Source organism: Corynebacterium sp. HMSC055D05, from assembly GCF_001810365.1.
Lineage (GTDB): Bacteria > Actinomycetota > Actinomycetes > Mycobacteriales > Mycobacteriaceae > Corynebacterium > Corynebacterium coyleae.
Genome location: NZ_KV801082.1, coordinates 93,974 through 135,390 on the forward strand (window position 1 = coordinate 93,974; position 41,417 = coordinate 135,390).

At 63.4% G+C, this 41,417-nt stretch carries 35 protein-coding genes and 1 tRNA gene (1 of these 36 cut by a window edge); 20 read left to right on the forward strand and 16 right to left on the reverse strand.

The genetic code is table 11. The features are described from left to right. Nucleotides 1–502: the 5' portion of a DNA-formamidopyrimidine glycosylase family protein gene (locus tag HMPREF2734_RS10950; protein ID WP_070570956.1), read on the reverse strand. 308 nt of this gene lie to the left of the window's left edge; only the first 502 of its 810 coding nucleotides appear in the window; its start codon is at nucleotides 500–502; its stop codon lies beyond the left edge, outside the window. Between the two features lie 208 nt (nucleotides 503–710). Between HMPREF2734_RS10950 and HMPREF2734_RS10955 the strand changes: the two genes are divergently transcribed. Beyond that, nucleotides 711–2,225 carry an HNH endonuclease signature motif containing protein gene (locus HMPREF2734_RS10955; RefSeq protein WP_070570957.1) on the forward strand — a complete coding sequence of 505 codons (1,515 nt, stop codon included), beginning with the start codon at nucleotides 711–713 and terminating at the stop codon, nucleotides 2,223–2,225. A 10-nt stretch (nucleotides 2,226–2,235) separates the two neighbouring features. On the opposite strand, the gene HMPREF2734_RS10960 is transcribed toward HMPREF2734_RS10955, so the two are convergent. Next, on the reverse strand, nucleotides 2,236–6,900 hold the full coding sequence (locus HMPREF2734_RS10960; RefSeq protein WP_070570958.1) for an ATP-dependent helicase: 4,665 nt from the start codon (nucleotides 6,898–6,900) through the stop codon (nucleotides 2,236–2,238). A 30-nt stretch (nucleotides 6,901–6,930) separates the two neighbouring features. On the opposite strand from HMPREF2734_RS10960, the gene HMPREF2734_RS10965 reads away from it, so the two are divergent. From HMPREF2734_RS10965 to HMPREF2734_RS10980, 4 genes are read left to right on the forward strand one after another with little or no spacing between them, the layout of a single operon-like run. Further along, nucleotides 6,931–7,704: a 3'(2'),5'-bisphosphate nucleotidase CysQ gene (locus HMPREF2734_RS10965; RefSeq protein WP_070570959.1), complete on the forward strand. Its 774-nt coding sequence runs from the start codon at nucleotides 6,931–6,933 to the stop codon at nucleotides 7,702–7,704. Nucleotides 7,705–7,707: 3 nt separating this feature from the next. Next, nucleotides 7,708–8,505, forward strand: a complete 798-nt coding sequence (locus HMPREF2734_RS10970; RefSeq protein ID WP_070570960.1) for a thymidylate synthase — start codon at nucleotides 7,708–7,710, stop codon at nucleotides 8,503–8,505. 11 nt (nucleotides 8,506–8,516) lie between these two features. After that, on the forward strand, nucleotides 8,517–8,993 hold the full coding sequence (locus HMPREF2734_RS10975; RefSeq protein WP_070570985.1) for a dihydrofolate reductase: 477 nt from the start codon (nucleotides 8,517–8,519) through the stop codon (nucleotides 8,991–8,993). 1 nt (nucleotide 8,994) lies between these two features. Continuing rightward, a complete protein-coding gene (locus HMPREF2734_RS10980) occupies nucleotides 8,995–9,279 on the forward strand; it encodes a mycoredoxin (RefSeq protein ID WP_070421450.1) in 285 nt (94 codons plus the stop codon). Nucleotides 9,280–9,304: 25 nt separating this feature from the next. On the opposite strand, the gene HMPREF2734_RS10985 is transcribed toward HMPREF2734_RS10980, so the two are convergent. Next, nucleotides 9,305–9,781, reverse strand: coding sequence for a GNAT family N-acetyltransferase (locus HMPREF2734_RS10985; protein WP_070570986.1), 477 nt, complete (start codon nucleotides 9,779–9,781; stop codon nucleotides 9,305–9,307). Nucleotides 9,782–9,829: 48 nt separating this feature from the next. After that, a tRNA-Arg gene (locus HMPREF2734_RS10990) sits at nucleotides 9,830–9,902 on the reverse strand. 114 nt (nucleotides 9,903–10,016) lie between these two features. On the opposite strand from HMPREF2734_RS10990, the gene HMPREF2734_RS10995 reads away from it, so the two are divergent. The 4 genes from HMPREF2734_RS10995 (at nucleotide 10,017) to HMPREF2734_RS11010 (ending at nucleotide 17,211) form a co-directional block, all read left to right on the forward strand. Then, a complete protein-coding gene (locus HMPREF2734_RS10995; RefSeq protein ID WP_070421452.1) occupies nucleotides 10,017–10,718 on the forward strand; it encodes a PAQR family membrane homeostasis protein TrhA in 702 nt (233 codons plus the stop codon). A 37-nt stretch (nucleotides 10,719–10,755) separates the two neighbouring features. After that, nucleotides 10,756–11,559 (forward strand): DUF1906 domain-containing protein, encoded by an 804-nt coding sequence (locus HMPREF2734_RS11000; protein ID WP_070570961.1) that lies wholly within the window; start codon nucleotides 10,756–10,758, stop codon nucleotides 11,557–11,559. Between the two features lie 61 nt (nucleotides 11,560–11,620). Then, nucleotides 11,621–13,144 carry a hypothetical protein gene (locus HMPREF2734_RS11005; protein WP_070570962.1) on the forward strand — a complete coding sequence of 508 codons (1,524 nt, stop codon included), beginning with the start codon at nucleotides 11,621–11,623 and terminating at the stop codon, nucleotides 13,142–13,144. 344 nt (nucleotides 13,145–13,488) lie between these two features. Further along, complete coding sequence (locus HMPREF2734_RS11010) at nucleotides 13,489–17,211, forward strand: DUF4062 domain-containing protein (RefSeq protein ID WP_083308169.1); 3,723 nt, start codon at nucleotides 13,489–13,491, stop codon at nucleotides 17,209–17,211. A 126-nt stretch (nucleotides 17,212–17,337) separates the two neighbouring features. Here HMPREF2734_RS11010 and HMPREF2734_RS11015 read toward each other — a convergent pair whose 3' ends face one another. From HMPREF2734_RS11015 to HMPREF2734_RS11035, 5 genes are all read right to left on the reverse strand, one after another. Beyond that, the gene (locus HMPREF2734_RS11015; RefSeq protein WP_070570964.1) at nucleotides 17,338–18,990 is read right to left on the reverse strand and encodes a solute symporter family protein; all 1,653 of its coding nucleotides are present in this window, start codon (nucleotides 18,988–18,990) and stop codon (nucleotides 17,338–17,340) included. Between the two features lie 3 nt (nucleotides 18,991–18,993). Continuing rightward, nucleotides 18,994–19,332: a DUF485 domain-containing protein gene (locus HMPREF2734_RS11020; protein WP_070421457.1), complete on the reverse strand. Its 339-nt coding sequence runs from the start codon at nucleotides 19,330–19,332 to the stop codon at nucleotides 18,994–18,996. Nucleotides 19,333–19,559: 227 nt separating this feature from the next. Continuing rightward, on the reverse strand, nucleotides 19,560–20,387 hold the full coding sequence (locus HMPREF2734_RS11025) for an aldo/keto reductase (RefSeq protein ID WP_070570965.1): 828 nt from the start codon (nucleotides 20,385–20,387) through the stop codon (nucleotides 19,560–19,562). 10 nt (nucleotides 20,388–20,397) lie between these two features. Then, on the reverse strand, nucleotides 20,398–20,757 hold the full coding sequence (locus HMPREF2734_RS11030) for an FKBP-type peptidyl-prolyl cis-trans isomerase (RefSeq protein ID WP_070451706.1): 360 nt from the start codon (nucleotides 20,755–20,757) through the stop codon (nucleotides 20,398–20,400). Between the two features lie 110 nt (nucleotides 20,758–20,867). Continuing rightward, nucleotides 20,868–22,163, reverse strand: coding sequence for a citrate synthase (locus HMPREF2734_RS11035; RefSeq protein WP_083279316.1), 1,296 nt, complete (start codon nucleotides 22,161–22,163; stop codon nucleotides 20,868–20,870). Between the two features lie 253 nt (nucleotides 22,164–22,416). On the opposite strand from HMPREF2734_RS11035, the gene sepH reads away from it, so the two are divergent. Together sepH and HMPREF2734_RS11045 are read left to right on the forward strand one after the other, a co-directional pair. Next, nucleotides 22,417–23,331: a septation protein SepH gene (gene sepH, locus HMPREF2734_RS11040; protein WP_070570966.1), complete on the forward strand. Its 915-nt coding sequence runs from the start codon at nucleotides 22,417–22,419 to the stop codon at nucleotides 23,329–23,331. 3 nt (nucleotides 23,332–23,334) lie between these two features. Next, a complete protein-coding gene (locus HMPREF2734_RS11045) occupies nucleotides 23,335–24,174 on the forward strand; it encodes a DUF6928 family protein (protein WP_070570967.1) in 840 nt (279 codons plus the stop codon). A 14-nt stretch (nucleotides 24,175–24,188) separates the two neighbouring features. Here HMPREF2734_RS11045 and HMPREF2734_RS11050 read toward each other — a convergent pair whose 3' ends face one another. From HMPREF2734_RS11050 to HMPREF2734_RS11060, 3 genes are all read right to left on the reverse strand, one after another. After that, nucleotides 24,189–24,989 carry a TrmH family RNA methyltransferase gene (locus HMPREF2734_RS11050; RefSeq protein WP_070570968.1) on the reverse strand — a complete coding sequence of 267 codons (801 nt, stop codon included), beginning with the start codon at nucleotides 24,987–24,989 and terminating at the stop codon, nucleotides 24,189–24,191. Next, the gene (locus tag HMPREF2734_RS11055) at nucleotides 24,990–26,435 is read right to left on the reverse strand and encodes an NCS2 family permease (protein WP_070570969.1); all 1,446 of its coding nucleotides are present in this window, start codon (nucleotides 26,433–26,435) and stop codon (nucleotides 24,990–24,992) included. Between the two features lie 91 nt (nucleotides 26,436–26,526). After that, nucleotides 26,527–27,201, reverse strand: coding sequence for a DUF3027 domain-containing protein (locus HMPREF2734_RS11060; protein WP_083308170.1), 675 nt, complete (start codon nucleotides 27,199–27,201; stop codon nucleotides 26,527–26,529). A gap of 39 nt (nucleotides 27,202–27,240) precedes the next feature. Here HMPREF2734_RS11060 and HMPREF2734_RS11065 point away from each other — a divergent pair, with 39 nt between their 5' ends. Beyond that, nucleotides 27,241–28,038, forward strand: a complete 798-nt coding sequence (locus HMPREF2734_RS11065) for a glutaminyl-peptide cyclotransferase (RefSeq protein WP_070570971.1) — start codon at nucleotides 27,241–27,243, stop codon at nucleotides 28,036–28,038. Nucleotides 28,039–28,053: 15 nt separating this feature from the next. Further along, a complete protein-coding gene (locus HMPREF2734_RS11070) occupies nucleotides 28,054–28,551 on the forward strand; it encodes a DUF2771 family protein (protein WP_070421465.1) in 498 nt (165 codons plus the stop codon). On the opposite strand, the gene HMPREF2734_RS11075 is transcribed toward HMPREF2734_RS11070, so the two are convergent. Next, a complete protein-coding gene (locus HMPREF2734_RS11075; protein ID WP_070421466.1) occupies nucleotides 28,552–28,935 on the reverse strand; it encodes a cold-shock protein in 384 nt (127 codons plus the stop codon). Between the two features lie 284 nt (nucleotides 28,936–29,219). Here HMPREF2734_RS11075 and HMPREF2734_RS11080 point away from each other — a divergent pair, with 284 nt between their 5' ends. Continuing rightward, nucleotides 29,220–29,951, forward strand: a complete 732-nt coding sequence (locus tag HMPREF2734_RS11080; protein WP_070570972.1) for a resuscitation-promoting factor Rpf1 domain-containing protein — start codon at nucleotides 29,220–29,222, stop codon at nucleotides 29,949–29,951. Between the two features lie 120 nt (nucleotides 29,952–30,071). Here the strand turns inward: HMPREF2734_RS11080 and HMPREF2734_RS11085 are convergent, their stop codons facing one another. Further along, nucleotides 30,072–30,266 (reverse strand): hypothetical protein, encoded by a 195-nt coding sequence (locus HMPREF2734_RS11085; RefSeq protein ID WP_092101852.1) that lies wholly within the window; start codon nucleotides 30,264–30,266, stop codon nucleotides 30,072–30,074. Nucleotides 30,267–30,319: 53 nt separating this feature from the next. Here HMPREF2734_RS11085 and HMPREF2734_RS11090 point away from each other — a divergent pair, with 53 nt between their 5' ends. Further along, a complete protein-coding gene (locus tag HMPREF2734_RS11090) occupies nucleotides 30,320–32,353 on the forward strand; it encodes a helicase-associated domain-containing protein (RefSeq protein ID WP_070570973.1) in 2,034 nt (677 codons plus the stop codon). On the opposite strand, the gene HMPREF2734_RS11095 is transcribed toward HMPREF2734_RS11090, so the two are convergent. Continuing rightward, nucleotides 32,350–35,166 (reverse strand): FAD-binding and (Fe-S)-binding domain-containing protein, encoded by a 2,817-nt coding sequence (locus HMPREF2734_RS11095; RefSeq protein ID WP_070570974.1) that lies wholly within the window; start codon nucleotides 35,164–35,166, stop codon nucleotides 32,350–32,352. The two genes, HMPREF2734_RS11090 and HMPREF2734_RS11095, sit on opposite strands and share 4 nt — an antisense overlap. A 56-nt stretch (nucleotides 35,167–35,222) precedes the next feature. Here HMPREF2734_RS11095 and HMPREF2734_RS11100 point away from each other — a divergent pair, with 56 nt between their 5' ends. From HMPREF2734_RS11100 to HMPREF2734_RS11905, 3 genes are all read left to right on the forward strand, one after another. Then, on the forward strand, nucleotides 35,223–36,101 hold the full coding sequence (locus HMPREF2734_RS11100; RefSeq protein WP_070570975.1) for an ABC transporter ATP-binding protein: 879 nt from the start codon (nucleotides 35,223–35,225) through the stop codon (nucleotides 36,099–36,101). After that, a complete protein-coding gene (locus HMPREF2734_RS11105) occupies nucleotides 36,101–37,294 on the forward strand; it encodes an ABC transporter permease (protein ID WP_070570976.1) in 1,194 nt (397 codons plus the stop codon). The genes HMPREF2734_RS11100 and HMPREF2734_RS11105 overlap by 1 nt, the downstream gene beginning before the upstream one ends. Before the next feature lie 419 nt (nucleotides 37,295–37,713). Continuing rightward, nucleotides 37,714–37,887, forward strand: coding sequence for a hypothetical protein (locus HMPREF2734_RS11905; protein WP_210384762.1), 174 nt, complete (start codon nucleotides 37,714–37,716; stop codon nucleotides 37,885–37,887). Here HMPREF2734_RS11905 and HMPREF2734_RS11110 read toward each other — a convergent pair. Continuing rightward, nucleotides 37,884–38,126, reverse strand: coding sequence for a type II toxin-antitoxin system ParD family antitoxin (locus tag HMPREF2734_RS11110; protein WP_070451679.1), 243 nt, complete (start codon nucleotides 38,124–38,126; stop codon nucleotides 37,884–37,886). The genes HMPREF2734_RS11905 and HMPREF2734_RS11110 overlap by 4 nt on opposite strands. Before the next feature lie 43 nt (nucleotides 38,127–38,169). On the opposite strand from HMPREF2734_RS11110, the gene HMPREF2734_RS11115 reads away from it, so the two are divergent. Further along, entirely contained in the window at nucleotides 38,170–39,810 is a 1,641-nt protein-coding gene (locus tag HMPREF2734_RS11115; protein WP_070570977.1) for a DNA repair helicase XPB, read from the forward strand. A gap of 10 nt (nucleotides 39,811–39,820) precedes the next feature. Next, nucleotides 39,821–40,465, forward strand: a complete 645-nt coding sequence (locus HMPREF2734_RS11120; RefSeq protein WP_070570978.1) for a DUF3239 domain-containing protein — start codon at nucleotides 39,821–39,823, stop codon at nucleotides 40,463–40,465. Nucleotides 40,466–41,417: the final 952 nt, after the last annotated feature.

The window sequence follows — 41,417 nt, forward strand, 5'->3', positions numbered from 1 at the left end:
CAAGATTGCGCTGATCCAGCAGGGCACGTCCGATTTCGAGGTTCGGCTGTGCCTCGATGCGCCTGACTGCCTCCGCCAGGTCGAAATCCGGATCGAGCAAATCCGGACCGAGATACCCCATCTCCTGCTCGTACTGGCGGGCTGGGAACACCCGAACGAGGCCGAGCCAAAAGCCGACGAGTTCGATGTCGGGGTGGGGGTCGTCGCTAAGCGAAAGCACCACGCGAGCCGCATGAGCGGGCTTCTTCCAGCGTGTGCCGGCGCGATGCATCGACCACGTGCCCTCCATTTTGAGGTGCGTGTGCAGGATTTGCGCCTGGTGGCCGTCTTTTTTGAATTCCATGAACAGGTGCTTGCCGCGGGGCCAAACGCGCTCGCAGGTCATGCCCGTGAAATCGACGGTGGCGTAACGCGGGACGCGAATGCTTGTGGCTGTGACTTCGCGATTTTGCATCCACTGCAGGCGCTTTGACAGCTGATAGACGGAATCACCTTCAGGCATAGTGGAGCCCATGTTCCGCTTTCTGGGAAACTTTTTCAATTCTGGGCCGAGCCCGGAGGAGTCGCTTGTGGGCCAGGCGAATCCGCGGCTCGGCCTTGCGGCGGCAGCGCACCTGGTCAGACAGTTACAGTAGAACGCGTGTTCGAACGTTCGGTTTTGACGTCGGGCGCGTTGATACATTGACCCTCAACTACGTAAAGGAGGGGACATGAACGACGTATCACGCCTCGTTGACCAGGTCGTCGACAGTCTGACGCAGCTGCGTCTGCTTTTCGACGACCCCACGTCCCTCCCCTTCCCCACCATCGCCCGCGACATCGCACGCCTCGAACAAGCTATGGATAAGAAGGCCTACGTCGACGCCTCCTTTGCACACGCCTGTGTGCTCGCCGATGCAGGCAAACTCGTCGGCGCGAACTACCCGGATGCCTACCTCATGGAGATGTTGGGCATCTCCAAGGGCGAGGCCTACAACCGGCTCGCCCGCGCCAAAGCCATGTTCGCCCCGCCCCCGCCGCCCGAGCCCGACCTGGACGATTTCCTCGGGGACCTGTTTGGCACCGGCGATGAGCCGACCGATGAGGAGCGCGCCGCCGCCGAAGAAGCCGCCCGCAAGGCCGCCGACGAGGAAGCCGAGCGTCGCCGCAAAGACCAGGAGGACGCCCGCCGTCGCGCCGGCGAGGTCCCCGCCGCCAAGCAGGACATCATCCGGCGAGAACTCGACAAACTGCTCAAGGCCGCCGAGGGCGAACGCATGAGCATCTACGCCCGCGCCATGGAGGAAGCGAAGACACGCAGCGAAAAGGACCTGCGGCTGTTTGTGAAGCGCCTCGTGGACAAGGCGAACAAGCCACACGCAAAGAAGAACCCCAACGCTGGCTTTGAAAAGCGCGAGGCCACCCTGGGCAAGGAAAACTCCGACGGCACCTACGACGTGCGCCTTCACATGACCGCAGGCGACTACGCCCTCTACAAAGCACTCACCGACAAGGGGCTCGCACCAAACTCCAACATCCCGGCTGAACACCAGCAGGACCGCGACCCCCGCACCCGAGGCCAGCGCCGCTACGACCAGTTCATGGCCATCATGCGCCAATACGAGCACGGCGAGCAGGCCGCCAACGGCGGCGCGGCCTCCGTGGTGGTGTCGGTGACGCTGGACGATCTTGCCGACGCCGACGCCACCACCCTGTTCCAAACCAACGTCGGCGTGGAGCTCAACGCCTTCGACCTCGTGCGCCTCGGCATGGACGGCACCTCCGACTTCCTGCTCACCGTCGACGGCCTCACCGGAGTGCCGCTGCACCTGGGCAGGTCGAAGCGGCTCGCGTCTGTTGCGCAACGCATCGCGATGTTCGCCATCCAAGGCGTGTGCTCATGGGCCGGCTGCACCACCGCGATGAGCGAGTGCGAAGCCCACCACATCATTTCGTGGCTGCGGCACGGCGGCACCGACATCACCAACCTCACCGGCCTGTGCCCCACCCATCACCGGTGCAACAATGACCACCGGGACGGCTCCTTTAACAAGGGCTACATGGATTACGACCCCACAACCGGCACCGCCGTGCTGGTCAAGGCAGACGGCACCCGCCACGTAAACACCACGGACCCCGCCATGCACTCGGCGGTCAACCGAATCCGGGCGAAACGGACCCGGGCGGCGGGGCAACCGCCGGGGACCACCCACCGGCCGGTACCCCGCGTGCCGCTACGGCCCTAAAGCGTGGACCCTAGTCGTGAAAGGTGAGCCCATCCGCTGGGCCACCCAAATCAGACCCGCCTTCCGGTCCCTCCGCACCGTCTAGCTCTCCCAGCGCCTCCGTTATGCTGCGCCCGCGCCGCTTCGGGGGTGCCGAGGCACGCTCTCCGATCTTCGCCCCCTTGTGGGTCACCGTCGCCCCGAAGTCTTTCAGAGAAAAGGCAGGACCGCCGTTAAGCTTTTCCACGCTCAACGGCTGCATGCGGCCGGCCCGGACCGCTTGAGTCAGGGCATCGACGACCAACGGCATCGGGTCCCCTACCCCGTCGGGGAAGAAATCGAAGAAGGTGGTCATGGTTCTCCCGCCGCGGGTGATGTGGGCGGCTAAGAGGCCGTCGACAAGCACCACCATGGCACCGGCCGAGCGGGTCGGCCCCTGCGCCGGCCACGGCAGAGCCGCCCCGTACGAGTTCGCCGGGTCGGTGGCGGCCAGCACGTGCACCTGCGGATCGCGCGCACCGGAGGGCCAGCCCACCACGTCGTCGGTGTCCTGGTGCCCGCGCAGCCGATCGATGGTGGCCGGGGTGGAAAACTGCGAGGCCCCAAGCCCCTCCACGAGGTAGCCGCGCATCGCCTTGCCTGATTCCTCAAAACCAGACAAGGTTTTGTAGGCCAGCGCGAACCCGCCCAGGATGTCCTCGGCTACCACCGAACCGCGGGTGACCACCCCGTAGCGGTCCAGCAGCGACTCCCCTAAAGCCACCGAGCGACGCGTGGGGTCGCTATCAGGCGTGGGCGTGAGCGACCAACGGCCCACCATGTCGGGCGGGACCGTCGACGCGAACGAGGTCCGCCCCGAGCGCACCCTGCTTCGCTGCGGTCGCCGGCGCGCCCGGTGCGCCGTCTTCCCACCCGCCAACCGGGCCCGGATCGGAGCAAACGAATCCGGCGCGAGGAAGCCGGCCTCCACCAGGTCCCACATGGCTTCGCGCAGCTCCTCGGTGGTGGTCGAGGGTTCAAGCAGATCGCCGAACAGGAACCCGCCGCCGCGGCGCACCTTTTCCATCACCTGGGTTTGGGTCAGCGACAGCAGTGGCTCCTCGACCTGCGGCATGAGTTGGGCCGCGTAGTCGGCGGGCAGCAGCATGATCCACGGGTCACGCGCCCCTGCCTTGCCGGCGCCGACGATGGCAACCTCGCCGTTGGCGGTGAGCTCGTCGAGCATCACCGGCGAGTAGTCGCCCACGCGCGACGGGAAAATATGTGATTCCCAGGCACTTGCGGGCAGGCGCACCCCGGCGAGCTGCTCGATCACCGAGTAGACCCCGTCGGCGCCCCGCAGCGCGGGCGTGACCCCCACCGGAGCGACGTTTGACCACGAAGGCAGAAAACGCCCATACGCAGACTGCGACACGGGCCGGGTCTGGGCGCGCGCCGCCGCCAGCGAGCGCGACCGGATGATGCGCAGCACCTCGGCGGCGACGTACTCCTGCTCCTCTACCCCCTGCCGGTAGCGGCCCTCGATGACCTTGTCCTTGTCCACCAGCGGCATCAGCGCTGCATGCGCCGCACCGACGGCCAGCCCGAACGCGTCCGCAAGGTCGCGCAACACAAAAGGCCCGCGGGTGCGCACCCAACGCCCCACCAGTTGCGCCAACGCATCCGGGATGGTCTGCACCTGGGCGGGGACGCCGGGCGGGACGGGCACGCCGAGGCCGTCGCGAAGCAAGGGCGCGTCCAGCACCTGGGCGACGTGCTCGCGCCCGCCGATGCGCACCAGCATCATGCGTGCCCCCAGGGACTGCTCCAGGGAGGTCAGGGGAACTGTGGTGTAGGTGGGCAGGTCGTCGATAGGCACGGGCCCCACGATGCGCAGGGTGTCGGCGAACTGCTCGGAAGTCTCCGCGCGGCCCACCCGGCGCAGCGAGGCGTCGACCTCCGCGATGATGTCGGCATCCAGCAGCTCGCGCAACTCCACGGTGCCCAGCAGTTTGGCCAGCAGGGACGGGTCCAAGGACAGCGCCGCGGCCCGCTTCTCGGCCAGCGGGGTGTCGCCCTCGTACATGAACGCGCCGGTGTAGTTGAACAGCAGCGACGAGGCGAACGGGCTCGGCTGGTCCGTGGTCACCTCGGCGATGCGCACCCGGCGCGTATTGATGTCGCGCATCACCTCCTGCAGCGCCGGCAGGTCGTAGACGTCCTGGAGGCACTCGCGCACCGTTTCCAGGATGATTGGAAACGACGGGTAATTCCGGGCCACATCCAACAGCTGCTCGGCGCGCTGGCGCTGCTGCCACAGGGGTGCACGCTTGCCGGGGTTGCGGCGCGGCAACAGCAGGGCACGGGCGGCGCACTCGCGGAACCGGGAGGCGAACAGGGCGGAGTTACCCACTTGTTCGGTGACAATGTCGGCGATCTCGTCGGCGTCGAATTGGAAGATCGCCCCGTCGGGCTCCCTCTCGCCTTGCGGCAGGCGCAGCACGATGCCGTCGTCGCCCGCCACCGCCTGGGCATCCATCCCGGTCTCCTGGGCGACCCGCCAGCCTGTGGCCAGGGCCCACGCCGCGTTGACACCCTTGCCAAACGGGGTGTGCAGCACGACGCGCCAGTCGCCTAACTCGTCGGTGAAGCGCTCCAGCACGAGGGTTTTCTCGTCGGGGAGGATGCCGGTGGCCTCCTCCTGCTCGTCGAGGTATTGCAGCAGGTTGGCCCGGGCGCGCTCGTCCAAGCTTTCGTCCAAAGCACTTTTTGCTTCTCGACGAAACGCCCCCACCGCCTTACCCAACTCATACGGCCTACCCAGCCCGTCGCCTGTCCAGAACGGCAGGCGGCCGGTGTGGCCGGGCGCGGGTGAGACCTGCACCTGGTCGCGGGTGATGTTCTCGATGCGCCACGAGGAGGCGCCGAGGGTGAACACGTCGCCGACGCGGGACTCGTAGACCATCTCCTCGTCCAACTCGCCGACGCGCCGGGGTGCTTTGTCCTCGGCGCCCGCGAGCAGGAAGACGCCGAACATGCCGCGGTCCGGGATGGTGCCCGCGTTGGTCACCGCGACCCGCTGGGCGCCGGGCCGGGCCTTCAAGACAGTGCCCTCGAGGATGGCGCGGGGCCGCAGCTCGGCGAAGTCGGTGGACGGATAGACGCCGATGACCAGGTCGATCACCGAGTCGAACACCTCGCGGGCCAGGTCACGGTAGGGCCAGGCGCGACGCACGGTGTCGTACCACTCGTCCACATCGAGGTCCTCCACCGCGACGGCCGCCACGGTCTGCTGCGCGAGCACGTCCAAGGGGCTTCGCGGGGTGTGCAGCTCCTCGATCAGCCCTTGGCGCATCCGGGGCACCGTCACCGCAGTTTGCACCAGGTCGGAGCGGTGCTTCGGGTAGAACGTGCCCTCGGAGACCGCCCCCACGGTGTGCCCGGCGCGGCCCACGCGCTGCAGGCCGGAGGCAACCGACGGCGGCGACTCCACCTGGATGACCAGGTCCACCGCCCCCATGTCGATGCCCAGCTCCAGCGAGGAGGTGGACACCACCGCGCGCAGGGTGCCCTCTTTCAGCATGGTTTCGGTCTGGGCGCGCTCGTCCTTGGACACGCTGCCGTGGTGGGCGCGCGCGATCACGGTCGCGGCGTGGCCTGCGGTGTCCACCGACTTCATCAGCTGCGCCGGCGGGCGGCGGGTCTGCGGGGAGAGCGCCTCCGGGTCGTGCTCCTTCGCCCAGAGCTCGTTTAGCTGGCTGGTCAGGCGTTCCGCGGTGCGACGCGAGTTGACGAAGACGATGGTGGACCGGTGGGCCATGACTTCGTCGTAAATCGCGCGCTCGATGTGGGGCCAGATGGAGTTGGTGGCACCGGGCGGCGGCGCGTCCAGGTCGTTGTCCAGGGCGTCGTCGAACACCGCGTCGCCGATGGTGGAGGCGTCCTCGGGAACGGGCAGGTCGCTCATGTCGTCGACGGGCACCCGCACGTCGAGCTCCCAGCGCTTCTCCCCCGGCGGGTTGATGATCGTCGTCTTGGGGCCCAAAAAGTTGGCCACCGCCTCGATCGGGCGCACCGTGGCCGAGAGCCCAATGCGCTGGAAGTCCCCGGCGAGGCGGCGCAGGCGCTCCAGCGAAAGCGCGAGGTGCACGCCGCGCTTGGTGCCGGCCAGGGCGTGGATTTCGTCGACAATGACCGTGTCCACCGTCTTCAGAATGCCCGCCGCCTTGGACGTGAGCATGAGATACAGCGACTCCGGCGTGGTGATCAGAATGTCCGGCGGCTTTCGCACCTGCCGGTTGCGCTCCGCCTGCGGAGTATCGCCCGAGCGCACCCCCACCGAAATGTCCGGCATGTCGCGGCCCAAACGCTGCGCCACCCGCGCAATGCCAGCCAGGGGTGCGCGGAGGTTGTTCTCCACATCCACGCCGAGGGCCTTCAGCGGCGAAATATAAAGGACGCGCACGCCGCCGTGGGTGGAGGTGTTCGCCCCATCGATGGGCAGCGCCTGCTGGCCGGCCCGCTCCACCAGGGAGTTCAGCGCCCACAAGAACGCCGCCAGCGTCTTGCCGGAGCCGGTGGGTGCGACGACGAGGGCGTTTTCGTCGTCAGAAATCGCGCGCCACGCCTGCTCCTGCACCGCCGTGGGCGCTGCGAAGACATCCTGGAACCACCCCGCCACCTGCGGGTGAAAGCGGTCCAAGATCGAGCCAGTCATTTCGCCAACCTTAGCGGTAGAGTCGGGCACATGACTGCTGAGTACTCCGACTCCCGGCTGACCAACCTGATTGCGGAAGGCACGGGTGAAATCCTCAAAGGCATCCGTGGGGTGGGCCTGCTGCGTGGCCGCGAACTCGGCGAGACTGGCGACGATCTCGCCCAGGCCTGGATCGAGCGAGTCTTAAGCCAACACCGCCCCAACGACGGGTTCCTCTCCGAGGAAGCGTCCGACAACCCGGCGCGCCTGAGCAAGGACCGGGTGTGGATCGTCGACCCGCTCGACGGCACCAAGGAGTTCGCGACCGGCCGGCAGGACTGGGCGGTGCATGTGGCGCTCGTCGAAAATGGCGTGCCCACCCACGCCGCCGTCGGGCTGCCCGACCTTGGTGTGGTGTTCAAGTCCTCCGACGTGCGCCACGTCTCCGGGCCGTTCGCCGGCAAGGTGGCCATGTCGCGCAACCGCCCGCCCGCCGTCGCCCGCTACGTCGCGGACGCGATCGGCTTCGAAACAGAACAGATCGGCTCCGCCGGCGCGAAAGCCATGCACGTGCTGTTAGGCGATTACGACGCCTACATCCACGCCGGTGGCCAATACGAATGGGACCAGGCCGCACCCGTAGGGGTCTCGCTTGCGGCGGGCCTGCACGCATCGCGACTCGACGGCTCCCCGCTTCGCTATAACAACGAAGACACCTATATTCCAGACATGCTTATTTGTCGCCCGGAGATTGCCGACGACATTTTGGAAGCCGCCGCCCGCTACCACGACGAACACGGCTCGTTCGAAGGAGTACTGAAGTAACCAATGGTCAAGACCCCATACGAGGACCTGCTGCGCGACGTGCTGGAAAACGGCACCGAGAAAGGTGACCGCACCGGCACCGGCACCCGCAGCGTGTTTGGCCGCCAGATCCGCTACGACCTCTCCGAGTCGTTCCCGCTGCTGACCACCAAGAAGGTCTTCTTCAAGGGTGTCGTCGGCGAACTGCTGTGGTTCCTCCGCGGCGATTCCAACGTGCGCTGGCTGCAGGACAATGGCATCCGCATCTGGAACGAGTGGGCCGACGCCGACGGCGAGTTGGGTCCGGTCTACGGCGTGCAGTGGCGCTCCTGGCCCACCCCGGACGGCGGCCACGTCGACCAGATCGCCGAAGCCCTGGCAACCCTGAAGAAGAACCCGGATTCGCGCCGCAACCTGGTGTCTGCCTGGAACGTGTCCGAACTGGACCAGATGGCGCTCATGCCGTGCCACCTGATGTTCCAGCTCTACGTCGCCGACGGCCGCCTGTCCATGCAGGTCTACCAGCGCTCCGCCGACATGTTCCTGGGCGTGCCGTTCAACATCGCCTCCTACGCACTGCTGACCCACATGTTCGCGCAGCAGGCGGGCCTTGAGGTCGGCGAGCTGATCTGGACCGGCGGCGACTGCCACATCTACAACAACCACATCGAGCAGGTGCGCGAGCAGCTCTCCCGCGAGGCCCGCGAGTATCCGCAGCTCAAACTGCGCAAGGCAAAGTCCTTGTTCGACTACGACTTCGACGACATCGAGGTCGTCGGCTACGACCCGCACCCCACCATCAAGGCGGAGGTGTCGGTCTAATGCAGGGCGCGATGTTGGGCGCGATCTGGGCGCAAAGCGTCGACGGCATCATCGGCGACGGCGAGGACATGCCCTGGCACCTGCCCGAAGACCTCAAGCATTTCAAGGACACCACCAGCGGGCACCCGATCATCATGGGGCGGCGCACCTGGGAGTCGCTGCCGTTCAAGCCGCTGCCGAACCGCAAGAACATCGTGTTGTCCTCGCGCGAGGCGGGCGCCTGGTCCCGCGGGGCGTCGGTCGTCGCCGACATCCCGGACCTCGAGGGCGACGCCTGGATCATCGGCGGCGCCCAAATCTACGCCGCCACCCTCGACGAGGTCGACGTCATCGAACGCACGCTTATCGACGTCCACCCCGACGTCCCCAACTCCAAAGCCGTCTACGCCCCGCGTATCGACGACACCTTTGCCCTCGTTTCCGAAACGGAGTGGCTCACCTCGTCGACAGGCTTGCGCTACCAATGGCAACGCTTCGAAAGGATCTAACATGACCGTCACCGCACCCGAAACCAACGCCCACGTGACCATCTTCGCCGCCGACTGGTGCCCGTTCTGCCAGAAGCTGCGCCAGCGCCTCGACCGCACCGAAACCCCCTACGACATCGTCGACGTCGAGGCCGACGGCATGGACGAGGTCAACGAGTGGATCAAGTCCGTCAACGACGGCAACCGCATCGTGCCCACCGTGCTCTTCTCCGACGGCACCCACGCCACCAACCCGGAGGCCTCGGCGGTGCGCGCCAAGCTGCGCGAACTCACCGGCGAGGAGTAGGCCCGGAGAATCCTTCGGGGCCCTTCTACTCTCTCCGGTCCCAGCGGACTTCGCCGTCGACGACCTGCCCCGTGGGGACCAACCCTACGGTGGCGGCGACACGCTGCGAGGCGATGTGGTCGGGGTGGATATGAGCGATGAGGTGCGTAATGCCTCGCTCCGCAAGATAGGTGGAAAGCAGTTTCACGGCTTCTTTGGCGTAGCCGTGCCCCTGCCACTGCGTCCCGATCACCCACGCGATCTCCGTCGCACCGCCGTTGCGGGGCACGGTCGCTTGGACGTATCCGATCGGCTGCTTGCCCGCACCGAGCGTGACGACGAAATTGATCCACTCCTCGGCACCATCGCTGGATTCGCCTCGAGTCTGGATCGCGTACCGCCGCGCAAGCGCATCCACAGAGGGCGGCCCACCGCCTGTGAATGTGTAAAGGGTTCGATCCGAAAGCACATCAGCCATCTCGGTAGCGTCCTCGACGCGAAGTGGCCGTAATTCGATAGTCATCTTCACCACCCGCCATCTGACCTCGACGCCACACCAAACCCCTATTCGCGCCCCAGAGAGGAATCGAACCTCCGACACCGGCTTTAGGAGAGCCGTGCTCTATCCACTGAGCTACTAGGGCAATGGGGCTTAGGTTACCGCAGCGGTTTTCGTTCGCGGAATCGGCTGGGCTACCCACATAAGTTACCAAGTAGTAACATAGCGTCACTGTTCCTCCACCCCCAGTGAGGTCACTATGACGATCCTTCAAGAAGGCCAGGTCCAGCGCTCCTACATCATGGCGGACCGCGGCCCGCGCCCCCTGATTCGCGGCTGGGCCCACTTCGTGGCGGCCGCAGCCTTCGCGCTGGCCTCCACCGTGCTGATCACCTACGGGTGGATGACCCTGCCGGCGCTCCACGCCGCCGGGGTTACCGTCTACGGCGTCGGGGTCGTACTGCTGTTTGGGGTCTCCGCGATGTACCACCTCTACCCGTGGCGCTCCCCGTCCACGGTGCAGTGGTGGCGCCGCGCCGACCACGCGACCATCTCCATCTTCATCGCCGCGACCTACACCCCGCTGTGCCTGATCGCGTTCGAGCCGCGCACCGCCGCGACCATCCTCGTCGTGTCCTGGATCGGCGGGCTGGGCGGCGCCGCACTCAATCTGGTGTGGATCAATCACCCGCGATGGCTGGACGTTGTGGTGTACGTGGGGCTCGGCTGGGTGATCGTGCCGCTGATCCCCACCCTGTGGGCCAGCGCAGGGCCGGCGGTGGTGTGGCTCCTATTCGCGGGAGGCGTGCTCTACACGGTCGGCGCCATCGTGTACGGGGCCCGCTGGCCGGGGCGCGAGGCGCGCTACTACGGCTACCACGAGCACTTCCACACCGCGACAATCGTGGCAGCCGTGTGTCACCTCGTCGCCATCTGGATCGTGGTCACGCAGGCAAACTAAGGTGCACAAGAGGCAAAACGAGACTAATGTTACGCAAGTGACTACTTTTGATCGCCGCTCGTTCCTGAAGTCTGCGGGCGCACTCGCGGCAACCACCGCCGCCGCCGGCGCCGCAGCCACCGCCCTCTCCCCCGCCGCACAGGCTCAGCAGCGCCGCGTGCTCGGCACCGTGATCGACTACTCCGCCGCCGTCCCATCCGCCCGCGCCGTGAAAGCCGCCGGCCACATCGGCGCCGTGCGCTACGTATCCCAGCCCCGCCCCGACGCACTCTGGATGCGCGGCAAGCCCGTCACCCTCGACGAAACCCAGGACTACAAGGCCAACGGCCTGTCGGTGGCGTCGGTCTACCAGTTCGGCCGCGCCGACACCGCCGACTGGCTCCAGGGTCCGCTCGGCGCTGCCAAGCACGCACCCCAGGCCATCGCCCTGCACCGCGCCGCAGGCGGCCCGACCGGGCGCCCGATCTATGTGGCTATCGACGACAACCCGACGCTCGCCCAGTTCAACAAATTCATCAACCCATACCTTTCCGCTATGGGCGCCGCATTAAGTGCGGCCGGCTACCAGTTGGGCGTGTACGGCAACTACTACACCATCGCCTGGTGCCTGGAGGATGGCATCGGTAGCTACTTCTGGCAGCACGACTGGGGCTCGCGCGGCAACATCCACCCCCGTGCGAACATTCACCAGGTCGCCGGACGCCAGGCATACATCCAGGGCATCCAGGTGGACATCAACGACGTCTACACCGCCGATTGGGGCCAGTGGACCCCCGGCCAAAGCGATTCCCTGTTCCAGATGAGCAGCCTGCTGTCGTCGAATGGACTGTTGGTCCGGTAGGTCGTCGATAAGCACTTAGGCTCAATGCTTCTTCCGGAAGCGAAACTTTTATCCTAACACTATGCGGCTCGATTCAAATCGTCTGGTCATCGCATTGTCTGCCACTGCGATTGGCCTCTACAACTGCGGCGTCACGCTTTCGGAGTCTCATAACGCGTCCGTCGTCTCGCTCATCTACGCGAGCATCGCGCCTTTTGCCGCCTCGTATGCGCCAGCGCCTGGCCAGCCGGCATCACCAACGACCTGGATGACGATAGGTTTAATCCTCTCACTCCTTGTCACCTTCGGAGCAGTCATTTCTGCCCTACTAGGAATATCGCGTATCGGGTGGGCGAGAGCAACGAGCAAGCGCCGCCGAGGAGGTCCAGTGGTGATCGGCTCCTCCGAGGAAGCAAACAGCATCGTCCGCTCAGTCCTTGACCAAGAAAGGGAGCTCCCCGTTCATATCTTGGAGAAGGGAAACCCAACAGCCAAAGGCACGCTTGGCTTAGGGTACAAACAGCATCTGAGCGATGATCGGCTCGTTGCTCAAACTGTCAAACATGCTTCCCACGTGATCATCGCTGCCGAAAATGACATCGAAACAGCTCGCCTGAGTTCTGAGGCGCAGGACCTCCGTCACGCACAATGCGGTGAGACGGTATCAATATTCCAGCTTCTTCGGTCCCCCGAGTTAGCAACCTCAGCACGCTTTACCCACATCGCTCAACGACGACCTGTTGAAGCATTTCATCCAGCCGACCTCACAGTTCGCGCAATCACAGACAAAATACTCCACCTGCTGACCACACTCGATGCTCACACTGTTGAGGTCAAGCAATGCGGCCCGGGAGATGAAAAGCGTGAGTTGGACGCGTGGATTCACAATTACAACCGGTTCGCTAAAGAGCTGGAAGTTCAACAGATTGTGAGCCCTCAGGTAGAGGGCCTGGCAGATATGGTTGTCCTCGTCGGCGATCCAGTCCACGTCGCTGCTCAGATCCCCTCCCTCAGGAAACGTCGAGCGATTATTGCGGTGACTGACCACATACTGCAGGGTCTTGTCTGGAACGATGCCGAAGCCGGAACAGTTCTGGAAGTTATTGACCCACAAAAGGTTGGGTTGAGCATCGACGCCATCCGCGATTCCGCCTTCTCCGTCTGGGGCTGGGCATTCGACATCGCCTACACGTCGCTTTATGGCCCGCCATCCCCATCGCAGAAGCTTTCTCACGACGACATCCTGAAGGCACGACAAACTTCTGAAGCAGCCGCTCGGGCCATGGTTGAAAACCTACGTCTACACGGTTTTCAGCTTGTGAAGGACGGCTACGGGTGGGAAGAGCATCCCTCGGAACAGGAGATCACCTCGATGGCGGAAGCCGAGCACGATGATTGGATGCTCAAGCGCACATGGATTGATAGCAACGGAACCGAGCGTCGCGCATCCTATGACTACAGCAAGGAACCTCCTGCTCGGAAACCCTCATACAAACCGTTTGCAGAGCTCGACTCGCACACCCAGGATTACAACCACAAGATCGTGAAAGTTGTGTACCCCGCCTTGGCGGGGATGTTCGGTTACGGCATTTCTAGGATCTCGTAGGCGTCGGAAAACTCCGCATCTGGCACTGGCCAACACTCTCCTGTTACGCCACGGACCACCCAATCACCTGCGTGTGCGTGAGCCTCTCCCTCCAGCGTTGGGATCGTAGCGTCCTCGCTGAGTCGGCGGGCTTGGACTCTCCCCGTTTTCTTGTACTCCCCCGGCGCGACCTGACTGTATGACCTGTCGAAAACCCCAGACGCAACTGTCCATGTTCGTGTCCCGTCAGTGACTTCCCAGTCCCCCGCCTTTGCGTGAAGGACGCTGCCAGTGGAAGCCCGCCACTGCGCGTCTTTGTCCAAGCGTCGGGCCCTAACCTTGCGGATCGGTTTATACCATGCAGCATGCGCGAGATGCTGGTCAAGGCGCTCTTGGGACCATTTTTTCATGCAGGCGATATTAGCGGGTTGAGCGAAAACCAAGCGGTCGTCGGCCTCCTAATATGCTCCGGTTGGCGCATAATGAGTGTTCAAACACTGACTGCGCTAAGGGGCCTCATGCTCAACATTCCTGTTTTTGTGTCATCGACCTTTCGCGATTTCCATACGGAACGTGACATTCTCAACGGTCCCGTAAGTGACCGGCTCAACGAATCTTTGCGCCGATTCGGCGCAAAGATGCACTTTATTGACCTGCGCTGGGGAGTCGACACCAACGACATGGATGAAGAGGCGGCTGGGCGCAAGGTATTAGACGTATGCCTTGACGAAGTCGATCGCGCGGCCCCGCTCTTCCTCGGGCTCATCGGAGACCGCTACGGTTGGATTTCAGACGACAAGTCTCTCCTCGAATGGACGGCACAGCGCGTTGGACTCGACCCCGAGAGGTCTCGCGAGTGTTCTATCACCGAGTTGGAATTCGCCAAAGCTGGTCTTTGGGACGCAGATGATACAACCACACCGTTCATCCTTTTCCGGCAGGTCGAAGGCCCCCCACCGCACGGCTGGGCCGACTCAGACCCAACCCGAATTTCTGACTTCAAAGACGAGGTATCTCAACGATGGGGCAATGCGGAGACGGTGAAACGCTACTCCGTTGCCTTCGACCAGAATGGTCAGTGGCCCACTGCTTCAATGCAGCACTTCGAGGATCTTGCGGTCAGTCTGCTTGAACCGCAGCTTCTGGAGCGAGCCCGCAGCATCCCGCGCGACGGTACCGCGGAGGAGGTCCTGTTTCGAGGTTCCCGCACTCGTAATTTTGGGTCAGAGGAACTGCTCAAATCGATCGATTTTTTCCTCCGCATCGATTCGCCTGTCGTGGTTTATGGCGAGTCCGGCGCGGGTAAGTCCTCACTTCTGTTGGCACTCGAGAAGTATTTGGCGGCCTCCGGAGAATCTATATCCGGCAAGTTGCCCATCACCGTCATTATGGGGCTGGACGACCGCATTTGGACGGGGGACGAGCTCGCATTCGAGATTACGCGATGCATAAACGCAACCTTGGGCCTGTCGCTTTTCGACGATTGGCGGGGCTCTCCCGAAACTTGGCGCCCGCGCTGGAGGCAAGAAATGGAAAAGGTTGTAGCTGAGTATCCTGATCTGCTTTTCATCGTCGACGGTTTAGAGCAGCTTGTGGATGGAGCCGGCGGATTCTGGCCAGTGGAATGGCTCTCGTCTCGCACCGCGTTGGCTGTATCTTCTTCCTCGCGCTCGGACGTCACTCTGTTGAAGAACTCCGATTTCAAAGAAGTCTTGGTTGGGCCAGTACCAGCCAGCATTGCGCGAGAATTCGTAGAGGACTGGGAGCGCAGAATTAGGCGCGAGATCGGAGGCGGCGCTCGCCAGATCATCGCTTCCAAGCAACGCTTCCCTCTTTGGATAGAACTTGCGTTGGATCTACTTCTCGATATCGATGGTGATGATTTCAAGTCCATCGAGGATGAACCTGATCAAGCCAGCGCAATCCAAAACATGCTTGCAGACCGCGCGTGGCTCATCCCCGATGACCTGCCAAGCGCTGCCCACCACTTTTTGGAAACCTCCATCGCATCTACCGATCGTGCCCTCGCCCGCGCTGCAGTAGGTCTCTTGGGTGCTTCTAGGATCGGGCTTTCGCAAGAACAAACCGTCAACGCGCTGCGCGACGCTGGCTTCACAACAAATACTGAGATCTCGGTTGCCCGACTTTTCCGTTCTTTGGCGAATCAACTAACTCCAAATGGGCCGGAGAAACGGATGCGCTTTACGCACCGAGTATTTAGCGAGGCCGCGGAGAGTTTTGGTTCACCGCTCACACATTCTCTACTCATGCGCATTTACGAAACCGATCTGCGCAACAGTGTCGAGACCACCCCAAAGTATGCGGCGCTCGAAAGCGAGGATTATTACGACATTGAGCATCAGTGGAAGAACCAGCGCAAACTCGCGGAGGCGTTCCTGTTCCACCTCTTTTCATCGCCTGCTCCCAAGGGTCCTCAAAATCTAGAGAGCATTCCGTTGGCGCTCGACTGCCTTCCGCAAACCACAGTGTACGACGCAGCAATTGTGACCAACTTGCTTCACTTGCCCTATGCAATCGAACACCTTCAGCATCTGCGTACGGCCGGTGCATCATTCGAAGCGCTGCGAACGCTCTTAGCGGCTGCTGATCTTTCCCCTGACCCACAAGTACAAACAAGTGTGGCCTCAATTTGTTTTGAGGTATTGAACGACTTCCCTGTCACGGCGAAAACGGTTTTATTGCGCTGCCAAGCTCTCACGATTGCTGCTTCACACACCGAAGATGTGGAGGAAGCTCGCCTACTGCTGTACCTGGCGTTTAAGAATATCGACCCCCTGTACGACGCCGAGCCAAATCGTGTTTTACCTGCTGTCTTCTATTCTCGAGCCCAACGTGAGATGGCACTTCTGGATGCAAATGCAGGAGACACAAAATCAGCCCTCGAGCTGCTATTTAGCTGCCAAGACATGCTTGTTCCTGCGCTCCAAGCCAGGGATCCTAGAGCCATCGAAGAAGCGATACGCGTGCTCCTTCAGATCGCAGATATCCATGGATCTACAAACAATGGGCTTGTGATCCCCACCTTGGATGAAGCCATGGAGATCGCTGCCATCCTGGTTGACGGCGGCGACGGGCCAGCTGTTTCCTTCGCATTGGCAGCGGAAGCCACGGCGATAAGAGCACAGTTTGTCCGGAAGCTTTTTCCGAATATGGCCCCGCCGGTGGAGCTGCTCGAGGATGCTGTCAACCAATTCGTCGTAGCAACGCAGAAGGTTCCCTTCGGCGGCAAATACGCAACCGACATACTTCGGACCAGCATCGAACTAGCGAATATTTACATCGAGATGCAGAAAGAAATGGACGCTTTCCTACGGCTTCGCGCTTCGGTGGTGGCGCTTGTCCCCTTCCTCAACTCCGCCCCGCCGGCTGGGTGGAACGAGTTGGCTAAGGTATTTGCTCTTCTTCTTGAGCTCTGTGAAAGCACCCATTCAAGGGAGGTTCGCGTCGGGGCAGCAAGGTTTGTTCGCGTCCATACTTCTCGAGTACTTGCGGAAGCATCAAGCGTTAACCTGCCTGAGGCGTTCGCCATTGCAAATGCTGCGCATCACGCACTGCTGATCGGTCTCTCCCAAGCCGAAAACCTAGAAGCAAGGCTCCGCTTCATGGAGGCACTTACCGATATTGCAAAGTGGATCGCACAAACACACCCCGACGCTCAATGCCAGCTCAACTACAGCTACTCGTTGAGGAAGCTCTACGAGCACTACGCACGTGTTGGCCGTCATGAAAAAGCCAGGGCAACCCTTGATACCGTGCGCAAACGGGACATAGGTTTGGCCGAGCTTCCGGAGGATGGGCAGGCGCTTTCTCAAACGTCGCAGGTGTTGACCCAGTACTGCACCGCGCTCGTGTCAGAGTATGACAGTCCCGATGCGACGGTACCGCGCTTTGCCCATACGGTTGTGCTTGCAGCACCACTGATCCTTCGTGGGGTTCCTGATTCTCTCCGCCAGGAGTTTGCTTCCGCCGTACACGATTCTTGTGTCACCCTGCTGCAAACTGACAGCGGTACACCCGAGCAGCGCAGCATGTGGGAAGCGATGAAGGAAATCGCAGAGCAGATGTAGACATGGCGGTGCTTCCCGGCATTCCTCAGTGCACGCAAGCTTGAGTTGCGCGGCTGGCTAAAACAAAGCAAACGCAAAAACGGGCTCAGCATCACACTGAGCCCGTTTCTTGTTATTCAGCCAGGATTAGTGGTCGACCGGAGCCTCCACACCAACACCGGTGAGGGAACGAACCTCCATCTCGGCCTGGAGTTCATCGAAGTTGTCCGGCTTGCCCAGGAAGGTGCCGATAAGGCCACCCAGGAAGCCGAGCGGGATGGACACGAGGCCCGGGCTGGTCAGCGGGAAGATGGACCAGTCGGCGTCCGGGAACATCGCGGTCGGGCTGCCAGAGACCGCCGGCGACAGGGCGATCAGCACCAGCGCGGAGATCAGGCCGGTGTAGATCGACGCAACCGCGCCGGTGGTGTTGAAGCGCTTCCAGTACAGGGAGTACAGGATGGTCGGCAGGTTTGCGGATGCCGCGATCGCGAACGCGAGGGACACTAGGAAGGCCACGTTCTGCTGCATCGCCAGGATACCCAGGACGATGGAGACGATGCCGAGCACCACCACGGTGATGCGGGAGACGCGCACCTGCTCGTCCTCGCTGGCTTGGCCGTCTCGAAGCACCGCGTTGTACACGTCGTGCGCGATGGATGCGGAGGCGGTAATCGCCAGGCCTGCCACCACGGCAAGCACCGTTGCGAAGGCAACCGCGGAGATCAGCGCCATGAAGATGGAGCCACCGAGCTCGAATGCGAGCAGCGGTGCCGCGGCGTTCGCGCCACCAGGTGCGGCAAGGATGCGGTCCGGGCCGACGAATGCTGCAGCAGCGTAGCCGAGCACCAGGGTCAGCAGGTAGAACGAACCGATGAGAACGATTGCCCAGGTCACGGACTTGCGCGCTTCCTTGGCCGTCGGCACCGTGTAGAAGCGCATGAGCACGTGCGGCAGACCCGCGGTACCAAGCACCAGGGAAAGACCCAGCGACAGGAAGTCGAGCTTCGAGGTGGTGGTCGCACCGTACTTCAGGCCCGGCTTGAGGAGATCCTCGGCCTGGTAGCCCTTCTCCGCGATGTACTGGGACGCGGCGTGGGTGTCGATCGCCTGGTTGAGCACCGCATTCATGCCACCCTTGGCCATGATGAAGGCGAGGATCGACATGATCAGCACGCCGGCGATGAGCAGCACGGCCTTGATCATCTGCACGTAGGTGGTGCCCTTCATGCCGCCGATGAGGACGTAGGCGATCATGATCACGCCGACGATGGCAACACAGATTGCCTGTGCGGCGAAGGAGTGCAGGTCCAGCAGCACGGACACCAGCGAGCCGGCGCCGGCCATCTGTGCGATGAGGTAGAACAGCGACACGAACAGGGTGCCGAAAGCTGCGGCCACACGCACCGGCTTCTGGCGGAGGCGGAACGACAGCACGTCCGCCATGGTGAAGCGGCCGACGTTTCGCAGCGGCTCGGCGACCAGCAGCAGGGCGACCAGCCATGCGACGAAGAAGCCGATGGAGTAAAGGAAGCCGTCGTAACCGCTCAGCGCGATGGAGCCGACGATGCCCAGGAAAGACGCGGCGGACAGGTAGTCGCCGGCGATGGCGAGGCCGTTCTGGGTGCCGCTGAAGGATGCGCCGCCGGTGTAGAAGTCGGCGGATTCGCTGGTGGTTTTGCCAGCGCGGGTCACAATGAAGAGGGTGACCACGATGAACGCGCCGAAGATGGCGATGTTCAGCAGAGGGTTGCCGGTGGCGGTGCTTTCAGCCGCTGTGGCGTTGATGTACGTCTGCATGGCTTAGCCCTCCATTTCCTGGCGAATGTGCGCTGCACGGGGTTCGATGTTCTTGTTTGCCCACTTCACGTAGACCCAGGTGATCAGGAATGTGGTCAAGAACTGTGCAAGTCCGAGCCACAGTCCAAGGTTGAGGCCTAGGAAGGGCCGCGCCATGACATCGGGCGCGAAGGTAGCAAAGACGACATAGAAGACGTACCAGAGGAACGCCGCAATCATCACCGGGAAGGTGAAGCCACGGAATGTTCCACGCAGATCTTGGAATTCGGGGCTCTGTTGCATTGCCACAAACTCGTCTGGCGTGGGCTCGCGGCGCTGCGGGACAGCGGGGGAACCTGTCATTGCCTCGATCCTTTCTTGTTCACGGGATTGGGTCTTGCCTTGCCGACAATTCGCGATTCTCGACTCAACAATGTGGAGTGTAACGTATCACACACTCACGGAGAGTTGTTTAAATCCTCTCACCCCTACCCCTACCCCCGAAAAGTCACGCTTTTCGTTGCGACGAGAAAAGCCCGCCCGGCCGCTTCCACGGCCGAACGGGCTCAAATCCACTCCCAGGAAAACCTTTATCCCGGGAACGTCAGGGGATCCCCTGACATACGCTCCCCTTGCACCGCATCGAGGGTGGCAACATCTTCGTCGGTGAGCTTCACATTTACCGCGCCGAGATTTTCGACGAGGCGCTGCGGGTTCTTCGTCTTCGGCACCACAGAGCAGCCAAGCTTCATCAGGTATGCCAAGCACACCTGCGCAGGTGTGGCCTCATGGGCATCCGCGACGGCCCGGATGGCCGGGTCGTCAAAATTCTTGCCGCGGGCGATCGGCGCCCACGCCTCGGTGAGGATGTCGTGCTCCTCGTGGTAAGCACGCAGCTCCGGCTGGGTGAAACCAGCGTGCAGCTCCACCTGGTTCAGCACCGGCGTGATGCCGGTGGCGTTGATGATGTCGTCGAGAACCTCCGGGTAGAAGTTCGCGACACCCACCGACTGGAGCCGGCCCATCCCCTGCAGTTCAGCGAGCTGCTCAAACGCCTTGACGTACGTGCCGTTCTGCGGCCACGGCCAATGCACAAGGTAAAGGTCGAGGAACTCCAGGTCGAGGCGCTCGAGGGACTCGTTGTACGCCTGGAGGGCGCGCTCCTGATCGTCATTCCACAGCTTGGTGGTAATGAACAGTTCCTCGCGCGTGACGTCGCCCGCCTTAATCGCGTCGTTGATGGCCTTGCCCACCTGCACCTCGTTGTCGTAAAACGACGCGGTGTCGATGTGGCGGTAGCCCAGCTCGATCGCGGTGCGCACGGTCCGCTCCACGTCCTCGCCCTGGAGCTTGTAGGTGCCCAGGCCAAGCAGCGGGAGATCGTAGCCGTCGTTGAGCGTAGTTACCGGGATTCGCATGCGCTTTCCCCTAACGGGCGTCGAGCAGGTCGATAATGAAGATCAGGGTGCGGCCAGACAGCGGATGGCCGCCACCTGCCGGACCGTATGCCTTCTCCGGCGGGATGGTGAGCTGACGGCGGCCGCCAACCTTCATGCCCGGGATGCCTTCCTGCCAGCCTGCGATGAGGCCCGCGAGCGGGAACTCGGCTGCTTCTCCGCGGTCCCAGGAAGAGTCGAACTCTTCGCCGGTTTCGTAATCGACACCCAAGTAGTGGACTTTGACGAAGCCGCCAGCCACCGCTTCTTCGCCCTCGCCGACGGTGATGTCCTGGATAACCAGATCAGCTGGTGCCGGCCCCTCGGGGGCTTCAATGAATGGCTTTTCCATTTCCATGAGTGAGAATCTCCTTGAGGTTTGTGCGGTCGGCATTAAAAAACCGCCGGGAACTTCCCCTGGGAATTATAGGGGACGTGTTCCTCGGCGGTTGAAAGGTTTGGTTAGCGCTGGTCGCGCGGGACGAAGTCGCGCTTCTGGTAACCGGTGTAGATCTGACGCGGGCGGTTGATCTTGGTGTTCATTTCAAGCTGCTCGCGGTACTGTGCGATCCAGCCCGGCAGGCGGCCGATGGCGAACAGGACGGTGAAGAAGTCCGTCGGGAAGCCCATGGCGCGGTAGATCAGGCCGGTGTAGAAGTCGACGTTCGGGTAGAGCTTGCGCTGGATGAAGTACTCGTCGTTCAGCGCGATCTCCTCAAGCTTCATCGCCAGGTCGAGCAGTTCGTCGCCACCCAGGTGCTCGAGCACCTCGTGTGCGGTGTCCTTGACGATAGCCGCGCGCGGGTCGTAGTTCTTGTACACGCGGTGGCCGAAGCCCATGAGGCGGACGCCCTTTTCCTTGTTCTTCACGCGGTTCATGAAGTCGGTTGCGTCGCCACCGTGGTTGTTCTTGATGTCCTCGAGCATCTCGAGCACGGCCTGGTTTGCGCCGCCGTGCAGCGGGCCGGCCAGGGCGTTAATGCCGCCTGCGATGGAGACGAACATGTTCGCCTGTGCCGAGGCGATCATGCGCACCGTGGAGGTGGAGCAGTTCTGCTCGTGGTCGGCGTGCAGGATGAGGAGCTTGTCCAGGGCCTTCGTCAGGACCGGATCGACGTGGTAGTCCTCGGTCGGGTAGCCGAACATCATGCGCATGAAGTTCTCGCGCGGGTTGAGGGAGTTGTCCGGGTACATGTACGGCTTACCGCGGGATGCACGGTAGGCGTATGCAGCCAGCATCGGCACCTTGGCCATGAGGCGCACGGTTGCCTTGTCCAGCTGCTCTTCGTCGAGCGGGTTGAGCTGGTCCTGGTAGTAGGCGGAGAGAATGTTGACCGAGGAGGCAAGGACGGCCATCGGGTGCGCGTTGCGCGGGAAGATGTTGAACGCGGCCTTGAAGTCTTCGTCGAGCAGCGTGTGGTGGCGCAGGTCGGAGTTGAAGTTGTCCAGCTCGTCGGTGGTCGGCAGCTCGCCGTTGATCAGCAGGTAGGACACCTCGTTGAAGGTGGCGTTTTCTGCCAGGTCTGCGATGTCGTAGCCGCGGTAGCGCAGGATGCCCTCTGCACCGTCGATGTAGGTGATCTTGGACTCGGTGGAGCCGGTGGAGACGTAGCCCGGGTCGAAGGTGACCAGGCCAGTTTCACCGAGGAGGTTCCCCAGCACGACACCGTCATTGCCTTCGGTGGCGCGCATGATGTCCATTTCATACTCGCCGCCCGGGTAGTGGAGTACGGCCTTGTCCTTGTTCTCAGTAGCCACTGGTTTCCCTTTCCTACGTTGGGTGTTGCTCTCGTTTTTCGGGCAACCTTTTTACGTAACGCACTCTAGCAAATATTGTGATGCGTCCGACAATGCTGCGATTGTCCTGGATGTACCACATATTTTTATGGCGTCATTGGTCGTATTGGGATGGTATCGCTTTGCGCCGTCGGGTGTCTTGGGGCTGGTTGCCTGATGTGGGCACGTGCGTCCGATAGGCTTAGTTTTCGTATTGCCAGGCGGAAGGAGTCCTATGCGCGAGCTTGTTTTCTTGGAAGACGAGTCGACGGAGACGTTTTTTGTGCTCCGCGACGAGGAGGGTGTGCGCTATCAGCTTGCCCGTGAGGAGCTTGCGCCGTTGCTTATCGACGACTCCCCCGCCCCGGAAGAACCAGCCACCGATACCGAGGTGACTGAGGAAGAGCAGCCTGCGCAACCGGTGGCACCCGCCCCGGAGCCGCGCCCACTGCCGGAGCCGGATCCGCTCTACGCCACCCCGTTGTCGATGCGTCCGAACGAGATCCAGGCACGCATCCGCGCCGGCGCGACCGCCGCGGAGTTGGCGGAAGAGATGGGTGTGGCCGAAAGCCGCCTCGAGTCCTATGCCCACCCGGTGTTGCTTGAGCGCGCCCAGGTTGCGGAGGCTGCGAAGCAGTCCCATCCGGTGCGCGAGGATGGCCCGGCGAAGCAGACGTTGTTGGAGATCCTGGCTACCTCCTTTGCTGCCCGTGGTCACTCGATTTCGGATGCGGAGTGGGATGCTACCCGCGAGCAGGGCGACACCTGGGTTGTGCGCGTTACCTGGCAGGCGGGCCTGACGGAGAACGAGGCCCTGTGGTCGTTTAAGCGCTCCATGGGCGCCGCGGCCCAGACTGAGGCGCGCAACGCTATGGCTGCGGATCTGACCGATCCAGATTTCGCCCAGCCGGTGCGCTCGCTGTCTGCGGTGCGTTCCTTGCACGGCGAGCAGGATGAGGATGCGCCAGCCGCGCCCGTCGAAATCCTTCAGGATGCACCCGCCGAGGAGGGCGAGGTGCTCGAGGGCGATTTCCTGCGCCACCCGGATGAGGAGGAGCAGCCGCAGAAGCGTCGTCGCAAGTCGGTGACGCCCCACTGGGAGGACGTGCTGCTCGGCGTGCGGACCAACACGAAGCGTCCGAAGCGGTAAGCCATGAGTTTCAACGCCGTTGTCACGTTGTGGTTTGTCAACACTGCTGAACCTGCGGAGGTGTTGCGTCGTGAGCCGAAGGCCGACCGCGGGTTTGGCCGAAAGCTGCTGGCTCAGGTGAATCCGGCGTGGCCAATCACGCCGATTGGGTCGTTTCCGTTGAACCGCTCGTCGGTGCCTGGCCGCGACGAGTTTTATATTGCGGGCTTCCCGGGGATTTCGGTGGTGCGCATGCGTGTGGACGTCACTGAGTTGTCCTCCCCTACCCAATGGCACACCGCGCTTCCGGCGGCGGACGTGTTCGTTATCGCGCTGGGTACGGATAGCGACTTTGGCGGCTTCGCCCACTTCAATGGCGAGAAGGTGTCGCGCAGTTTCTGCGCCACCCGCACCAGTGTTATCGAAGACATCGGCCTACCTGAGCCGTTTGAGGCCCCCTACTGGGCGGGCGAGAAGGCGGAACAAGCAGGCGGGATCGCGCTGCCGTTTGAGCCGAAGGACCTTGCGCTTGCCGCCGAGGAAGCCTGGCTGGGTGCGGAGATCGGCCAGAACGGCCCGGACATCAACGTGGTGGGCTACGCCGTGGACGGCCGGCCTGAGCCGAAGATTGAGGAGCCGAAGCCGGCCACCAAGTCGGTCAACGAGGTCGCCGCGAAGTTCGCGGAGCGCGATAAAGCTTACGACGACTACGAGGCCGAACAGGAAAAGCAAGAGGGCGACGAGTTCGCCGAGTTGGCGGACGCGTCCGTCGCCGCCGCGAAGCGCATCGGCCGGGGTGTACGTCGTCGCGCTGTGGAGTGGGCGGCTGCGTTAAAGGAGCGCATCCGCCACATCGACCGCTAACCGGGCTAGCCCGGTTAGCGCATGCGCTCGTAGAACGCGATCGCGGCCGAGGTGGCCACGTTCAGCGAATCGGTTCCCGGCGCCATCGGGATCTTGGCGCGCACGTCGGTAGCACGCATGGCGTGCGGGGTCAACCCCGGGCCTTCCCCACCAACAAGGAAGGCAACTTTGTCGTGGCCCTGGATGGCATCTTTAAGTTCGACGGCGTCGTCAGCGGGGGTCAGTGAGATGAGCCACCAGCCGTCGTCGTGAAGTTCCGCGAGTGAGCGCTGCCAGGTCGTCGGGGTGCCATCAAGGTGTGCGAACGGGGTGCGCAGCACGTGCCCCATGGACACGCGCACGCTGCGGCGGTAGAGCGGGTCAGCGGTCGCCGCCCCGAAAAGCACGCCGTCGACCCCCATGCCGGCGGCGTTGCGGAAGATGGACCCGATGTTTTCGTGGTCGCCGACCCCTTCCAGGATCACCAAGGTGCGCGCCCCTTCGAGCACCTCGGAAACGGTGAGCGGCTCCGGCTTATCGGCGGAGACCAACAGGCCGCGGTGCATGTCGTATCCGGCGACCTCCCCCATGATCTGGCGGGTGATCTCGTACACCGGGATGCCGCGGCGCGACAACTCCTCGCCGTAGTCGGCCATGAACGACTCAAGCCGTCCCCCGAAGCCGAACACGGCGCGCACCGGAAAGCGCGACTCGACCAGCCGGCCAGCCACCAGCGGCCCCTCGGCGAAGACAAGGTTTTTCTCCTTGTCGGAGTGCTTCAGGTCGCGGATGTCGTCGAGACGGGGGTCGAGGGGGTCGTCGATACGCAATTGCATTTAGCTAATCGCTGCCATGATCGGGCCCTGCGCGAAGTACACGACGAACAGGGCGGAGATGAGCCACATGATCCAGTGGATGTCCTTCGCCTTGCCGGCGAACAGGGACAGCAGCGCAAACGAGATGAAGCCGACGCCGATGCCGTTGGCGATGGAGTAGGTCAGCGGCATGGTGACGATGGTCAAGAATGCCGGCAGCGCGACCGAGAAGTCGTTCCACTTGATCTGGCCGACCTGCATCATCATGAGCGCACCGACGACAACGAGTACCGGTGCCGCGGCCTCGATGGGCACGACCTCGTAGAGCGGGGTGAAGAACATTGCGAGCAGGAACAGCACACCGGTGACCACGTTGGCCAGGCCGGTACGAGCGCCGTCGGCGATACCTGCCGAGGAGTCCACGAACACCGTGTTCGACGACGCCGACGCGCCACCACCCACGACTGCGCCGAAGCCTTCGACGACGAGGGCGCGCTTCATGTCGGGCAGGACGCCGTCCTCAGCAGCGAGGCCAGCCTGGCGGCCAAGGGCCGTCATGGTACCCATGGCGTCGAAGAAGTTCGCCAGCACCAGGGTAAACACCAGCAGGGATGCGGAAATGACGCCGATGTTGATGAACGCACCAAACAGGTCGATGTTGCCCACGATGGACAGATCCGGGACGCCACCGAAGGAACTGGGCAGCTCCGGCACGGCCAAGCTCCACCCCTGCGGGTTGTCTGCGGACGAGCCGGAACCCGTGATCGCCTCCACAATCATGGCAACAATCGTGGTCAGGATGATGCCGATGAACAGGCCACCACGCACGTTGCGCACAACCATGAAGCCACAGATGAACAGGCCGATGATGAACACGAAGGTCGGCCAGGATGCGATCGAGCCGCCGGTGCCCAGCTGGACCGGAACGGTAGTCATGGCGGCATCCGGGATGCGGCGGACAAAGCCGGCATCTACAAGGCCGATGGTGGCGATGAACATGCCGATACCGACACTCATAGCCACCTTCATCGAATCCGGAATAGCGTTAAACACGGCGGTGCGGAAACCGGAGATGGCCAGCAGCACGATAATGATGCCGTCGATAACCACCAGGCCCATCGCTTCCGCCCAGGTCAGACCCTGCTGGCCCACCATGGTCACGGCGACGAGCGTGTTAATACCCAAGCCGGCGGCGATGCCGAAGGGGTACTTGGCAACCAGGCCGAACAAGATACACATCACGCCAGCAGCCAAAGCGGTGGCGGCCGCTACCTGCGGGATGCCCAGCACGGTGCCCTCGCGGTCGGGGCTGGTGCCGATGATCAGCGGGTTGAGTAGCACGATGTATGCCATCGCGAAGAAGGTCACTACCCCGGCACGCACTTCGGTGCCCACCGTGGATCCGCGCTCTGTGATGTGGAAGAAGGCGTCCAGCCCGCCGCGCGGCTGCGGCTGGTCCTTATTCATTTTTGCTCCCGTGGTCGTACTCACGGGGGCTTAGCTTTTCACTCTCCCTGGGCAAACGCAACTATTTTGCTGCCCCAGTGATTGGAATTACTTAGGAGTTTTCTACTTCCGTGTCCGAGTGCGCGCCGCAACCGTAGGAAGACGCAACGACATGGCCGTCGGCGGAATACTCGTTGGTACAAGCACCGAAGTGCTCCCCCACCGGTTCCGCCATGGGGATATAGAAGGCGCAGGTGCGGCACGACAGGGCTGCCTTTTCGGCAAACTCGCTGTTTGGCCCGTAGTCGCCAGTGCGCCAGCGGTACTTCGCGTCCTCCAGGCCTTGTTTGGTCAGGTAGTGCTTGGTTTCGCGGCCCGGGAAGGTAATGGCGTCGCGGGCAAAGGAATCGTCGGTGACGCGTTCGTCGTCAGGCAGGAGCTCCAACACATCGCCTGGGCCCAGGTCGCCGGGGCGTAGCCGCTCGGAGTACGGCACCCAGTCGGGCGCTTCGAGCGCACCTTGGGAGGGTACGAGCGCGACCTCGTTGACGGTGACCACGTTGGAGCCGTCCGCGCAGGCGATGACGGCGTTCCATTCCCACCCGGCGTATCCGGGCACGTCGGCTTCGAAGCGGTGCGTGGCAACATTGCGGGTCAGCCCGGTAACACCGATGTGTTCGCCGATGTCGCCGTCTGCGATTTCTTCAAGCGCCTCGAGCGCAATAGCTATTGCATCGTTGCCAAGCAACGGGTTGCGGGAGCGAGTGCGTTTTCTGGATCGTGACACGCTTACCCATTATGCGCGATGTAGTGCAGGATGTAACCCATGGGTCATCGTGAAGCTTTGTCCGCTCTGTCTGTTATCGCTGCGCTTTCGGGCGGTTTGCTTGCTGGCTGCGCGCCGGAGTCGTCCACCCCAAGCGTCGAGCACCTTCGCGCCGAGGTGATCGAGCGCCTCCCGTTCGACCAGACCAGTTTCACGCAGGGCCTCGAGGTCACCGCCGACGGCAACCTCTACGTTGGCACTGGCCAGGAGGGCGAATCGCGCCTGTACACCCGCACTATCGCTGGCGATGAGCTCGCGTCGGTTGATTTGGATCCGCAGTTTTTCGGCGAGGGCATTACGCGTATCGACGACACCCTGTGGCAGTTGACGTGGCTCGACGGGACAGCGATTCGTCGCAACGCAGAAACGCTCGAGGAGATCGGCCGCGCCTCCTATCAGGGCGAAGGCTGGGGGCTGTGCTCACGTACGGAAGCGGACGAGGTGATCTTCTCCGACGGCACCGAAGAGCTGCGCCGCATGGATCCGGAAACGCTCGAGGAGCGCGAACGCTTCACCGTCACGCTTGATGGCGAGCCGGTGGCGGGCCTCAACGAGTTGGAGTGCGTCGGTAACGATGTCTACGCCAACGTGTTCACCACCACCGACATCGTGCGCATTGACGCGGAAACGGGCGAGGTCACCGCACGTATCGACGCCTCCGCCCTGCCTAATAACGCCACCGACGACCCGAACCACGTCCTCAACGGCATCGCCCACATCCCGGGCACTGACGAGTTCTTCCTTGCCGGCAAGCGCTGGCCGGACATGTACCGGGTGCGCTTTACCCAGGCTGACTAGTTAGGATTTCTCGCCATGGCACAACGTTCAGGCAGCAAGCAGTGGAAAACCATCGTGGTCGCCCTCGTGGGCGTCCTGGCACTCGTCGGCGTGGTCTACGCCGTCATGGAGTACCAGCGCACCCGCCCCACCACTCCGGTCGATGAACTGACGGTGTCGGTGGCTGCCAACGGTGAGCGCGAGGACATCGGCGTGTACACCGTGTGTGAGTTGGACGAGGAGTGTGCCGGCGGCGACGCCCCCACCATGCAGCGCGGCGAGGGTGATGTGGTGGTTACGGTTCCTGACGAGATTGCGTCGAATAGCTGGCGCCTGCTGCTCATTTACGACGACCCGGAGGCCAACTCCGAGCGCGTCTTCACCTCCGGCGAGGCAACCGAGGAGACCGTGCCGGCTACGACCGAGTCGGGCGCGAAGCTCGTCGTTGCCGAGGTAACCACCCTGGACATTAAAAAGGGCGATGACGGGGAGGAAACCCCTGTCATCGCCACATGGTCCGTGGGCTTTAACTAATTACGCATCCAGCTCGCGCGCCACGGCCCGCAGGATCTCCGCCACCTGGCGGCCTTCCTTGCGGTCCGGGTAGCGGCCGTTGGTCAAAGCAGGCTGGACCTGGGTCTCGATGAGCGTCATCACGTCCGCGAGCATGCTTCCCAGCTCCTCCGGCTTACGGCGGTGCACTGGGCGGCGCTTCGGGGTGTCCAGCACCTTCACGCGCAGCGCCTGTGGGCCACGACGGCCTGCGGCGAAGTCGAACTCGATGCGCTGGCCCGCAACCAGCTCCTCAACCCCCTCAGGCAGCACGGACTTACCGATGAAGACATCCTCGTCTCCCGGGTTGGATGCGAAGCCGAACCCTTTTTCGGCGTCGTACCATTTCACCTTTCCGACAGGCATGGCGCTCTCCTTCCGTAACGCATCACTTATGCAGTATCACTCGTGCAGATGTACCGCCAGTAAGTAAAACAAAATCAAAACCTTACTATTTCCGCCCGAAAATCAAGCAGTTCACGCCAGTGTGACCCAGAACACATATTTTGCATGTCGCGCCTTCGAGCTGGGGAAATGTGAGGCTTTTTCGAGTATTGCGCCCCAAAACGACACCGTTACGTGACACAATCGTTATACAACGTTAGGCTGTCCCGAGAAATTGGCGGTCAACGATGAGAGGAAACGAAACAATGGGACGCCACTCTAAGAAGACCACCTCCATGGGCAAGAAGGCTCTGGCAGGTTCTGCAGCAGCAGCTGCACTGGCTGGCATTGTTGCCCCGCAGGCAACCGCAGCACCGGATTCCGACTGGGACAAGCTCGCACAGTGCGAGTCCGGCGGCAACTGGGCTATCAACACCGGCAACGGCTACTACGGTGGCCTGCAGTTCTCCTACGGCACCTGGCTGGCATACGGTGGCGGCGAGTTCGCCCCGACCGCTAACCTGGCAACCCGCGAGCAGCAGATCGCTGTCGCCGAGCGCACCCTGGCAGGTCAGGGTTGGGGCGCATGGCCGGCTTGCTCCGCTCGCTACGGCCTGAACTCCGCGCCGACCAACCGCGACGCGCAGGTATCCAAGCCGGCCCCGCAGCCAGCACCGGCACCGGCACAGCAGGCCGCTCCGGCTCAGCCGGCAGCACAGGCCCAGGATCCGGCCGCACAGTCCCCGCAGGTCGATGCCCTTTACGCACAGGTGCGTAACGCTATCCAGGCATTCGGCTTCCAGGTTCCGGCTTCCGTGCAGTCCAACTACGTTGCTAACCGCAACGACTACAGCGCGTTCTACGCTGCAAACCAGCCGCTGATCGACGCTGCCCTCTCCGGCGACTTCGCAGCCGTGGCAAACCTGGTCGGCGCTAACTTTGCCAACCAGGTCAACAACACCGTTGCTTCCGTGCAGCAGTCCTTCCAGGCTCGCTAAGCAATAGCGCACAGCAATCGTCCGCCCCGTTCAGGTTGTGAACGGGGCGTTTGCCTTTGCCACCCCACAACAAAAACCGGCACGGTCAGGCACCGTGCCGGTTTTTTAAGTTCCGCTGGTTTAGCGGTTGATGCGCGTCGTCGGGTGGACGTAGCCCGTCTCTTCTGCCGGCATCGGCAGGATCAGGTCGTCGCCGAACGGGCTGGAAGCACCGGTTAACGTCGAGGTGATCTCGGTGACCGGGTGCAGGTTACCTGGGGTATTAGCGGGCCATGCGGGGTTTGCGCGCCCAATCTTCTTCACATCTTTAGCCATGCCCCTCATTCTTTCACGCCGGAGACAAAAACGCACGTAAACTCACCCCCGCAATGTCTACGTTCCCTAAATTCTTGAGTTCGCTCGATGACGACGCGCTGCACGCCCTCATCGAGGCACGCCCCGATGCCTTCTTCCCTGCCCCACCGTCGGTGGGCTCGCTCGCGACCAGGCTTGGTCTTCCCGGCTCGGCGTCGCGTGCGTTGCGTCTCCTCAACGCCGCGGATCTGGCGGTGCTCGAGCAGCTCGCGGATGCCGGAGCGGAGCTTGAGCCTGTGAACGCCACCGGCTTCGGCTCCACTCACCACCTGCGCGAGTTGGCGCTCGTGTTTGGTCCGGATGAGGCGTTGCGTATCGCCCCCGGCACGCTGACTGCTCTGCCTCCCGGTTGGCGCGTGACCGATACGCTGCCGCCCGGCGCGACCGAGGCGCTGGCGTCACTGCCTGCGCGTGAGCGCAAGGTGCTGGACACGCTCGCGGCCTCCGGCGGGGTGGGCACAACCGCGGCGGCTGCACCCGATGCGGACCCGGATGCGCCGGTGTCCAAGTTGCTCGCACTCGGTCTGCTTGTGCGCGTCGACGAGACCACGGTGCGCCTGCCCCGTCCGGTGCGCGACGCGATGCGTGGCGCAACGCCGCGCGTGTTCCCGCTTGCACCACCCGCCGCACCAGAGATCGATCAGGCCGCTATCGACGAAACCGCAACCGCCCAGGGCCTCGACGCGGTGCGCCAGATGCGCCAACTGGTCATGACGCTGATGGATACCCCGGTGGTACTGAACAAAGACGGCACCGTCGGCGTGCGCGCGGCGGCAAACCTGGAAAAGGCACTTGGGTTCGACCCGAGCTTGCTTGTCACCGTCGGCGAATCCGCAGGTCTTGTCGGCCGCGGCAACGTCGACGATGAGGATGTGCTCGCCGCCACTCGCGACGCCCTGACCTGGCTTGACGCGACACTGTCCGATCAGTGGGCGATCGTGCTCGCCGGCTGGGTGGCCTCCCCGTGGCGCGTGGATACAGGGGCGAAGTTGCTTAGCGACGACGCCCACGCCCCAGCGCTTCGCCACGCCCGCCTCACCATGCTGCGCCACGCGGGCGACATGGACCGGCTGCTTTTCCACGCCCCGTTGGAGTCGGCAGGGTTTTCCGACAAGCTCATCGCTGTGGTTGTGCAGGAGGCCGAGTTCGTCGGCGCGCTGGCCAACCATGGACAGCCGACGCCAACACTCGCGCTGCTCAACGGCGAGGACGTCGCCGCAGCAACCACCACGCTCGTGCCCGCCTCGGTGGACACGTTGATCGCCCAGGCTGACATGACGGTGCTGGCCCCGGGCCCGCTCGAGCCCGCAATGGCCGGGTTCATCGAGCGCATCGCGGATCTGGAGTCGCCTGGTCTTGCCAGCGTGTGGCGTATCTCGGAGGCGTCGGTGCGCCGTGGCCTGGATAGTGGACTGACCGCCCCGGAGATCCACGGCTGGCTGGCCGACCACGTGCTTGGCGAGGTCCCCCAGGCCATCACTTTCATCATCGACGACACTGCCCGCACCCACGGCGCCATCCGCGCCGGCGAAGCACTCGCCTACATCCGCTCCGAGGACCCGGCGCTGATCGCCACCGCAGCAGAGAAGTTAGGCCTGCGCATTCTCGCCCCCACCGTGGCCATCTCGCGCCTGCCGCTGGCAAAGCTCATGACGGCGCTGCGCACCGCAGGCCTCCAACCCACCGCCGAGGACGACCAGGGGGTTTCCGTCAACATGGCGCCTGAGCCCGCCCTGGTCGCGCCAACGCCATCGACGCTTCCGAAGTCGCGGAGGGTGGCGCCGGATCAGGTGCGTGCGATCGTCGCAAAGCTGCGCTCTGCGGAGACCACCGATGCTGGCAGCGGGAATGCGTTTGAAACGCTTCGCGCGGCAGCGCGGGCGCGCAGGCATGTCACGGTGGGCTACGTGGACAAGCAGGGACGTGGCAAGACGATCACCGTCCTGCCGCTGAGTGTCACTGCGGGCCAGGTGGACGCGCTCGACGAAGCGAAGGACCGGGTCGTGCGCATCGCCCTGCCGCGGGTGACAAAAGTGGTGCTGGCCTAGCGGCTGGCGCGCTCCAGGATTTCCAGGATGTGCTCGTAGTCCGCGCCGGTCGCGGCCGTCAGGCCCAACTCGCAGGTGCGGTTGGACGACGCGTGGCACGCCGAGCCGAACTCCTTGGCCTGTGCAGCCTCCCGCTTCGTCGCGGCGTGGGTGAGTTCGGGGTGCAGCATGCCGCGGTCACCCGCGTAGCCGCAGCAGTTCCACTCGGCCGGAACGTTTACTTCCTCTGCAGCGGCGGCCGCAACGTGCTTCAGCGTATCGACGATACCCAGGTGGGTTGCCGAACACGTCGGGTGCAGCGTCACCGACGGCACCTTGTGGTTGACCGTGAGGCGATCGAGCACGTGCTCGTCGACAAACTCGATGGCGTCGATGACCGTGATGCCGATGTTTTCAGCCATGTCGCGGAAGCCGTGCGTGCAGCTCGACGCGTCCACCACGACCGGCAGGCGCCCGCCGTCGGTAGCGGCGATGAGCTGGTCGTTGACACGGCGCTGCATGATGTCGTGGCCGGTGCTCATGCCCTTCGAGGTCCACGGGGTGCCGCAGCACATGCCGTCGATGCCCTCCGGAACGGTCAGGGCGAGCCCGGCGCGCTCGACGAGTTTCGCAAACGCCTCCGAGGCACCGACGCCCTCGCCCTGCGGGCCGAACATGGAGTTCACGCACGCCGGGACGAACACGCCAACAGGCTCCGCGCCCGGCGCGCCGACCTGCGTGCCAAACGCCTTGGAGCGCTTCGCGCCGCCCTTGGAAAGTTCGGGGCGGTACTGCGGAACGGTGTCTTCCCCTACGAGGGCGCGGGCGACGTCAGTAACCTTCTGCACCAGGCTCGTCGGCATGACGTAGGCGCCGGTTAGCGCTGCAGAAGCCAGGGTGTTGCCCGGGCCCCACACCTTCGCGGCGGCCGCCCAGCCGGCGGACTTCACAGCACCGGCCTGGCCGCGGCGCAGCGACTTGATGAACTTGCCGGTGTCAATACCCACCGGGCACGCGGTGACACACATGGAGTCCACCGCACAGGTGTCGATGCCGTCGTACTGGTAGGCCTCGTCGATGTGCTTAACCAGCTCCATGTCGCCTTCCTGCAGCGCCTTCGCACGTGCGCGGCGCACGACGATGCGCTGGCGCGGGGTCATGGTCAGGTCGCGCGAGGGGCACACCGGCTCGCAGTAGCCACACTCCACACAGGAGTCGATTTCGTCTTCCACCTGCGGGTTGAGCTTGAAGTTCTTCATGTGCTCGCGCTCGTCGTCAGTGATGATCACGCCCGGGTTCATCACCCCGCGAGGGTCGGCGGCGCGCTTGAGCGCCGCCATCACGTCGTAGAGTTCCTCGCCGTACTGGCGGCGCACGTACGGCGCCATGACGCGGCCGGTGCCGTGCTCAGCCTTGAGGTTGCCGCCGGCACCGAGCACGAGGTCCACCATGTCCTCGTTGAAGCCGTCGTAGCGCGTGAGGTTCTCGTCGCCCTCGAAGCGGTCGGTGATCAAAAAGTGGATGTTGCCGTCCTTGGCGTGGCCGAAGATGACGGCGTCGTCGTACCGGTAGGCGTCGAAAAGCTGCTGCAGCCCGCCGCAGGTGTCGGCGAGGTCCTCGACGGGCACCGCGATGTCCTCAAGCAGCGCGGTGGTGCCGGACGGGCGCGCCTCCGCGACCTGGGCGTAGAGGCCCTTGCGGAACGCCCACGCCTTGGCGGCCTCGATGGGGTCGGTGCTGAACTGCGCCGGGGTCTGCAGGTCGAACTCGCGCAGGAGTTTGGAGCCAGCCTGCTCGTATTCGCGCAGCTGCTCGGCCTCGTTGGCGTGGTATTCGATGAGCAGCGCCGCCTGGCCGCCAAGTTCGAAGCCGGTGATCTGCTCCGGCACCGAATCGAAGGTGCGGCCGACCTTGATGGAGCGCGAGTCCATCAACTCCAGCGTCGCCGCCTTCGACTCAAACAGGGCCGGCAGGGAGCGCGTCGCGGCGTCCAGTGTCGGGTAGACCGCGATGGTGGTTGTCTTCAGTTTCGGCACCTCGATAGTGCGCAGGACGGCCTCCGCGATGAACGCGAGCGTGCCTTCGGATGCGACCAGCAGGTGCATGAAGATGTCCAGCGGCGAGTCGTAATCCAAAAACGAATTCAGGCTGTAGCCCATCGTGTTCTTGAGCGCGAAGTGGCGCTCGATGATGTCTACGGATTCCTTGTTGTCGCGCACACGTCGCTTGAGCTGCTCGATCGTGTCCACAAGCTCCGGCTCCTGGCGGGCGAACTGCGCCTCCGCATCCGGGTGGGCGGTGTCGATCACCGTGCCGGACGGTAGGACGAAGGTGACGGACTCGATGGTGTTGTAGGTGTTGAACTCCGTGCCGCACGCCATGCCGGAGGAGTTGTTGGCAATCACGCCACCCATCGTCGCGGCGCCCTCGGACGCCGGGTCCGGGCCGATCTTGCGGCCGAACGCGGCCAGGTGCGCGTTGACCTGGCGCACCGTGGAGCCGGGCTGGACACGCACGCGCTTGCCACCGTCAAGCACCTCCACGCCGCGGAAGTGCTTGCGCACGTCCACCAGCATGCCCGCGCCGCCTGCCTGGCCGGACAGGGAGGTACCGCCGCCGCGAAGCACCACTGGGGCGCCGGAGGATGCCGACGCGCGGAACGCCGCCGCTACGTCGTTCGCGTTGCGCGCTTCCACCACCACATCGGGGGTGTAGAGGAAGTGGGATGCGTCGTGGGCGTACTTGATGCGGTCGATCGGGCGCGTGGACAGCGCCTCGTCGGAGCCGAGTTCGCGGGCCAAATGCGCCGCTGGGGATGAGATGGTTGCAGTCATGGGTTCATGGTAAACCCGCCCTGAGCGATGTCGTATCTTTTGGTAGTTTTTGTCGGGTGACTACGTTTCAGATTCAGGACCTTCACAAGCGCTTCGGCGACGTCCAGGCCCTCGACGGAATGGACTTCACCGTCCGCGATGGCGAGATGTACGGCTTCGTCGGCTCCAACGGCGCCGGAAAATCCACCACGATGCGCATCGCATTAGGCGTGCTCAGCGCCGATTCTGGCGAGGTGCTCCTCGATGGGCAACCGCTTGACGACGACTCCCGTCGCCGCATCGGCTACATGCCCGAAGAACGTGGCCTCTACGGCAAGGAGAAGATCCTCGACCAGTTGATCTTCCTGGCCAAACTTCACGGCGTCGACGGCGCGGCTGCCAAGCAGCGCGGCACCGAACTGCTCGAGGAGTTGGGCCTCGGCGAGCGTCTGGGCGACAAGCTCGACGACCTCTCCCTGGGCAACCAGCAGCGCGTGCAGTTGGCCGCCAGCCTGATCCACGACCCGGAGGTGCTCATCCTCGACGAGCCGTTCTCCGGCCTGGACCCCGTCGCCGTGGACGTGATGAGCACGATGCTCACCGACCGCGCCCGCGCCGGCGTGCCGGTGATCTTCTCCTCCCACCAGCTCGATTTGGTGCAGCGGCTTTGCGACCGCATCGGCATCGTCACCCGCGGCCGCATGGTCGCCGAGGGCACCGTCGACGAGTTGCGCTCGGGTGGCCCGGTGCGCTTCCGCGTCGGCACGCAAGCGCGCGGCTGGATTCCCGCAACCGCCACGCTTATTAGCGACACCCCAACCCACGTCATCGTCGAAACCACTTCCGCCGACAACGACCAGGACATCCTCCGCGCCGCCATGGCCGCAGGCCCCGTCCACGAGTTCACCCGCGTCGTGCCGGATCTGGCCGAGCTGTTCAAGGAGGTTGTGAAGTAATGAAGACCTACTCCCCCATGCACACCATCACCACCACCGCGAAGCGCGAGGTGCAGATTCTGCTGCTGAAGAAGGGCGTCATTGTCACGCTCGTGATCATGTTGCTGGTCATGTTCGGCATGATCGGCTTCGGCACCTGGATGAAAAACAAGGACGACGCCGAAGCGGAAGCCGGCGGCCCGGCCATCGCCGCCGTGGGCGTCGAGGAGCAGCTTCTCGACGACGCCGGCTACGACGCCCAAACCGCCACCGACCGCACCGAAGCCGAACAGTTAGTCCGCGACGGCGACGTGGAGGCCGCCCTGATTGTCGAGGGCGACAACTGGGAGGTCCTTGCGGACGGCTCCCCCTCCACCACCATCCTCACCGGCCTCGACGCCCTCTCCCAGCAGCAGGCGCGCGCCGAAACCTTAAGCACCCTGGGCATTAGCCCCGCCGATTACGAGGCTGCCTCCCCGCAGATCGACGTTGTGCCGGTGGACATCAACGACACCGAAGGCGACGACACCGCAGAGCAGTTGACCCGCCTGCTGACCACCTTCTTCGCGCTGATCATCGTCATGTTCACCGTGATCACTTTTGCCGCCCAGGTGGGCAGCCGCGTCACCGAGGAGAAGTCGTCGCGTGTCGTCGAGCTCATCTTGGCCTCCGTTCGCCCGCTGGACTTCCTCGCCGGCAAACTGCTGGGCACCGTCATCTTCGGATTCCTCGCCACCGCAGTGTTGCTCGCCGTCGGCGGCATCGGCCTGAAGGTCTCGGGTCTTATCGACGACGTCGAAATCGACTGGTCCGCCCTCCCCATCCTGCTTATCGCCTGGCTGCTGTCCATGCTGTTCTTCGGCGGCCTCTACGCCGCCGCCGGCGCGATGGTGCAGCGCACCGAGGACCTGCAGTCCACCCAGATGCCGATCCTGCTCCTGCTGATGGCGTGCGTGTACATCTCGTCGTTTGGTTGGTCCAACACCGACTCAACCTTCATGCAGGTCGTGAGCTGGATCCCGCCGTTTTCGATCTTCAGCGCGCCCTTGACCTACGCAGCTGGCGACTTCACCGCCGTCCAGCTCGCGGGATCCTTCGCACTCGCTGCGGTCACCACTGTGCTCGTCGTGTGGGGTGCCGCCCGCATTTACAAGCGCACGATCCTCAACAAGGGCAGCGTGACCAAGTGGTCACAGGTGCTGCGGAGGGGTTAGGACCTTTCGCGCATTTTGGCGATGAGCTGTCGAAAACGGAGATTCTACGAAGGTACAAAAATGACACAAGAGCATTGCCGTCCCAATTAGGACAATTTAAACTGTGACCCAGGTAACTGTACGGCTTCGAGGATCGGGGCGGAATGTGAAGAAAACTAGTATTTTAAGTTTGGTCTTTGCCCTAGCTTCCATTCTCATTCTCGTGACGGACTCTGCCCCTATGCTTGTCCCGCTCGCGTTGGCTTCCCTTGCACTCATTGTGTTTGCGCTGGGCTCTGAGATAACGAAGGATCTCCGCTAGTTTGAAATCTGCCTAAACTGCATTTCTAGTTACACGGTCGGCCAGAGTCTGGCGCAACACATGGGAACGGTCCTTACCGTTCCTGCAGTCCCCGCTGGCCTTCCTTGCCTGCAAACCGTTGGGTACCGTCAACTTCATCTCCCTCGCCGCCACCACCCAGCTCGCGGGATCCTTCGCACTCGCTGCGGTCACCACTGTGCTCGTCGTGTGGGGTGCCGCCCGCATTTACAAGCGCACGATCCTCAACAACGGCAGCGTGACCAAGTGGTCACAGGTGCTGCGGAGGGGTTAGGACCTTTCGCGCATTTTGGCGATGAACACATCGGGGTCGAAGTCGTGGACAACCTCGCTCAACTCCCCTTTTTCCAGAGCATCGTTGAGTGCCTTAAACTTCTGCTCTCGCTCCTCCACTAGCCGCAGGCCTTCGCGCAGGACTTCGCTGGCGGAGGCGTAGCGGCCGTCTTCGAGCAGTTGGGCGATAAATTTGTCGTAGCGTTCGCCGAGGACAACGGATGTGTTTTTCGCAGCCATGCCCGTAGAATACCAACGCCTACGAACAGGAGGAGTAGATCGCATGGCTCTCGGCGACGGCCCGCTCATCGTCCAGTCGGACAAGACTGTGCTGCTCGAGGTCGCACACCCGGACGCACCCAAGGCCCGTGCTGCGCTCGCCCCGTTTGCGGAGCTCGAGCGCGCACCTGAGCATATCCACACCTACCGCATCACCCCGCTCGCGTTGTGGAACGCACGCGCTGCCGGCTTCGACGCGGAGCAGGCCGTTGACGTGCTCGAACGGTTCTCCCGCTTCCCCGTCCCGCAGCCGCTGCTCGTGGATGTTGCGGAGACCATGGCGCGCTACGGTCGCCTCAAGCTGGTCAAGCACCCCGCGCACGGGCTCATCCTCGAGGCGGACGACCCAGCGATCCTCACCGAGGTCACCCGCTCCAAGAAGATCATTCCGCTGGTCGCATCGCGTATCGACGACACCACCATCCCCGTCCACCCATCCGCCCGCGGCCAAATCAAACAGGAACTGACCAAACTCGGCTGGCCTGTGGAGGACCTCGCGGGATACGTCGACGGCGAGTCCCACCCGATCGCGCTCAACCACGACGGTTGGAAGTTGCGCGACTACCAGCAGTACGCCGCCGAGTCCTTCTGGGAAGGTGGCTCCGGCGTCGTCGTGTTGCCGTGCGGCGCGGGCAAAACCATTGTGGGTGCGGCCTCGATGGCGCAGGCGCAGACCACCACGCTCATCCTGGTCACCAACACCGTCGCGGGCCGCCAGTGGCGCGACGAGCTGCTGCGCCGCACCACGCTCACGCCCGAGGAGATCGGCGAGTACTCCGGGGAGAAGAAGGAGATCCGCCCGGTCACCATCGCCACTTACCAGGTGGTCACCCGCAAGACGAAGGGTGAATACCGCGCGCTCGAACTTTTCGACTCCCGCGACTGGGGCCTCATCATCTACGACGAAGTCCACCTTCTGCCCGCCCCCGTCTTTCGCATGGCCGCCGACCTCCAGTCCCGTCGTCGCCTGGGGCTGACCGCCACGCTGGTGCGCGAGGATGGCCGCGAGGACGACGTGTTCTCACTCATCGGCCCGAAGCGTTACGACGCCCCCTGGAAAGAACTCGAAATGGCCGGCTACATCGCCACCGCCGAATGCGTCGAAGTGCGCACCACACTTAGCGACGACGAACGCCTCACCTACGCCACCGCCGAAACCCGCGAACGCTACCGGTTGGCGGCGTGTTCGAAGGCGAAGCTTGGGGTCGTCGATAAGCTGCTTGCAAAACATGCGGGCCAGCAGACCTTGATCATCGGCGCCTACGTCGACCAACTCGAGGAGATCGCCGCGCGCATCGACGCCCCACTTGTCGACGGCAAAACCACCACCAAGAAACGCGAACAAGCCTTCCAGGCTTTCCGCGACGGTAAAATCTCCACCCTTGTGGTGTCCAAGGTGGCGAACTTCTCCATCGACCTGCCCGAAGCCGCCGTGGCCATCCAGGTCTCCGGCACCTTCGGCTCCCGCCAAGAGGAAGCGCAGCGCCTGGGCCGGCTGCTGCGCCCGAAGGCCGACGGCGCAGAGGCCGTGTTCTACACCGTTGTCGCCCGCGACACCCTCGACGCCGAATACGCCATCCACCGCCAGCGCTTCCTCGCCGAGCAGGGCTACGCGTATCGACTCGTCGACGCCTCCGACCTCTAAACTCTTCCCCATGAAGGTTTTCAAGTTCGACGTCGACGAAGAGTACGCAAAGCAACACAACGAAATGATCCGCGACACCCGCAGCCTCGTCGCTTCGGGCGTCGCCCTCTTTGTGATCTCCCTGCTCGGCGCCGCAGCCGTCTGGTTCTTCGTCGACCCCGAATCCCCCTGGCACACCCTGGGCACGTTCGGCCTTGCCCTCTTCGGCCTCATGATGCTCGTCGTGGGTCTGCTCATCCCCCGCAGCGTGGGCAAGACGCAAGAACTTTACGACGCCAACCCGCTGGCCCCAGCCATCATCACCGAACGCGTCGGCACCACCATCACCCTGACCGCCCTGGTGAACCTCAACGTCGAGCCCTCCCTGCCGCCCCGCTGGGGCATCACCTCCCGCGTCTACCACCCGATCCCGAACACTTCCGACAAGGTGGGCACCAAGGTCCCCGTCGCCGCCGTCGGCGCGCAGCGCTCCGCCCAGAACAAGAAGATGTGGCAGATGGTCACCCCGATGCCGATCGCCTGGGGCACCCCGGACGTCGCCGTCATCGACGAGGCCCGCAACGCCGTACCCGGCGACCAGTGGTCCAAACTCGAGCGCGCCCGCAAGAAGAAGGACCTCCTCGAGCAGTCCAAGAACGCCGTCGTGGAGTTGTAGTTCTCTGTTTGTTTTTCGAGGTTGTTGGGGCTGTTGGGAGCGCTTGGCTGTTGGGGGCTGTTCGGCCCCTGCCGCCCCGCGCCGGCCGTTTCGTCCGCTCTGCGCCACGCCGGCAGCCCCCATTGGCCTTGCCGACAACCCTGCCCCGCACGCCAATGCAAAACCCCACATCACACCATTCGCCAACCTGGGCGGAGTGTAAAATCCTGCAGCCAGTTGAGCTTCATTTTGCATTCACAGAAGTGCGCAGGTGGCTTTAGTGGGGGCTTCGGTGGTGTGAAGGCGATGACTCCGCGTTACGGACAGTTGGACCTCCCCCCTGCCCTCTCCCGATGCCCATGCAGTAGCGTAATGGGTATCGATCCCCTTCTCACTCCGCATTGCGGACTAATGGGTGTACGCCAACTATGCAGCGGCATAGTTACCACGCTGTGTCCTCCTGCCACTCCGCATTGCGGACAACAGGGAAACACCAACGACTTTGCAGCGACATAGCATATCGAATCCCGTTTCCGTCTCCGCATTCCAGACAAATGGCTCCAGCCAACAACTATGCAGCGGCATAGTGGTGCCCGTGGCGTTATGGACTCTGCGTTGCGGACTAGTGGGCGCCCACCATCTATTTCGGCATGGGTGGTGGGCTACTTTTGGCGGAGCGCTTTGGGCTACTTTTCGAAGAGCGCAACCAAGCACCGTGGGAACCGACTCCGCATTGCGGACAAGTTGGTGAAACCCCACGACTATGCAGTCGCATAGTCAGGCACGCAATGTTTCTGCCTCCGCATTGCGGACTAGTTGGTGGACACCAACTATGCAGTGGCATAGTGCAGCCCGTTCTGCCACTGACTCCGCATTGCGGACAAGTTGGTGGACACCAACGACTATGCAGCGGCATAGTGGAACCCGTTCAGTCTCCCGCTCCGCATTGCGGACTAACGGGTGTACGCCAACG

What these genes read in the sequence shown, in the direction of transcription:
- HMPREF2734_RS10965 (WP_070570959.1), top strand. Translation starts at nt 6,931, where the DNA reads ATGACTGCTGAGTACTCCGACTCCCGGCTGACCAACCTGATTGCGGAA.
- HMPREF2734_RS10995 (WP_070421452.1), top strand. Translation starts at nt 10,017, where the DNA reads ATGACGATCCTTCAAGAAGGCCAGGTCCAGCGCTCCTACATCATGGCG.
- HMPREF2734_RS11020 (WP_070421457.1), bottom strand. Translation starts at nt 19,332, where the DNA reads ATGACAGGTTCCCCCGCTGTCCCGCAGCGCCGCGAGCCCACGCCAGAC.
- HMPREF2734_RS11090 (WP_070570973.1), top strand. Translation starts at nt 30,320, where the DNA reads ATGTCTACGTTCCCTAAATTCTTGAGTTCGCTCGATGACGACGCGCTG.
- HMPREF2734_RS11005 (WP_070570962.1), top strand. Translation starts at nt 11,621, where the DNA reads ATGCGGCTCGATTCAAATCGTCTGGTCATCGCATTGTCTGCCACTGCG.
- HMPREF2734_RS11120 (WP_070570978.1), top strand. Translation starts at nt 39,821, where the DNA reads ATGAAGGTTTTCAAGTTCGACGTCGACGAAGAGTACGCAAAGCAACAC.
- HMPREF2734_RS11015 (WP_070570964.1), bottom strand. Translation starts at nt 18,990, where the DNA reads ATGCAGACGTACATCAACGCCACAGCGGCTGAAAGCACCGCCACCGGC.
- HMPREF2734_RS11085 (WP_092101852.1), bottom strand. Translation starts at nt 30,266, where the DNA reads ATGGCTAAAGATGTGAAGAAGATTGGGCGCGCAAACCCCGCATGGCCC.
- HMPREF2734_RS11095 (WP_070570974.1), bottom strand. Translation starts at nt 35,166, where the DNA reads ATGACTGCAACCATCTCATCCCCAGCGGCGCATTTGGCCCGCGAACTC.
- HMPREF2734_RS10955 (WP_070570957.1), top strand. Translation starts at nt 711, where the DNA reads ATGAACGACGTATCACGCCTCGTTGACCAGGTCGTCGACAGTCTGACG.
- sepH (WP_070570966.1), top strand. Translation starts at nt 22,417, where the DNA reads ATGCGCGAGCTTGTTTTCTTGGAAGACGAGTCGACGGAGACGTTTTTT.
- HMPREF2734_RS10975 (WP_070570985.1), top strand. Translation starts at nt 8,517, where the DNA reads ATGTTGGGCGCGATCTGGGCGCAAAGCGTCGACGGCATCATCGGCGAC.
- HMPREF2734_RS11050 (WP_070570968.1), bottom strand. Translation starts at nt 24,989, where the DNA reads ATGCAATTGCGTATCGACGACCCCCTCGACCCCCGTCTCGACGACATC.
- HMPREF2734_RS10985 (WP_070570986.1), bottom strand. Translation starts at nt 9,781, where the DNA reads ATGACTATCGAATTACGGCCACTTCGCGTCGAGGACGCTACCGAGATG.
- HMPREF2734_RS11065 (WP_070570971.1), top strand. Translation starts at nt 27,241, where the DNA reads ATGGGTCATCGTGAAGCTTTGTCCGCTCTGTCTGTTATCGCTGCGCTT.
- HMPREF2734_RS11025 (WP_070570965.1), bottom strand. Translation starts at nt 20,387, where the DNA reads ATGCGAATCCCGGTAACTACGCTCAACGACGGCTACGATCTCCCGCTG.
- HMPREF2734_RS10960 (WP_070570958.1), bottom strand. Translation starts at nt 6,900, where the DNA reads ATGACTGGCTCGATCTTGGACCGCTTTCACCCGCAGGTGGCGGGGTGG.
- HMPREF2734_RS11010 (WP_083308169.1), top strand. Translation starts at nt 13,489, where the DNA reads ATGCGCGAGATGCTGGTCAAGGCGCTCTTGGGACCATTTTTTCATGCA.
- HMPREF2734_RS11075 (WP_070421466.1), bottom strand. Translation starts at nt 28,935, where the DNA reads ATGCCTGTCGGAAAGGTGAAATGGTACGACGCCGAAAAAGGGTTCGGC.
- HMPREF2734_RS10970 (WP_070570960.1), top strand. Translation starts at nt 7,708, where the DNA reads ATGGTCAAGACCCCATACGAGGACCTGCTGCGCGACGTGCTGGAAAAC.
- HMPREF2734_RS10980 (WP_070421450.1), top strand. Translation starts at nt 8,995, where the DNA reads ATGACCGTCACCGCACCCGAAACCAACGCCCACGTGACCATCTTCGCC.
- HMPREF2734_RS11055 (WP_070570969.1), bottom strand. Translation starts at nt 26,435, where the DNA reads ATGAATAAGGACCAGCCGCAGCCGCGCGGCGGGCTGGACGCCTTCTTC.
- HMPREF2734_RS11030 (WP_070451706.1), bottom strand. Translation starts at nt 20,757, where the DNA reads ATGGAAAAGCCATTCATTGAAGCCCCCGAGGGGCCGGCACCAGCTGAT.
- HMPREF2734_RS11110 (WP_070451679.1), bottom strand. Translation starts at nt 38,126, where the DNA reads ATGGCTGCGAAAAACACATCCGTTGTCCTCGGCGAACGCTACGACAAA.
- HMPREF2734_RS11070 (WP_070421465.1), top strand. Translation starts at nt 28,054, where the DNA reads ATGGCACAACGTTCAGGCAGCAAGCAGTGGAAAACCATCGTGGTCGCC.
- HMPREF2734_RS11080 (WP_070570972.1), top strand. Translation starts at nt 29,220, where the DNA reads ATGGGACGCCACTCTAAGAAGACCACCTCCATGGGCAAGAAGGCTCTG.
- HMPREF2734_RS11105 (WP_070570976.1), top strand. Translation starts at nt 36,101, where the DNA reads ATGAAGACCTACTCCCCCATGCACACCATCACCACCACCGCGAAGCGC.
- HMPREF2734_RS11045 (WP_070570967.1), top strand. Translation starts at nt 23,335, where the DNA reads ATGAGTTTCAACGCCGTTGTCACGTTGTGGTTTGTCAACACTGCTGAA.
- HMPREF2734_RS11115 (WP_070570977.1), top strand. Translation starts at nt 38,170, where the DNA reads ATGGCTCTCGGCGACGGCCCGCTCATCGTCCAGTCGGACAAGACTGTG.